Origin of the sequence: Clostridium estertheticum (assembly GCF_018861295.1) — a bacterium.
In the GTDB taxonomy this organism is placed as follows: domain Bacteria; phylum Bacillota; class Clostridia; order Clostridiales; family Clostridiaceae; genus Clostridium_AD; species Clostridium_AD estertheticum_D.
In genome coordinates this window covers 57,672-115,342 of the sequence record NZ_JAHLDM010000013.1, presented here as the reverse complement: position 1 = coordinate 115,342, position 57,671 = coordinate 57,672, and the positions used below count along the sequence as shown (strand labels likewise).

The following is a 57,671-nucleotide window of genomic DNA, read 5'->3' as shown; positions in this document are numbered from 1 at the left end:
TTAATATGCATTGAAATAGCTTCAATTAGTACTGTTCCAATGCCACAACAGGGATCTACAACACTACAGTTTAGATTATTACCTACGGCTATATTAATAATAGCTCTACAAACGTTAACCTTTAATGCATTAGAGTAAGAAAAAGGTTTTTTGTTCCGTTGTAACCATTCAGAAGTATTGCTTTCACATTTACCAAATATCCATGTGTTTGCTATTTTTGTTATGCCAAAAATAGTTTCTGGTTTTTTCATTTCACATTCTCCAAGTATACTAAAGCCTATTTCAAATTCAATTCTACGACTCTCATGAAAACCTACATTTTCATGAGGTGCATTAATATAAGCAACTTTATATTTTTTGCTAGTTAATTTGTCATTATTAATTTGCTCTATAATTCTCTCCATTGTTTCTCCCGTATACATTACTGAAATGCATTTTTTTATGAAAGGACTTCTAGAGGGGTCTATGTGTATATTAGAAAATAGATATTTATCATTAAGAGGTTTATTGAAAAGACATTTGATTTCCATTTTACATAAACTTTCCTCGTCACTGGAATAATTAGTGATGTATAAATATTTCTTTTCATTTTGTAATAGATGAAACATTAAAACACAACCTTTCTATATAGAACATTCTATTTTATATAAGTTACATGCATTTATTGTTTAAATTATATTAATATCCGTTAAAAATTTGTAAATTCGTTTTGTATATTCATCTTTGTTATTCCAGTATGATTGCGCATGACCAGCCTTTTGAGCAATATACATATCCTTGTAGCTATTCGTCGCCGAGTACATTTGTTTACACATATAGGTAGGTACATAATCGTCATCTTCTCCGTGAATAAACAAAATTGGAACTTTTACTTTTGGTAGAGTTGTTATAGGTGACACATCTTTAAAATTCCATCCTGTTCGAATTTTGCTGATTTTACTCGCTAATTTTATTAGAGCAAAATTGTTTATATTATAATCTTTCTTTAATCTACGACTAAATAAATCCTGCGCATCAGAGTAACCGCAGTCTTCTATGCAGAAATTAATTCTATCGTCGATTGCAATATTTTGAAGAGCTATGCCAGCACCCATGGATTCCCCATGTAGACCAATTATAATATTTTTTCCTAATTTATCAAATAACCAATCAGTGCATTTTTTTAAATCATACTTTTCGTAATAACCAAATGAAGTGTTACACCCCCCACTTAAACCATGATTTCTATGATCATAAATAAAAATAGCAAAGTCTTTTTTTAAAAACATATCCATGTATTTAACAGAAGAATATAAACTACAAGTTATTCCATGACACAATATAATAACTTTTTTTGAACCATTATTCGGGAAGAAAAATCCATGAACTTTATAAGTATACTCTGAATCTATATATACCTCTTGTTTTTCCAAATTATTAAATGTTTCTATTTCTATTTTCCCTTCTTTTACTTCAGTATCATATGTACAAGTATAGTTTCTAACCTCAGGGTAAATGACTATACTAGAAAAATGCCAACCTACAATTAAAATGATACTAGTAATAATTATTAATACTACTATAAAAGATATTATAAATAACATGCTAACACCTCTTTTGACTATATTTTAAATTACAAATCCGTATAAATTTATTGATTATGAAGCAAAAAAGGGCCCTTTTTTTTAATATAGGACCCCTAAAATACTCAAATCAGTGCATTTTTAGATTTTTTTTCTCTTTTTTAAAAAAAACATTATGCAAGCAACTACACCTAGCGCTAATATAATATAAGTTCTAAAAGTTAGTGATGTAAATATATTTTCTGATTCATAATAAACCACAATAGAGCTTAGTGCAGGAACAACTAAATATTCTCCGCTAAATTGTTTTATAGTTTTAACTCCTGCTTTATCGCCATCTACTACGATATTCCATGTGCCATTATTTGATAATTTTACAGTCTTCTCCTCCCTATTTGCATTATATGCAACTACAATGTGCGCCCAACTATCCATGTTTGCATTGTAGTTCATTTCATATGCTACCACATTTTCAGGGACTGCTAAAAATTTCAAGTTTTTCGTAATCATATCCGCAGAGGTCATTCTAAAGGCAGGATGTGCTTTTCTTAATTCAATTAAGCCTTTGAAATAATCAACAGTTTCAATGTTTTTAGATTTCCTTGTCCAATCAATCTTATTTACATTATCACTTGCCTTATAAGAATTTTTAACGCCCGCTTTAGTTCTTAAAAATTCTTGACCCGCTTGGAAGAATGGAATACCTTGTGAAGTAAGAATCATAGAATCTGCCATTTTGTGCATTTTTGTTCTTATTTCATCACTGTCCTTGGGATTTGTTAGAAGGAGCTTATCCCATAAGGTATTATTAGCGTGAGATTCAGTATAATTAGCAATTTGTACAGGTTCTATATTACCATAAGTCTCTATAATATTAGAGTAATCTATACCTCCAACTATTCCTTTTTTTATAGCTGTCTCTTTTTGAAGTGCACCATTAATGAAACCTTTTGCTTTTGGTAAAAACACACTTCCACTTAGGCCATCTCTTATTTCATCATTGAATTGTGTTATTTCAGTAAGTTTACTTGCATTTTGTTTATTTGCTTTTACATCTGGTGAAAGGGTAGTACCCTTATCTGATCCATCTCCTAAAACGAGAATAGAAGGATTTATACCGCTTAGTTTTTTTCTAACTTCATTCATCGTCTTTTGATCAATAAGACCCATCTGATCGAATTTGAATCCATCTAAATTATATTCTTTTGCCCAATAGATAACTGAATCAACAATGAATTTTCTTGCCATAACATTTTCAGAAGCTATTGTATTTCCATAACCACTTTCATTTGAATTAGTTCTAAAATAGTACCCAGGTACTATTTTATTGAAATTAGAATTAATACCGCTGTACATGTGGTCATAAGCTACATCCACATTTACTCTTAATCCATTATCGTGAAGGGCTTGTACTGCTTGTTTTAATTCTTTAACTCGAGTGGTAGGATTATATGGATTAGTTGAATAACTTCCTTCAGGAGCATTGTAATTTTTTGGATTGTAGCCCCAATTAAATTGCGATTTATTTGAAGTTTCATTTATAGTAGAATAATCGAATATTGGCATAAGCTCCACATGTGTTACTCCTAATGATTTTATGTAATCAATTCCTGTCGAGTTACCATCAATTCCGTTTGTGCCTGTTTCAGTAAATGCTAGGAATTTGCCTTTATTTTTTATACCACTATTGGGGTCTACGGAAAAGTCTCTAACATGCAGTTCGTATATAATTGCATCAGTTAAATTTGAAAAATCAGGTTTTTCATTTGGTTTCCAAATTTCTGGGTCCGTTTTCTTAAGATCTACTACAGCACCCTTATCACCATTTGCGGATACAGAACGCGCATAAGGATCCACAGCCTCATTCCAAACGCCTTTAATGTTAACTTTATAAGTATAAAATATACCACTTTGATTTCCATTTAGGTCAAAAGACCATGTTCCCTTTTCACTCTTCTTCATTTTGATTTCAGTGCCAGTTTTATCATTCCAATGTTCATAGGTTACTAACTTAACTTCAGTTGCAGTCGGTGCCCAGACTTTAAAGCTCGTTTTGCTAGTAGAATAAGTGTTACCCAAATCATTTCCTTCATAAGAAAACATTTTTTCAAAACTAGCACTTTGCATTACATCACCAAATGCTATTTCCTTTTCTGGAAAAGCTGTCTTCGAAATTGTAAGAGTTTGATTTAAATTTATATTTTCACTAAGTTCTATATTCGCAACTGTTGTAAAACCACCAATTACCTTTGAGCTTGTTATTTTATTTATTTTTAAAGCTTTTCCATTAGATTTAACTATAAAGCCTTGAGCATCAGCTGCGACAAATGGAAATGATACATTAGTTTCTATGTTTATGGTTTTCAAATCATCTAATTTTGCACTTACAAATTTATTGGGTTTGTTTATAGCCTTACCAGGTATAATGCTAACTTTTAATTTGGTTGCTTCAGCTAAAGAATAGTATATTTTAGGGTCTCCACCATTAATCCAAACTTCACCTACACCATTCTTAAATTTTTCAATAAATCTATCATCGTTTGTATCTTTTTTCCACTCATTTGTGTAAATTATAAAACCTACTTTATTAAGGTCTCCACCAAACTCAGTTTCACCAATCTGCCCAAATGAATCTTTACTAGTAAAATCGAACTTATTTCCATCTTTTTTGTCAGACCATAACCACATCTTCCATTTTGAATTATTGTCTGCATTTCTAGCATAATGAATAATTATCTTTGTTTTATCACTCTGTGCAAAGGTGTGGATATTTGGCAATATAAAAAGAAATCCTGTCATAACTAAAACAGTAGTAAGAAAAATAATTAAAGTATTTCTTTTGTTATTCCCGTTCCAAAAGTTCATAAATTTCTCCCCTAAAAATAAAATTATGGTCTATATTTTTTGATTCACTTATAGCTTTTGTAATAATTACGAATAAATTTAGTATATATTATATTGAAATATTTTACAACAACCAACTAAATTAAATCATTATTTTGTTAAGTTTTAGCAATATACTAATTAATGTTGTATTTATAGAATTAGTATATCGTATAAAATAAATAGGGCTAATGATTAAAATATTAAGGCACCGATAGCTGACTAAAAGCCTGCAATTTGATACCTTTTTAAAATCAAATAGCCCTCGACGAATTCCATAAATGATAATAATTTATTGTGTATTCTTATCATTTATTTTTAGTCATTATACCACTTCTTGCTATTTAAACATTTTCACCTTAATACATTATATAATTTACGTAAGATATATTCAAGTGGTTTGTTATTCTGTGATACATAACCTACTTTTTTGATGAAATTATAAAGATTAATTTTCTTTTTCAGATAATATTTTTTTAATGATAGCTACTCTAGAGTCACCTAGTATATTAGAAATTTTTATAGGAATAGAGCCTTCCTTAGGAAGTTTATCCTCGTTGGCATTGGCTAATATAATTATTTTTTCTTTTAGCTTATTATATTCTATAACATCATCTAAATAAAAATCTACTAAATCTTTTAAACATGTTCCTAATTCTTTTGGGTTCTTATAAATTTTTCTCATATTGTACTCCTCATTGATTTATAATTATTTTTTTTAGTTTTTATTGAAATAATACCTAAGTAAAATCCCAAACTCGACTAAAAGTATATCACAGATTTTTATTATAATCTTATATTTAGTAACAAAATATTTAGTTTAGATATAGATATGGTTACTTAATGTAGATAATATTTTTTAAGAAAGCTACCTTATTTTGATTAATATTGACATAATAGCAAAAAACTCAGAGTAAAATTTTACATTATAACACATATTATTACAGCCTACGTTAAGTTATGTTAAATATATTAATACAATATTGTACTTTGTTAAGTAATATCATATAATTAGGCTTGTACGGTTTAAAATATATCTTAATTTTAAATTCAGCAGTACATATTTTAATTTAAAACATGTTTTTTATTTATCGAAGGAGGAACAATATATGTTTAATTTTAAACCACAAGACAATTTGTTTTTTGAGCTTTTCTCGAAGGGAGCTGAAATATTTAATAGTTCCGCAAAAGAGCTAAAATTGTTAATGAATGAACTCGATAATCCTAATGAAAGATTAGAGAAACTAGTAAAGCTTGAGCATGAAGGCGACCTTGTAACCCATGAATTAATTGAATATACTAAGAAGATGTTTATAACTCCATTAGACAGAGAAGATATATTTAATATAACAAAAGGAATAGACAATATTACTGATAGTATTGAGTCTACAGCTCATTTGTTCTACATGTATAATGTGACCTCTGCTACTCCAGAAGCTATTGAACTTGTTGATAAACTTATGGTTGTTTCGTCAGACCTTGTTAAGGTGATTTTAGAATTAAAATCTCTTCGCAAAAGCACTATCTTAGTGGATAAAATCATCGATATAAACACTTTGGAAAACGAAGCTGATTTAATTTACAGAAAAGCGATGAGAAAACTATTCGAAAATCCCGAAGATATTTTGTTCGTAATGAAATGGAAAGATTTATACCATTATCTAGAAGATAGCATTGATGCTTGTGAAACACTTGCAAATGAAATCCGAGGAGTTGGTATGAAATATGCTTAGTTCATCAATTATAGTTGTTGTAATAATATTAGCTCTTATCTTTGATTTTATAAATGGATTTCACGATACAGCTAATTCTATTGCTACATCTATTGGTACTAAAGTACTTACACCTATGCAAGCATTAGGAATGGCTGCAGTACTGAATTTTGTTGGTGCTATGTTACATACAGAAGTTGCAAAAACTATAGGAACGGGAATAATAAATAATGGTATAGCTACTCCTCAAATTGTAGCTATAGCCTTAGTAGGTGCTATTATTTGGAACCTAATAACTTGGTATTATGCTATCCCTAGTTCTTCTTCTCATGCACTTGTTGGTGGACTTTTAGGTGCATCCATAACTACTCATAAACTTGATTTTTCTGTAGTTAATTGGCAAGGGTTTGTTGATAAAATAATAATTCCACTTATATCGTCACCAATAATAGGACTTGTATTTGGATTTTTATTTATGTTTTTGCTTACATGGTTATTCCATAAAGCAACTCATAAAAAAGTTAATGGTGTGTTTAAAAAATTACAAATTTGTTCTGCTGCTTTGATGGCATATAGCCATGGTTCAAATGATGCTCAAAAATCTATGGGTGTTATAACTATGGCACTAATTGCTGGTGGCTTTTTAAATGCTACTAACTTTGCTATACCATTGTGGGTAAAAATTTCTTGTGCGTTAGCAATGTCACTCGGTACAATGGTTGGTGGTTGGAAAATAATAAAAACCATGGGTGTTAATATGATAAAGCTAGAGCCAATTGATGGATTTGCAGCAGAAACTGCAGCTGCACTTACTATTCAAGCAGCTACTGCATTAGGTGCACCGGTGAGCACAACTCATGTAATAACTAGTGCAATAATGGGTGTAGGGTCTTGTAAAAGGCTTTCTGCCGTTAGATGGAGCCTTGCGAGGACTATACTCGTTGCATGGGTTTTAACTATTCCATGTAGTGCCCTTATATCGTCAGTAATTGCACTTGTATTTTATAGGTAATACAATACACTTAAAAAAAATCCCCAATAATTTTATATTGAGGATTTTTTTATTATATACTATTATTCTGCCATTTCTAAAGCTATTTCTATCATATTTGTGAATGATTGTTGTCTTTCTTTAGAAGTAGTTAACTCATGAGTTACCAAATTGTCTGATACTGTTAATAAACAAGCTGCTTTCTTGTTTAATACTTTTGCATTACTAAATAAAGCAAAAGATTCCATTTCTACGCAAGTACAACCGTGCTTTTCATAAATCTCCTTATAACTATCAAGATTTTTACTATAAAATACATCCGAAGAATGAATTTTTTCTTTGTGTACTATAATTCCTAAATCATCTGCAATTTTTTCTAACTTATTATTAAGTAAAGATGATGCATCAATAGTATCTTTATCATACCCGCTTTGAACTTTTGCATACGTAGATTCACTCCAAGCCTGCGTACATAATATTACATCATATAATTTCAAATCAGTAGTGTAAGCACCACAAGAACCAATACGTATAATATTTTCTACCCCATAAAAATCAAATAGCTCATATGAGTAGATACCGATACTTGGCATACCCATGCCACTAGCCATTACAGAAATTTTACGTCCCTTATATGTACCAGTGTATCCGAATATATTTCGCACAGTATTAAATTTAAAAACATTTTCCAAAAAAGTCTCTGCAATAAATTTTGCACGTAATGGATCCCCTGGCATTAATACTGTTTTTGCAATAATTCCTTTTTCCTTTACTTCAATATGTGGTGTAGGTATCATATTGAACCTCCTTATAATTGTTTTTCACTTTGTAAATAGTATTTTAGTATTATTTACATTATACCAAAATATTGAATGTTTTGATATTGTATATTTATTTTTTTATTTCGGTTTTTTATTAGTTAATATTTTTTTTATTTTGGTTTACATTTTTAGATTAGTTTACATAATTATATGTATGTAAACCAGTCTAATTATTATATTATTTTTGAATGGTTTTAAAATTAGACTTACTATTTAAATATGATATACTTTTAATTTTTATCAACTTTTTTACTATATTATTCCTTTTTTAAATATCAAAACATATATATATATGATATAATTACGTGATATTTATATGAATATTGAATAATATATCGTACTTATTAAATAGGTACGATATAGCTATAGATTGGAGATATGATATTAATGTGTAATAATGAAAATAACACAAATTATATACCTGGAGTAGTTGAAGTTTTACCTAAAACCAATATGGATTTATATTTTCTGTTTTGCAATGATGAATTACTAGTGAAATTAGAAAATAATATAGCAAGTATACCAACTATTAATGAATTAGAAAATTTAAAAATGAATAATATTCAATTTTTGGGTTCTGAAAACGGAAAAAATTGTTACTGCGGAGAAATAAGTGAAGACGTTGTTATTCCAAATTTTATGTTTTATATGAGTCTTAAATCTTTAACTCACAAGCTCCCAGAAGATATGTTTTGGATTGGTGGTAGAGCGATTCAAGTAGTAAATTGGAATAATGATCATGTATATTGTGGGAGATGCGGTACATTAACTCAAAATGTGAATGGAGAAAGGGCTAAAAAATGTCCAAAATGTGGACTCTCAAATTATCCCAGAATATCTCCAGCCATAATTGTAGCTGTTGTACGTGATGGAAAATTACTTCTTGCCCATAACCTTCAATTTCCTAAGGATTTATATAGTGTAGTTTCTGGATTTTTAGAGGTTGGAGAAACTTTTGAGGAATGCGTTGTCCGGGAGGTAGAAGAAGAAACAGGAATTACTGTAAAGAATATTAGCTATTTTGGAAATCAACCTTGGCCTTTCCCTAATTCTATAATGATTGGATTCACTGCCGAATATGCAAGCGGAGAAATACAAGTGGATGGAGAAGAAATAGGCGAGGCTCACTGGTATAGTCCAAGTGATATGCCTATAACACCAGACAGTATAAGTATAGCTAAAAAATTAATTGATTGGTTTGTGAAGAATTATTAATTAAGCAAGACGAGTGGTATAATTTTAATATAAAATAACAACGAAAAGAGGTTAATTATGAATAAAAAAGAATTGGCAGATATAAGAAAAGAATTTAAATTAGAAAATGGTATGATAAAAATTGAGGAGATTTATAGCGTTTATTTAAAAAAAGATAATGTACAAATTGATTATGAACCTATTATCCATTCAGAGTTTGATTACTTTGATAGAATGGATATGGATAAAAAGGAACTATTTCTAGGAAATTTTAAGAAAGTACTTACAGGCGCCCTTGATACTAAAATATTTGAATTAGATTTTCAAAATGTTGAAGATGAAGATAACTCTCAGAAATTTTTAACAAGCGCCTTAAAATCAAATACTAAAGATGAAATAGAAAGTAATATTAATATAATCATTAATAAAATTGCAGCTAACTATAAATACGAAACAGATGTTGTTGTCACATTTATAAAAGCTGAGTACTACATAGGATCAAGTCATAAAAATATGGATGCAGATGAAAGTATCCAAGATTCAATGAATGCTTTTAATTTTATTTTATCCAGTGTTAATAAAATAGACATTCCAAAAAGAACGCTAAAATTCGATTATACCGATAAAGAATTTAAAGCAAATTCAGTTCTTGATTCAGTTATTAATCTTAATGCTCCTTTAGAAGGGTTTATGTTCCCTAGTCTTAGCGGAGGTTATTCAGATTTTAATAAGTGTTTATATTATGATTCAAAGCCTAAGGAATTAAATTCAGCTTTTATAGAAAATGTTCTTAACTGTGGTTTCAAATTTACTGCTGAGGATGAAAAAAATTGCTTTGGTGATATTTTAAAATCTATAATTGGAGATAAAATAAAACCAGAACTTATGCAAGATATCTATGCTAATATACATGAATTAGCAGAGCAATCTGAAGATGGTGAAACTCCACTTCTTGGAGTTATAGATGTAAAAAATATTCTTAGTAATTGCGGAGCGGAGATCATATCTGATATAGAAACAGCATTTGACGAAACTTGCGGTAGTAAGTATGATTTTAAGATAAATAACATTGTGCCAGAATTCAATTCTAAATCAATTAAGATTACTAGTGAAATCGCAAATATCACTTTAACTCCAAAAGATCTTAACTCGATTAAACAGGTAAGAAACAAGGATGGCAGAAGATGTCTACTTATTGAGATCGAGGATGACATTGTTATAGAAGGATTTAAATTAGAAACTGAAGAATTTTAATGAATTTAACAAATAAAAAATAAGTCTTAGATTATAAGACTTATTTTTTATTTATATAAGTTATTTAAATTACATATCTCTAGGGTCTATATCATCAATCTTCTTTTTATTACCCCTAATGTACCATGTAGTTTCTTGTTTTTCTACACTATACACTTTTCCAATTATTTTTGCTTTAGACATAACTCCTGAAAGTGAACCTACAAATGAAGGTGTATTCAATTGAACTTTCTTAATCTTTTTCCCAGTATCTATGTCTTTTACAGTCGGCTCATCAGGAATACAATTGTGTATCTCCTTACTAGTTTTTGCTGTTTCTTTACTAACAGCTCCTAAGTCTTCTAGCGTTTTGTAAATTGTTTCCATCATCTTTTTTCTTTTTTCCATACTTATAATAGGGCTTTCAACCTGTATGTATTCTTCAGTTTTCTTCATAATAATCGTTCCTTCCTTTAACTAACAGTAATTTAGTAAATATACTCATGTCTATTATATCACGATTTAGGGCATTTTTTAAAGAATCAGTAAAATATAAGAAAAGCGTCATGATATTCCCAAAGTATTATTTCATCTCAATTAGATTATTCCAATATTTTTTAGGCATATTCTTCATTTGTAATCTTTCGTTATTTCTTTCTTTTATTGAAACACTTTTATGGAATACCTTCCATAAATTTTGATAAAATAATTCTTCCTCTTCATGACTTTCTAATTTCTCGAATTTAAGATCCCTAAGTATCCATTCGTTATTCTCATAAACTATACCAAATTTTCTTTTAACATCATGAATTATCCACTTTTCGTTTGCAAGTCTTTCCTTAAAATGATTTGCAATTAACTCTGAAATATTATAAGTTGGTTCTATCGCTGCATATAATATTCCATTAAATTCTTGAAATCTAACTAATCCCAAAAATCTGTGAGCTTCAGCCCCAACCTTTCTAGAGTATTTTTGTATCTCATTTACAAATTCATTTACCATATAATCATTAACAATACTTCCCATCTTGAATCCTAATTGTATATATTTAAGTAATTTTAATTCTATGCCCTCGGCCTCTGATAAAAAGGATTGATATACATGAATTAATGTATCTGTTGATATTTTTTGAGCTATAGCTTTTGATACTTTATTTGATTTAACTGGATCACTTATTATAATATTATCATCAAATAACAAATTAAATGTATACCTATCTTCCCTTTCTATGCAATCAGGCATTTTATTATAATAACAATTGTATATAACGGATAAGAATCCATCAAAGGTAGTATCATAAATGTATCTAAGCAAATAAATCACTCCTTAAATTAAATAAACTTATTTGTTGTGGCTTATCAAAACTTTCATGATCTAATAAATAATTTTTAAGAGTCAATCTTTCCCTATTCTTGTCACCATAAAATTTACCGCTACATGTCATAAAGAACCTAGCTCTTTTAAGTACTACTCCTAGTTTTTTTAAATTATCATAAGAAAGATTACAAAGCCTTCTTGCTCTTACAATTCTTAAGGCAGATGTTACTCCTATTCCAGGCACTCTAAGAAGAGTCTCATAAGCAGCGTTATTGACCTCTACCGGAAATTTATCTAAATTGTTTAATGCCCAAAATGCTTTAGGATCTAAATCTGTATCGAAGTTAGGGTTTACTTTATCTAATAATTCATTTGCTTTAAATCCATAGTGTCTTAAAAGCCAATCCGCCTGATACATTCTATGTTCTTTAAGCAGTGGAGGCGTTGTTTGAATCGCTGGTAGATTTGCATGCTGCATAACTGGCACATAAGCAGAATAATACACTCTCCTAAGCCCAAAAGTGTTATATAACCCTTCTGTAAGACTAATGACGCTCAAATCGCTTTCATTAGTTGCTCCAACCATTATCTGAGTACTCTGCCCACCTGGTGTAAATTTAGGTACGTTAAAACCTTTCTTCTTATATTCGGTTGACTCTATTATACTATGTTTAATAAGATTCATAGGTTTTAATATATCTGCTTTATTCTTTTGCGGTGCTAAAAGCTTTAAGCTTTTCTCGGAAGGAAGCTCAATATTTACACTCATCCTATCAGCATACAGTCCTGCCTCATAAATAAATTTTGGATCAGCTCCCGGAATAGCTTTTACATGAATATAACCATTAAATTTGTGGACCAATCGTAAGTCTTTTATTATTTTCACTAGGTTTTCCATAGTGTAATCTGGACTTCTTTCTACACCAGAACTAAGGAATAGTCCCTCAATATAATTTCTTCTATAAAAATTTATAGTTAGATCTACTATTTCTTTAGGAGTGAAGCTTGCCCGCTCTAATTCGTTACTAGAGCGATTAATACAATATTTACAATCATATATACATTTATTACTGTACAAAATTTTAAGTAATGAAATACATCTACCGTCTTGTGACCATGAATGACAAATTCCAGAGGTTGCTGCATTCCCTATTCCATCTTTTGTATTCTTTCTATTAGAACCACTTGAAGAACAAGAAGCGTCATACTTTGCTGAATTCGATAATATCTCAAGTTTTTTCATTACGTCCATTATATCACCCCACAAACATTTGTTCTCATTCTATCATGTTTTATTCTAAATTAAAAGAGTTATTTGTTGGAATTTTAACTTCCATATCTATTATAATATTTTTATTAAATACAATCCATCATCCAAAATACTTTGTTCACAACTAAACTTAACCCCAGCGTCAATTAATTCAAAGCAAACGTCTCTTGTACTGTTTATATCAAATAAACATTTTCCTTTTTCATCTAATGCTTTTATTGCATCACCATGTATCCCTTCTCTAATCAAGCTTTCTTTAACTTCTCCATTTAACATTTCCAAACCTCCGATTAACTTGTAATTCATATTTAAAAATAAATTAATATTGTCTTTACCTTATTGTACACTAAATTCATAGTAATTATATATATATAAGTTTTCTTACCTAAAGTATAATATTAAAAGTCTGCAACCATTATGGATACAGACTTTTAATATATTCTACATTAATTTATAAAATAATACATATTAAGCTACCATTACCTTCATTTATAATTCTTTGTAGCGTCTTTTGAATTTTCACTTGAACATCATCAGGCATTTTAAACAATTTATTTTGAAGGCCCTCTTTAACTAATACTTCTAAGGACTTGCCAAACATATTACTCTGCCAAATTTGTGATTTATCATTTTCAAATTGATCTAAAATGGATTTATAGAAATCTTCACTTTGCTTTTCAGTACCCATAATAGGAGATATTTCCGTTTGTATATCTGCCTTAATAAAGTGAAGTGATGGCGCTGATGCCTTTAATTTGACTCCGTATCTACCTCCATGTTGAACAATTTCAGGTTCTTCTAACGTCATTTCTGAAAGCTGTGGTGCTACTAATCCATAGCCTTTCTCACGAACATCTTTTAATGCATCTGCAATTTTATCATATTCAACTTTTGCTCTCGAGAATTCTCCCATTAATGTTAATAAATCATTTTCACCTTTAATTTCACAATCACAGGTTTCACCGAGTATTTTATAAAACAGTTCATGTTTAGGAATTATTTTAACTCTAGCAGTCCCTTCACCCATATTTACTTCATCAAGGTTTGCTGATTCTAAAAAATCAACTTCTTTAAAACTCAGTAAAGATTTAGTTATATCGCGAACCTTAAAAATATCCTTGCACATATCTTTCAAGACTTTCATAAAATTTACTTTAACCCAATGTTTAGAACTTAGGTTTTCAATCCATTCTGGCATATCTATGTTAATTTCTTTAACTGGGAATTCTTTAAGAACCCTTTGAAATATATTAGAAATATCCTCTTCATTCATATTTATAACATCCATAACCTGAACCGGAACATCATATTTTTCTTCTAATTCTCTTGCTAAAACCGATGTTTCAGGTGCAGCTGCGTTACTAGAATTTAATACCATTATAAAAGGTTTATTGATTGATTTAAGCTCATTAACTACCCTTCCTTCTGCTTCTAAGTATTCATTTCTTTCTATTCCAGTGATAGAACCATCCGTTGTAATTAAAAGTCCAATAGTTGAATGTTCATTTATTACTTTTTTTGTTCCAATCTCCGCTGCTTCCTCAAATGGAATTTCATGATCATACCAAGGAGTATTAACCATTTTAGGAACTTCCCCTTCAGCATATCCGAGCGCTCCCTTAACAATATAGCCAACACAATCAACCATTCTAACCTTAAATTTAGTACCACCCTCAAACTCAATTTCAACTGCTTCGTTTGGCACAAATTTAGGTTCCGTAGTATGAATTGATTTACCTGAACCACTTTGAGGAAGCTCATCTTTCGCTCTTTCTTTCTTATGCGGATTGTCTATGTTTGGAATTACCATAAGCTCCATAAACCTTTTTATAAATGTTGATTTGCCAGTTCTTACAGGACCTACAACACCTACATAAATATCTCCTTGTGTTCTTTCTGCTATATCTTTATATATATCAAAATTATCCAATATATACCTCCCACTACTTATTATTATCAATATAAATATACTTTAGATTTCATCAAATTATTACTATTGATTAAAAAAATATAAAAAAAATCCAATCTTTATTAATTTCTTAATAAAAATCGGATTTTTTATAATGGGTTTTAGGTTAATTATATTTAGTAACTTGATATAATTAAAACTCACTTTTTTTATTTCTTGACATTAATTCATATACTCCATATTTAGGGTCTTTACCTTCGAATAGTACTTTGTATAATACATCTGTTATAGGCATAGAAACTTTTTCTTTTTCTTTAAGTTCATAAAAAGCTCTTATAGCTTTTATACCCTCAACTACCATCCCTATATCATTGCACGCCTTCTCCACTAGAACACCTTTTCCAATTAGAATACCAGCTTTTCTATTTCGACTATGCATACTAGTACAAGTTACTATAAGATCACCCATACCTGTTAATCCATAAAATGTTTCAATTCTGCCGCCAAGCCTAGTTCCTATTTTTATAATTTCATTCATGCCCCTTGTCATAAGGGCGGCCTTAGCATTATCTCCATAACCTATACCATCTGATATACCAGCTGCTAATGCAATAATGTTTTTAACCGCTCCACCAATTTCTACTCCTATAATGTCTTCATTAGTATAAACTCTAAATTTATTAGTCATAAAAACATCTTGAACGATCATTGCATATTCCATTTGTTTAGATGTGACTACTACAGTTGTAGGTATATCTAAAGCAACTTCTTCTGCATGACTGGGACCTGAAAGTATTACAATTGGATTACTTGGAATTTCTTCTTCTATAACCTCTGAAATTCTTTTTAATGAACCCTCTTCTATTCCTTTTGCAATACTAACAATAATTTGGTTTTGTTTTAAATATGGTGTTATCATCTTACATATATTTCTTATAACATGTGATGGAACTGATAACACAATTATATCAGTATCATTTATAACCTCTTCTATATCAATAAATGCTGTTATTCCTGAGGGTACCGTAATATTGGGTAAGTATTTAATGTTTTCCTTTTTTATGTTAATATCATTAATAACACTTAGTTTTCTATCCCAGATGTTAACGCTAGTTCCTTTTTTCGCAAGCATTATTGATAATGCAGTACCAAAACTACCTCCACCTAAAAAAGCAACTTTTAACATTTTATTCTTTCCTTTCTCTGAATATAAGTTTTATACCCGTTCCACTAAACTCAAAACTATTTCTCAATTGATTTTCTAAATATCTTTGATAAGAAAAATGTAGTAAATTAGGATTATTTACAAAGAATACAAATGTTGGTGGTTTAGAGTCTACTTGAGTAACATAAAATATTTTCAATCTCTTGTTTGCTACTGTTGGAGGTTCGTTCATGAGTACAGCTTTATTTATAACCTCATTTAATATACCTGTAGCAATTCTTTTTGAATAATTATCATAACATTCTTTTATTGATGATAATACCTTATGTACTCTTTGACCTGTTTTTGCAGATATAAATAAATATGGTGCATAAGCCATAAAGTTTAAGCCTGCTTGAATTCTTTGTTTAAACTCAAGCATAGTTTTAGTATCCTTTTCTATTAAATCCCATTTATTCACTATAACTAAAATTGCTTTTTTCATTTCATGAGCATACCCTATAATTTTCTCATCTTGATCACTTAATTCTTCAGTAGCAGTTAGCATAAGTATAACAACATCAGCTCTCTCAACCGCAGCGAGTGACCTAATAACACTATACCTTTCAATACCCTCTTCTACTTTACTTTTTCTTCTTATTCCTGCTGTATCTATAAGAACAAACTTTCCTTCTTCAGTTTCTAATTTACTATCTATAGCATCTCTTGTAGTACCTGCTATATCAGTTACTATATTTCTTTCTTCTCCAAGCATTCTATTTATGAGGGATGATTTACCAACATTTGGCTTACCTACCACTGCAACTTGAATATATTCTGCATCTTCTGTATTTGAATAAACACTATCAAAATGTACTACTACTTCATCTAACATATCTCCAAGTCCAAGACCTTGAGTTGCTGAAATAGCTACTGGTGTACCTATTCCTAAATTATAGAATTCAAAAGCATTTGCTTCTAATTCTAGATGATCTATTTTGTTTACTACAAGTACTATTGGCTTTTTACTTTTTCTTAACATTTGTGCAACTTCATAATCTGAACCTGTAAGTCCTTGTTTACCATCTACTATAAAAATTATAACATCTGCTGTTTCTATAGCTATTTGTGCCTGTCTTCTCATTTGAGCTAAAATGATATCTTGACTTTCAACTTCTATACCACCTGTATCAATTATTGTAAAATTATGTCTTAACCAATCTGCATCCGCATACACTCTGTCTCTTGTTACCCCTGGTGTATCTTCAACTATTGATATTCTCTTACCTGCTAATTTATTAAATAATGTAGATTTACCTACATTGGGTCTTCCTACTATTGCTACTATTGGTTTTGCCATTACTTTGCCTCCCGACTATTTTGGTTTATTATACTTATTAAATCTTCTCCTGAATAATCACATATTAAAACTTTTGTATTTAAGCTTTTTTCTAGATCACTTACTGTAACATTATCCAAGAAAATTTGTTGCTCGTTACTTCCTAGTTCATATCCGCTTTTGAACATATTACTAGGAAGTATTAAATACTCACCGAGTTTTTCACCTGTCAGTTGCTTGATTATGTCATTTCCTGTTAAAAGACCTGCTACTGTAATAGTTTCGCCAAAAAAAACATTTGCTATCTCTTTTACGTCAATATTTATTTTGTTATTACATGCAGTTATTTTCCCAGCTACCTTTAATATTTCTGCGTAAGCTGAATGACCTGTTATAAATGTAAAACTTCCTTCATTATTAAGATTTAGTTTTACTATATCTTCGTCAATAACACTTCTAAATAGTCTTATCATACCAATGCCATCTTCGAGTTGAGAATAACCATCATAGAACTTCTCGCAAGGAACATCGATATTCGCTACAACATAGAATTCATCAGATAATCTAATAAACGGTGAATCTATTTCTCTAATGTATTTTTCTTGTAATTCTTTAACACTCTCTATTTCCTCTGCTGCAGTCTTTTTATCATACAATGTTAAATTAAACAGGCCTTCCCTAAACTTTGTTACCCCAACTGGTACAACCGCTAGATTTTCAATACTCGGATAAAGCTTATACAAATCTTCGATAGTTTTTATAAGTTCTACACCATTGTTCATGCCAGGGCATGCTACTACTTGACAATTAATTTTAATGCCAGCTTTTGCTAGCCTCTTCAACCTATCATACACATTTCCAGCAAATTTATTGTTTAGCATTATCTTTCTAAGCTCACCGTCCGTAGTATGAACTGACACATTAATAGGGCTTATCTTATATCTAATAATTCTATCAATGTCCTCTTCACTCATATTAGTTAATGTTACAAAATTACCTTGAAAAAACGATAATCTTGAATCATCATCTTTGAAATATAAGGTATCTCTCATTCCACCAGGTAATTGATCAATAAAACAGAATATACATTTATTATGACAGCTCTTAGGTTTATCCAAAATGGCATCAACAAATTGGATTCCCAAATCTTCATCATAGTCTTTTTCAAATTCGATTTCAATAATCTCACCATCTACCTTTTCAATTTCAATGATAAGAAGTTCATCTGTAATTAAAAATTTGTAATCTATAATATCTATTACCTTATTGCCATTTATACTAATTAATCTATCTCCTACTTCAAGCTCAATTTCTTCTGCAATACTCCCTGGAAGTATCTTCGCTATTTGGTTTTTCATTTTAACCTCCTGTTTTACAATGACCTTTTAAATAAAAGGTTTTATGAGGAATTAGAATTAATATATTAGTTATACAATAAATTATAGCATTCCATTAAGTTATATTACATGAATTATATCCCTAAGTCAACGGCATTTGTCTTTAAATGAGGATAAATAGCATATTTCGCTTATTTACAGATCTTTTCGACACTTCAAAGTAAATAATTCAAATTATAATATAATTTAATACAGAATAAAAATACCTCCTAAGAAGGAGGTATTAAAATGCTTCTATGCAATATTTTCTTATGATTTTCTTGCCGTCTTCACTTTTAAAATACTGAAAAAAATCCTTTAAACTCTCTTCTTTTTTCTCCGAATAATACATTTTTATTGGAAATCTTAAAAAATAAAGATTATTTTTTAAATTCGATATAGTAATTTCAACACCACTTAATTTTAAAAACTTACTTTCTTTATTATACCATTGTCCTGGTAGAAAACCTATAGAATTTTTGTTTTGAGCAATAAAAGTTTTCATTTCTTCCATACTTGATACGTACTGAGTACTTTTGCTCATTTCTTCTTTTATAGGAGTATCTTTTATTTTCAAATTAAATTCTTGCTGAATTGAATTGAATTTATCTTTAAATGCTACTGGTATTATTGGATTTGGTTCACCATTTAGTCCTTTCCAATTTGCTATTTTACCAATATAGATTTTTTTTAATTCCTGAATTGAAATACCATTTACATTATTACTAGGATTAACAATGATTCCTATACCATCATATGCTAACATTTCAACCTTAATTTTATCACTAATGGGCTGAACATATCCTATTAATACATCAACCTCAGAATTATATAATTTATTAAAAGCACTTTCCCTATCTTCAGATCTCACAGTAATTGTAGTCTCATTATTTGAATTATAATCATGTACTAAGTCACTTATCATTGGAAAAACTGTATCTTCACAAATTATATTAATATTCTTTGATCCATTTGCTTTGTTTCCAACATCTTTTTTACATCCTATACTTACCATAATCAAGCTAATACAACAAAACATAAAAAAAATTTTGAATTTTTTGTTCTTCATAATCACTACTCCACTATAATATTTTAAATATAAGTCTGTCTATTTATATTATAGTTTTTGTGATTTCTCTAAAATTTATTCATTTAAATTAACTTTTTCACCTGTAACTAAATAAATTGTCCATTCACATATGTTCGTTGTATGATCAGCAATTCTTTCTAACCATTTACAAATAAATAAAAATTGAGTAGCTTGATTTACAGTCTTTTGATTTTCAAACATTATTTTTAGAAGTTCGCCAAACACTTCTTTATATATATCATCTACTTCATCATCTCGTTTGCATACAGCATAAGCCTTTTCAATATCACCTGATACATATGCATCCAAAGAATCCTTTATCATACTTACTACAATTTCAGCCATTCTAGGTATGTCTACAAGTTGTTTTATATATTTTTCATCTTTTAATCTTACTGTAATTTTAGCAACATCAACTGCATAATCTGCCATTCTCTCAAGATCGGTTACTATTTTCGTTGTAGTAAATATATTTCTTAAATCTATTGCTAATGGCGCTTGCATAGCAATTAACCTTATTGCTTTATCTTCTATTTCTCTCTCCATAACATCAACGATATCATCATCTTCCATTATTTTTTGAGCTTTCTCAATGTTATGAGTAACTAATGCATCGATACAATCATGAATTTGTTTTTCTACAATGCTTCCCATTCTAATTAAATCATTATGGAGCTCTTGAAGATTTGCTTCGAATACTTTTCTTGCCATATTATCACCTTCCTCGCTTTATTTTAGCCGAATCTTCCTGTAATATAATCCTCTGTTCTTTTATCTTTAGGTTTATAAAATATTTCTTCCGTTTTTCCGCTTTCAACAATTTCTCCATTCAAGAAAAATGCTGTAAAGTCAGAAATTCTACCAGCTTGTTGCATATTATGCGTAACAATGATAACTGTATACTTTTTCTTAAGGACATCCATTAGCTCTTCAATTTTTAAAGTTGAAATAGGATCTAATGCAGAAGTTGGCTCATCCATAAGAAGAACCTCAGGTTCTACGGCCAAAGTTCTTGCAATACATAGACGCTGCTGTTGTCCACCCGATAATCCAAGTGCACTCTTTTTGAGTCTATCTTTTACTTCGTCCCAAAGCACAGCTCCCTTAAGACTTTTCTCTACAATTTCATCAAGTAATTTCTTATTCTTTATCCCATGAATTCTAGGACCATAAGCAATATTTTCATATATTGACATAGGAAATGGATTAGCCTTTTGAAATACCATTCCAACTTTTTTCCTTAAATCTATAACATCATAGTCTTGACCGTATACATTTTCATTTTCATATAATATTTCTCCATCTATTTTAACAGAATCTATTAAATCATTCATTCTATTAATAGTACGTAAAAATGTTGATTTACCACACCCTGATGGTCCTATAAGTGCAGTAACCGAATTTTTCTCTATATCGATATTTACATTCTTTAATGCTTGCGTATTTCCATAATATAGATTTAAATTCTTTGCTGTAATTATTCCCATATTTTTGCCTCCTTATTTACTACCTGCATGAGATTCATATAATTTTTTCCCGATTATTCTTGCAGATACATTGAATATTAGCACTGCTATTATTAAAACAGCAGAGGCTCCATTAGCTATCTTAGTAGCATCAGGTACCATTCCTTCAGAATTAAGTTTCCATATATAAACAGCCAAAGTTTCAGCAGGTCTAAATAAGCTATACGCTGAATCCTTATTGTTCACTGCAAAATTAGCAAAATCCACAGTTGGTGCACTCATACCTGCAGTATATAGTAAAGCTGCTGCTTCTCCAAATATTCTACCGGCTGCTAGTATAACACCCGTTAAAATTTGAGGCATTGCAGATGGTAATACGACGTTTTTAATAGTTTGCCATCTAGTAGCGCCTAATCCTAAACTAGCTTCTTTAACACCTTCTGACGCAGTTTTAACAGCATTCTCACAAACTCTAGTAAGTCCTGGTAAATTTATTATAGTTATGGCTAAAGCTCCAGCAAAAAGTGAGTACCCCCATCCCGTCATGTTAACAAAAACTAAAAGTCCAAATAAACCAACTACAATAGAGGGTAGAGATGCCATAGTTTCAATACACAATCTAATAATATTTAGTATTTTTCCTTTTTTTGCGTATTCAGCTAAATATATTCCAGCTCCTACTCCGAGTGGCACTGTAATTATAAGTGTTACTACAAGTAAACTTAATGAATTATATAATTGAGGCCCAATTCCTCCACCAGCTTCACCAATTTTTGGTTCACCAAATAAAAACTTTAAATTTAATGACTCTCTTCCATTATATACTATATATCCAATGAGACTTACAAGCAAAAGAATTACTAAAGCAGAAACTATATACAAAACTATTGTTGCAATTTTATCCTTAACTTTAGCACTCATTACTGCTCACCTCTTTTCCCTATTTTTCTAATAATAATTATAAATATAAATGATATTATTAGCAATAGCAATGCTATTGACCACAATGCATCATTCCAAGCTGTACCATTTATTGTATTTGCCATATCCATAGTAAGTATACTTGTTAATGTAGTTGTTGTTCCAAGTAACCCCTTAGGGAAAGTAACTGAGTTTCCTATAACCATTTGCACCGCAAGCGCCTCCCCAAATGCTCTTGAGACTCCAAGTACAATACTTGTAAGTATTCCACTTTTAGCTGCAGGTATAATTACTTTAATTATAGTTTGCCACCTTGTTGCGCCAAGCCCATAAGATGCCTCTATATAATCTTTTGGTATGGTTCTTATAGCATCAGATGAAATACTTGTTATTGTTGGTAAAATCATTACACTTATAACTAGTACTCCTGCAAGTAAACTAAATCCTATTCCTCCAAAGAAAATTTTAATAAAAGGAACTAATACACTTACACCTATCCAACCATAAACAACAGATGGGATTCCAACAAACAATTCTATGGCAGGTTGGAGAACTTTTTTCCCGAGTTTTGGTGAAATTAAATTCATAAATACAGCGAGTGCTACTCCTATTGGTGCACTTACTAATACCGCAAGAAAAGATACAATTGTAGAACCAAAAATAAATATTAAAGTTCCAAATTGAGGAATCGATGATTCCCCACTACCCTCAGGGTCCCAATTTCCTGAAAATATAAAATGAAATATTGAGTATCCATGTTTAATGAATGTATCTAAGCCTTTACTAGTTAGAAATATTATTATTGAAAAAGTAAGAATTACCATAACTGCGCCACAAAACGTTGCAAAACCACGTCCCAAGTATTCATTCTTAAGTTTTAAAAATATTGCTTTTTTATCATTTTTTTTCATAATATTTTACCTCAAAAATTATTTTAATGAAAATAAAGGTTGGTTTTATCCAACCCTAATCAGCATTAATCTCTTTTAGCTTTCATATCTGCCATTGGAATGTATCCTAATTTTGTTATTGATGCATGCATTTCAGAACTTACCATATAATCTAAATATGCTTTTGTTACTCCTGTAGGTTCACCCTTAGTATACATATGTTCGTATGACCAAATTTTATATTTATCTGTGCTTATATTTGCAGCAGTTGCTTCAACTCCATCAATTTTTAATATGTTTAAGCCTTCTTTGTTTGTTGCATCAGCAAAAGCTGATAATGCTAAGTAACTTATTGCGCCGTCTGTTTGCTTAACTGTTTTTAGAACAGCTCCACTTGAATCTGAAGTTAATCCAGTTGCTTCTTCTTTTTTATCTAATCCAAATTCTTTAAATGTTGCTCTAGTACCTGAAGATTTTGGTCTATTTATAATAGTAACTTTAATGTCAGCTCCGCCAACTTCTTTCCAATTTTTTATCTTTCCTGTAAATATATCTATTAATTGTTTTTTTGTTAATGATTCTACTTTAACTTTCGGATTTGTTACTGCAGCAAATCCTATAACGCATACCTTAGTATCTTTTAATGCAGCTGCATCAATTCCTGCTTTGTCTTTTGCATATATATCTGAATTTCCTATTTCTACACTACCTTCTCCTACTTGCTTAAGTCCAGTACCACTTCCGCCACCTTGTACATTTACTGTTGCATCTGGATTTTTAGCTTTAAAACTTTTAGCACCAAGTTCTGCTAAAGGTTGAAGAGCAGTTGACCCCGCTGCAGTTATTGAACCTGATATTGCAGCCGATTTTGTTGTAGTTTTAGGAGTCGTTTCAGTTTTACTACCACATCCAGTAAAAAATCCTGCTGTCATTACAACTGTTAGTGCAGCAACCATCATTTTCAAATATTTTTTTTTCATTAATATTTCCCCCATTCAATTTGTATCGTTTTATTAACTACTCATTACTCTTATAATAATATACCCATAAAGTTAACTTTATATTATGTTAAAGTTAACTTTAGTTTAGCTAATGTTAATTAAACTTTACATTCAATAAAAATAAAGCCACCGCATTATAATGTGGTAGCTTTATTTTTAATATTGATATGGAATTTCTATTATAAATTTACTTCCAACTTCTAATTGACTTTCCACATATATTTTTCCGTTAAATTCTAGCACTATATGCTTAACTATGGCAAGACCTAACCCTGTTCCACCTTTTGATCTAGAACGAGCCTTATCTACTCTGTAGAACCTCTCAAAAAGGCGTGGAATTTGATCTTTAGCTATTCCAACCCCAGTGTCTTGTACCCATAAAATAAATCCATCAGTTTTACCCTCAGTTCCTATACAAACACTATTACCTGATTCAGAATAGTTTATACCATTATCCACTAAATTAATTAACATTTGTTTAAATCTATCGGTATCACCTACCAATATTTTAACATTCTGCTGCTTCACTGATAACTGAATTCCTTTTAAATCTGCTGTGTTTTTCATTAAATTGTACACATCTTTTACAATTTTATTAACATTGATTTTTTCCGTTTTTACTTCCTCTTGTTGCTCTATATGTGAAAGTGTTAGAATATCTGTAATTAATCTAGTTAATCTATCGGCTTCCTCATTGATTATATTTAAAAACTTTTCTTTTGTTTCTACATCATCAACGTATTTTAAGGTTTCAGCAAATCCTTTAATAGATGTTAACGGTGTTTTAAGTTCATGAGAAACATTAGCAACAAATTGTGTTCTCATATTCTCTAGTTTTTTTACTTCAGTAATATCTTGAACAACAGCAACAGTACCAATATGATCATTTGCATTAATAATATCTGCAGTTTTTATCCTAAGTTCTCTTTCTTTTGGCCAAGATATTCTTATTTCTTTGTAATCATCATCACTTTGATGTAATATATTTTCTAATTCAAAATTTCTTATATTGTCTAAAAGATTTTGCCCTATAATATCTTTAGTTATACCGAATATTTTTTTAGCATATGGATTAATTATTATAACTTTATTTTTCCTATCAACAGCAATGACTCCACTATCCATGCTTTGTAGAATTGCTTCTAGCCTGTTTTGCTTATCAGTAACTTCATTTAATGTAGACTCTAGTTTATCCGCCATCTCATTAAAGTTTTTAGCTAATTGTCCTATTTCACCATTTGATAATATACTAACTCTCCTATGAAATTCACCCTTACTAATTCTCGAAGTAATAAAAATTAAATCTGTAATAGGCCTTACTATAATATATGATAATTTTAAAGAAACCCAAATTGACATTATAGCCGAAAAAATTATAGCTAAAATGTAAAGCTTGAAGTATTTACTACCTAGCCCACTTATAATTTTAAGTGGATTAGAACTTCTAATTATAAAACCATCACCAAATTCAGTTGCAAAATACATCATATGTTTCTTAGTCGAAGCACTATATCTAACTGAGGATCCACTTCCACTCCTTCTTGCTTTTATTACTTCTTGTCTAACATTGTGATTATCCATAGTGCTCGCATCTACAGTTGAATCATAAAGAACCTTGCCCTTTTTATCAATGTATGTAACTCTCAGCTCAGAACTCTTTAAGTTCTGCGTAAAAAACTTTTGATTATCTTTTAAATTATTGCTTTGCAATAAACTAATTATCATATTATTATTTATTTGAAGTTTATCTTTTAAATTTTCTTCATATTCATAATTAAAAATAGATACAATTAATAATGTCACTACTACAAATATAAAAATTACAGTACTTAATAAATATATTAATAATTTCTTTTTCATTATTATTCTCCAAAATTGAATCTATATCCTATACCGCGAATAGTCTGGATATACACTGGATTTTTATCATCCTCTTCAATCTTTTGCCTTAAATGCCTTATGTGGACGTCTACAGTTCTTGTTTCTCCTACATATTCATAACCCCATATTTTGTCGAGTAAAAAATCTCTGGTCATAACCCTACCTTTATTCTTTATTAAAATTTGTAATAATTCAAACTCCTTTAAAGTCAAATCAATTCTTATTTCACTTTTTAGAACCTCATGTTTACCAAAGTCAATGGCCAGATTACCAATTTTAAAAGTTTTTTCAACTATCTGCATAGTAGTTCTTCTAAGAATGGCTTTAACCCTCGCTACAAGTTCCCTTACTGAAAATGGTTTTGTAATATAATCATCTGCACCAAGCTCAAGTCCTATTATCTTATCTATTTCTTCCCCTTTTGCTGTTATCATAATTATCGGCATACCAGACATATTTGAATCTTTTCTGATTTCTTTACATACATCTAATCCGTCCATTCCAGGCAACATCAAATCTAATAACATCAATTGTGGTGCTTGTTCTTTAGCAAGCTTTACAGCGTCTATTCCATTGTCAGCACATATAACTTTATATCCATTTTTCTCTAAATTAAATTTAATTAATTCCCTTATATGCTCTTCATCATCCACCACTAATACTTTTTCTTCAGCCATGTTAATCCCTCCATATTTTCATGCGTTTATTACTTAATTTACCACATGTTGCTATTAAATGTCTTTTAAATAAACAAATGAAAACATTCTTCCTTGCTTATTTTCACTATTTCTATACGAATATAATTCATACTTCTTACTACAAGAAGTACATATATTAGTAATTTTAATATTATCTTTTTTTATACCCTTTGCATTAAGCTGCGCTATAATGCACTTTCCTAAATCTAATTTATTATTATTGCTTATTTTAATATTACTATAAATATCTTTACTAGTAAACTCCTCTATCAGTTCCTTGCTAACCTCATAACAACACCCTCCAATATGTGGGCCAATATATGCGCTAATATTTTTAGCTAATGAACCATAAGTTTCTTGCATTCTTTCAATAGTTTTGCTTACTATCAAAGCATTTGTACCTTTCCATCCACTATGTATTGCAGCTATAACCTTTCTACTAGTATCTACCAAAATTACAGGAACACAATCTGCAGTAAAAACACCTATAGCTCTATTTTTTTTATTTGTTATTAAAGCATCTCCATCTTTTATATTACCATCAAAATCAAAAACTAAGTCACTATGGATTTGATTTAAATATCCAATAGATTCTAGGTTATAAGCTGTTTTTATTTTTTCTAGGTTTACCAATCCTTCATCAGTATGGCAGTTAAAGTTAAGTCCACCACTTGCTGTTGAAAACAAAATAACGACATTATCAATTTTAAATTTTATAAATTTAAAGTTATTAAAAGTTTCTATTTCCATTAGTTCACCACCTATATATGTTGCATAATTTTTAGAAACGAAAAAAAATGCCTATGGGCATTTTTTCTCATTAGACATCAATTTTCTTATCTCTTCCATAAATGTATTAATATCTTTAAATTGTCTGTAAACTGAAGCAAATCTCACATAAGAAACCTCATCTACATTTTTTAATATGCTCATGATAAGTTCTCCTATATAATCAGATTTTACTTCTGTAAGCATTTCATTATTTAACTGTTTTTCTACTTCATCACAAATGGCTTCAATTTGTTTTCTTGAAACTGGTCTTTTTTGACACGCCTTCATAAGTCCATTTAATATCTTTGTTCTATCAAAATATTCTCTATTAAAATCTTTTTTTATTACTAAAATAGGCACATCTTCCACTTTTTCATAAGTAGTATATCGTTTAAAGCACCTTAGGCACTCACGTCGACGTCTAGTTGCAATATTGTCATCTGTTGATCTAGAGTCTACCACTTTACTTTCTTCACAGCTACAATATGGACACTTCAATGGTCTTCACGCCCTTTTACTAGTATAGTTAACAAATATACTAACATTATACACTTATCTTATAAATTAAAATAGTCTATTATTCGTTTTCCATAATTAGATCACTACCATCTACAAGAATTACATCAACACCAACTTTCTTAACTTTTTCCCATGGTATCTCAATACTATTGTTTTTATTAAACCAAGATGATTTCTGAGTTGGCATTAAAATTGAAACAATTTTATAGTCATCACAATCCACTTTTAAGTCTTTAATATATCCCATTTTCGACCCTGAATTTATATCTATAATTTCCATCTGTCTTAAATTGTTAATCGCAAACATCAAGCTTTCCATCTTATTCCCCCCTATAGTGTTTTAAAACTTCTTATTCAAGTAGCTAGTATATTCTTAACCTACGTCTTTTGGATGCCTACTACTTTATATTATCTATATTCATTAGGCACTAAGAATATATTTATAATTAGAATTTTATTTGATCTTTTTAAATAAGGCACATGAAAATAAATAATAAGTCAAAAATAATACTGACTTGTTATTTATTTTCATATGCCTTATAGCAATCTAGAATTACCCTACACCATTTTATTAATTTCCTTTTGCAATCTTTTTATTATTCTTTTTTCAAGCCTTGATATATAAGATTGTGATATTCCAAGTATATCAGCAACTTCCTTTTGTGTTTTTTCTGTTGTTCCATTTAATCCAAATCTTAGTTGTACAATTTCTTTTTCTCGTGAATTTAACCGTTGCATAGCAAGCAAAAGTAATTGCTTGTCTACATCTTCTTCAATAATATTATAAACTACATCATTGTCGGTTCCAATTATATCAGAAAGCAATAATTCATTACCATCCCAATCAACATTTAGCGGTTCATAAAGAGAAATTTCAGTTTTTATTTTACTATTTCTCCTAAGATACATTAGAATTTCATTTTCAATACATCGTGATCCATATGTAGCAAGCTTAATTTTTTTTTCAGGATCAAAGGTATTAACCGCTTTAATAAGCCCTATAGTTCCTACTGAAATCAAATCTTCAATATTCACTCCTGTATTTTCAAACTTCCTTGCTATATAAACTACGAGCCTTAAATTCCTCTCAATTAAGGTGGCTCTCACGCTTTTATCCCCGGCATCAAGTCTAACTACCAATTCATCTTCTTCATCCTTAGTCAAAGGAGGTGGTAACGCATCATTGCCTCCTATATAAAACAAATTGTTTGAAAATATTTTAAATTTAGCAAATAACTTGTTTAACATTAATTTAAAATTAAACATAATTTCCTCCTTATCCATATTATTATACAAAACAATTATTAATTTAAGCTCATTAACTGAGTATTCCTCTAGACATAAGCCCATTATAATCATTATCTTTGCTTAATTTATACTCACAAAATGCTACAATTACATCTTTTGTTTCTATATTTTTCTTATTAATATGAATATTAATATACTCTGGTTTAAATCCAATAAATCTACCACTAGTTCCATTTACTACAGTATAAGGAATGAAGTATGTATTGTTTTTTTCTAGGGAAATTTCACTTAAAATATTCCGTTCAACAATCAATACTGGTAGATTGGAAGCAGGCTCGCGAAGCTCATTTCCAGTATCTAAAAATGCTTTAATAGTTTTTATATAATTCTTATTTACTATATCTACTGTGTATATAAGTGTAGAGATTTTTTTCCTATCTTCTACAAAAATTACGACCCTATATATCACCATATAAATGATCATTACTGAAAGTAGCAACTTTTCATAAGGAAAATTTATTATAACTACATCAAATGACATATCCTTTTTACTATTCATTTGAATAAAAAAACACATCCCAGCTAAAAGAATTGAGTATAATAAAAAGATTAATGAAGCTTTAATATTAAATAAAAGTCTTTTTTCATGAAATACAATAACTATCATAACAATTACTATTAATATCTTAAAAGGTAAAAATGTCAGCCACTTAAGACTAGGGTACAATACTGTTATAACATATAAGCTACCTACTAGACTTGAAATGAATAGCCACTTAAGCTTGACTCTTTTTCTTAACGTTTGAACAGTAACGTGTAATATGAATAGATTAACTATAAAATTTACTAATATAAGAACATCTACATATACTACCATCCTCTCTTCCTCCTTTAAGATTATTATATAACTATTAGCTTTAGAATTTTGTCATTTTTTACCACATATAATTATTTTTATTCTTTCATAAAACGTCACTTATTTCCATATTATTGTAAATACATTTATAATTGCCCTAAACGCAAATAAAGTGCCCAAAGGGCACTTTATAATTTAATTTATATTATTATTTTGTATTATTATTTATTTTGTCTTCTTAAAAAAGCTGGAATTTCTAAATCAGAATCTTCATAATCTTTAGTATACGCAACTTCTTCGTTAGGAACAACCGTCTCTTTTACTTTAGGTTTTTGCACAGTTTTATTATGTTTTACAACATTATCACTTTCAAAACCAGTTGCAATAACCGTTATTCTTATTTCATCTTTTAGCTCTTCATCTATAACTGCTCCAAAAATAATGTTAGCATCTGGGTCAGCCGCCCCTTGTACAATCTCTGCAGCTTCATTAATTTCAAGTAATCCAAGGTCCATTCCACCAGTAATATTTAAAAGCACACCTGTAGCACCAACTATAGATGTTTCAAGTAACGGGCTTGAGATAGCTTGTTTTGCTGCCTCTTGGGCTCTATTATCGCCAGAAGCTCTACCAACTCCCATATGTGCAAGACCTTTTGCAAGCATAATTGTCCTTACATCTGCAAAATCCAGATTTACAAGTCCTGGTATTGTAATCAAATCAGATATACCTTGTATACCTTGTCTTAAAACATCATCTGCCATTTTGAAAGAATCCATCAATGTAGTTTTCTTATCAACCATAGTCAATAATCTTTCATTTGGTATTGTTACTAAAGTATCCACTGTTTCCTTAAGAGTTTTTATTCCTACTTCAGCATTAATCATTCTTTTCCTGCCTTCAAATGGAAATGGTTTTGTAACAACTCCTACAGTAAGTATTCCCATAGATTTAGCAATTTCTGCCACCACAGGTGCAGCCCCAGTACCAGTACCACCACCCATACCTGCAGTAATAAACACCATATCTGCACCCTTTATTGCTTGAGATATTTCTTCTTTACTTTCTTCTGCTGCTTTCATACCAATTTCTGGATTAGCACCTGCTCCAAGTCCCTTAGTAAGTTTATCACCAATCTGAATTTTTTGAACAGCATGAGAAAGAATTAAAGCTTGCTTATCTGTGTTAATAGCTATGAATTCTACATTTTTAAGACCTTCCATAATCATCCTGTTTATAGCATTGTTTCCTCCGCCTCCACACCCAATTACTTTAATTTGAGCAAATTCTTGAACATCAACATCAAAATCTAACACAACAATACCTCCTTTTTAGAAAAAATCCGCAAAAAAGCCTTTAACTTTTGCCGCTAATTTATTCTTCCCTTTTGTATTTTGTTTTTTTGACCATTTGTTATCGTACAATTGTTCATCTGACTCTTCAAATGAACTAGTATTAGTTTTAAGATTATTAACAGCCTGAAGCACTATTCCTACTGCTGTAACATATATTGGGCTAGCTGCACCTACATATTCAGGAGATCCTACTCTCACTGATTTTCCAAGTATATCTTTACTTAAATCATTCATGCCTCTAAACAAAGATATACCTCCACCAACTATTACTACTCCTGAAATTTCCTTATAAAACCCACTATTTAATAAATTTCTTTTAATTAAATGTAATAATTCTTCTACCCTAGCACAAATTATATCAATTAATAAATTATTATCAATCTCCATTAAATTGTTATAAGAATCTTTAACTCTAATCTTCTCATCATCAACTTCTGCACCCTTGATAAGGCTTCCATATTTAAGTTTTAATCTTTCACCTTCGCTAAAAGGAACTTTAAGACAAACTGATATATCATTAGTTATGTTGTCTCCACCCAATTGAACAATAGATGTATATTTTAATTTTCCACTCTTATAAATTGATATATCAATAGTCTGAGCTCCAACATCAACAAGTGCTATTCCCATATCTTTCTCTTCTTTTCTAAGTACAGCCTCAGATATTGCTGATGGTTGAAGCACTATACCATTTACTTTAATTCCAGCTTTTTTAACACTTTTCAATAAATTACTAACTGCTGTAGATTGTGCCATGACAACTTGTCCCTCAACTTCGAGCCTTATTCCACTCATCCCTCTAGGATCTTTAATATTGTCATATCCATCAACAATATATTGTTCAGGCTCAACACCCACTATTTCTTTATCGGCTGGAACTGAAATAAGTTTAGCTGCTTCAATTACTCTATCTACATCACTTTGTTTGATTTCCCTGTCTTCAGAAGATATTGCAATCATGCCAGTATTCCTCACTAATTCGCAAATCCCTCCAGGTAGTGATATATATCCTTCACTAATTTGCGTATCTGTCATACGTTCTAATTGAGTAACACATTGCTTAATAGCTTCAGCTGTACTATCTATGTCTATTACAACTGATTTATTTAAACCACTACATACAACTGATGTAATGCCTATAATCTGAAGTTTTCCATTACTGTTAATTCTACCAACTGCTCCACATATTTTTGATGACCCTAAATCAATTCCTACAATCTGATCTTTCATCTGTTCATTCATTAAGTTTATCCCCCCTCATAAGAGAAACCTCAAGTGTATATATTCAACAAGAAAATAAAATTTCCTCCTATTTTTATCTTTTTTAATAAAAAATTTATTTTAAATTTAAATACGGTTAAAATTTTTTACATTTTATTGTATAACTGAATATTTATAACTTTAATTTCAATTTAGTAACCTATATTAAACTAATAATACCTAAAAGATAATTTGTTTTCATATACACTAAGTATAATATCAATATATAGAAAATGCAATGTTATATTATATGGGAATATTCCCAAGTTAATATTTTCTTATAATTTTAAATTGAAATAGAATAAGCTAAAAGCCATAATTTATCTTTGCTTTTAGCTTATTTAAAATTATTAATTAAAGTGCTAACATTCTTACCATCATTTCATTGTCAACAGAGTAAGTTATTGCATCATCTTTAGATATAACCGATCTTTTATATAAATCTGAAATTGACATATCCATAGTTTTCATACCATATTTCCCGCCAGTTTGAACACAAGACTGTAATTGATGTGTTTTACCCTCACGAATAAGATTTTGAATTGCTGGGGTTGATATCATTACCTCAAGAGCAGCAACCCTTCCTTTTTCAGTTATCTTAGGTATTAATTGCTGTGAAATTATTCCCTGCATCACTGCAGCCAATTGGACCTTAATTTGTTGTTGTTGATATGGAGGAAATACATCCACTATTCTATCTACTGTTTTTGCTGCACCTATAGTGTGTAGTGTAGAGAAAACCAAATGTCCAGTTTCAGCTGCAGTAATAGCTATAGAAATCGTTTCAAGATCTCTCATTTCACCTACCAATATAACATCAGGATCTTCTCTAAGGATTGCTCTTAATGCATTTTGATAATTCTTACTGTCTTTTCCAATTTCTCTTTGATTGATAATTGATTTATTGTGTTTGTGCAGATACTCAATAGGATCCTCAAGTGTAATAATATTACATGCTCTAGTTGAATTAATTTCGTTAACCATAGCCGCGAGCGTTGTACTTTTACCACTTCCTGTAGGTCCAGTCACTAAGACTAAGCCCCTTTGTTTTGTGGTAAGTGCGCGAACAACCTCTGGAAGTTCAAGTTGTTTAAGTGTAGGTATCTTTAATGCAACTACTCTAACAGCAATAGTATCGCTTCCTCTTTGCTTATAAACATTAACTCTAAATCTTCCAAGTCCTCCAATAGAGTAAGAAGTATCAATCTCACCATTATTATAATATTCTTCATATGAATCATCTAATATTTCTCTTGCGTATTTTTCAGTATCTGCTGGAGTTAATTTATCTTCACCAACTTGAATTAGATGGCCATTAACTCTAATAACTGGTACTGAGCCAACTGTTAGATGTAAATCTGATGCATTTTGTTCTATTGTCCATTTTAATAACTCGCTAAGAGATTTCATCTTTTGTCCTCCTGTTTTTTTTAGTGAAGTTCATAATATTAATCTTGCATAGTTAATTTTCAACTTAGCTTATTCAAGATTTTCATTTTACTTACAATTGTACATTCTATAATTATACCATAGTTGTTCTAGTTCTCTAGAACTATTTACCAATTTTTTTTGTACTATTTAATTCTTTATTAAGTTTCTTCAATGCTCTTTTCTCAATTCTTGATACATATGATCTGGAAATTCCGAGTATCAATGCAATTTCTCTTTGAGTTCTAGGGTTACCATCAAGCAATCCATAACGCATTTGAATTATTGTCTTCTCTCTATCCATTAAAGCTACGTTTATCTTATTATACAATTTTTTAATTTGTATCTTACTTTCTACTATATCAATTATAGAATCTTCATCACTACTAAGTACATCCATAAGTGATATCTCATTTCCCTCTTTATCTGTGCCAATAGGGTCTTGAAGATACACCTCACCCTTTGTTTTCTTATTATTTCGAATAAGCATAAGTATTTCGTTTTCTATGCACCTTGCAGCATAGGTAGCAAGCCTTGTTCCCTTATTTATATCAAAAGAATCAATGGCTTTAATAAGTCCTACAGTTCCAATAGATATGAGGTCATCTACATCTTTTCCAGGATATGAATATTTTTTTACTATGTGTGCAACTAGTCTTAAATTTCGTTCAACAAGTATTCCTTTAGCTAGTAAATCGCCTTCCCCAAGCTTTATTAAATAAAATTTCTCTTCTTCTTCACTTAATGGTTGAGGGAATGAACTACTACCAGTTATATAAGCTGTCAAAAATGTAACATTTCCAATCATATCTAATAAACAATTCATGAAAAACACAGCTGTTCCTCCTAATAGAGCTTATTAATATAATATGAATTGTTTTATTAAAAGTGCCTGTACTTAGAAATTTATTTAATCTTTATATAAATTTATTTCTGCATATTTTTAAGCGCATAAACTACTTTTTTAAATATTGGAGCAGCTGTACCTCCACCCTCTTCATCTGCAATACCTAGTCTATTCATCTTAATATCATTCACATAAACAACCATAGAATAATTTTTTTCGTTTAATGTGAAAAAGCCTACAAACCAGCCATCAGATTTATTTCCTTTCTCATATGTAGTAGTGCCTGTTTTCCCACCTATATCCATGCCTTTAATGTAAGCCGCATCACCAGTTCCTTTATTCACAACATCAATCATATGAAGTTTAACCGTTTCTGCCGTTTCTTTTTTTAATACGGTAGTGGTTTTAGGTTTAATTTTCTCTAAAACCTCTTTCTTGTCATTTACATATGCATCTATTATACTTGGCTTAACATATACTCCATTATTTATAATAGTATTTGGAATGCTAAGTGCTTCTAATGGGGTTATTGTAACGTTTTGGCCAATTGCTGTCTGGCTCGTTTGGGCATATGTAGGATTTGATATATCCTCTTGGAAGTTACCAATATCCTCTTGCTGAAAATCTAATACTTTACTTAACATGCCTTGTTTCCGGGCATAATTATATATATTTTGAACGCCAACCTTCCAACCTATCTGAGCGAATATGTTATTTGAAGATTTGACTAAAGCCTCTGCTACAGTAAATGTATTTCCTTTAAAGTTCTCCTGGGTGAATAATTTAGGATTTATTGTAAATTGTTGATTATTATCTATTTTATTCATATCTATACCAGCTTCATCAACAATAACCTTAAAAATTGATCCCGGTAAAGCACCATCAGTACTTGGATATCCTAGATTTACATTATATGCATTATCATCTTTTTGTGCCATAGCCCTTATCTTTCCACTACTACTCTCCATTAGTACAACACCGATTTTATTATATTTTTCATTGTGAAGAATCTCCTCAACTTTATCTTGAATTTGTTTATCTATTGTAAGTCTTACATTTATGTTGTTTTTAGGTGTAACGGTTGTAGCTGCCCCCATTTCACCATTAATTCCTTTAGCAAATCTAGTTTTTGTGTATTCATTTCTTTTAGTTTTATTATATATTTGCATTTCCAGGGAATCAGAGCTCTTAGATACAGTATTACTAACTTCCTTTTTAGATATTGGGTTAACACTTACTTTATTGTAAGTTGTACTTGTCAATATATTTTCTGTTTTCCAATACCCATCCTTTACAACATCAGTAGAACAATAAGTATAAAACCCCTTTACCTTTTTAATATCTTTGAGCTTTTCATATGTAATTTTATCAATTTCATATCTTAACTTTTCTCCATTACCAGTTCCTTTAATTTTTTCTAAATCATATGTTTTATTGTAATTTCTAAGTGTAATTGTTAATGTTTCTAAGTCATATTTACTGGTGTATTCATTAAATCTAGTATAATCCACCGGATCTATAATCGCATAATACTTTTCTTTATAATTTAAAAGGTCCACTCCATTACAATCAAATACCTTATATAAAGCACCGTATTTTTCATCAATAGTATACTGTGCATCAGCCATTGTTTTTAATGGCTTTGAGTTAAAATACATGTAGCTTGAAACTCGATAAATTAAAAAACAAAATAATAGCATAAATAAAACCATCACTAGCCAAGTTCTTTTTCTAATTTCATTATTTTGATTCGAGTAACCAAAAATGTTGTTTCTACTAGACATAAAAACACCTCCCCTAGACTAATTCTAGCCTAGAATGAGATGTTTTATACTGCTCATGCATTATTTTTATCGACTTTGTAGTATCTGACTTATATTTGCAGTAATTATATCAATAGCTACCTTATTATGTCCACCTTCTGGTATTATAATATCTGCGTATCTTTTAGTAGGTTCTATAAATTGCTCATGCATCGGTTTAACTACGTTTAGATATTGCTTTATAACAGACTCCATTGTTCTTCCTCTTTCTTTAATATCCCTTGTAAGTCTTCTTATAAACCTTACATCTGCATCAGTATCTACATATATTTTAATATCTAACATATCACGAAGAATTTTATTATCCAGTATAAGTATTCCTTCAAATATAATTATATCCCTAGGTTTTACACAAATTGTTTCTTTTGTTCGGTTAAATATTTTAAAATCATATATTGGTTTTTCAATAACTTTACCTTTTAAAAGAAGATTAAAATGTTCCACTAAAAGCTTCGAATCAAATGCATCAGGATGATCATAGTTTGTTTTAATTCTATCTTCAAGAGAGAATTCACTTTGATCTTTATAATAAGAATCTTGTTCAATCATAGCAATACATGACTCATCAAAATGTTTATATATTTCTCTAGCAATAGTGCTCTTTCCAGAACCAGTCCCGCCAGTTATCCCGATTAGTATAGGATGATTCATCACTTTTTCTCCTTAGCCTTAATAAGGATATCATTCGCGCGTAGTTTTTCTTTAACACTTACAGTAAATATCATTTGAGCACTTGGGGCAGATGGTATACTTTCTCCCTTAGAATTTCTCATATCATCTAATGTAATTAAAATGTTGTCGCCTATAGGTCTTAGCACTTCAACAGTATCGCAAAGATACGTTTTGTTTTTTTGCTCAATTGTTGCAATATTGCTTTTTTCATCATATTTTCTTACTACTCCAACTATATCATAATTTCTAATATATGACGAAGATTCATATATCTGATTGTTAGGATCCCCAAAATAAAATCCAGTATAGAATTGTCTGTGACTAGGTTTTAATAGATTATCCAACCATTTTTGTTGAAATTTATAATTTGCTCCATCTGCTACATACGCATCCAAAGCCTCTCTATAGGATTTACAAACAGAAGCGACGTAATATGAACTTTTCATTCTTCCTTCTATTTTAAAGGACATTACGCCTGATTCCATAAGTTCCGGTATGTGTTCTATCATGCATAAGTCTTTTGAATTCATTATATAAGAACCTTTATCATCTTCAATTACAGGGAAATATTCTCCATCCCTTTTTTCTTCCATTAGGAAATATTTATATCTGCATGGCTGAGCACATTGTCCACGATTTGCATCCCTACCCGTCATATAATTTGACATAAGACATCTTCCTGAATAGGACATACACATAGATCCATGGACAAATGCTTCAAGTTCACAAGTATCAGGTAATTTTGCTCTAATTTCTTTAATTTCTTTTAACGACAATTCTCTTGCAAGAACAATTCTTTTAACCCCTTGTTTATGCCAAAAAATAGCAGACTTATAATTTACATTATTAGCTTGAGTGCTTAAATGTATTTCTAAATTTGGTACTACTTCCCTCGCTGTCATAATAATTCCTGGGTCAGATACAATGATAGCATCCGCGCCTATCTCATATACTTCTTTTAAATAATCTTCTAGGCCATCTAAATCATCATTATGAGGAAAAACATTTAAAGTAACATAGACCTTTTTATCCCTTACGTGTGCAAATTCTATTCCTTCTTTTAAATCTTCATTACTAAAATTATCTGCAAAAGCCCTTAAATTCAATTTACTTCCGCCTAAATAAACCGCGTCTGCGCCAAAATTTATAGCCGCTTTCAATTTTTCTAAATTACCTGCTGGTGCAAGTATTTCTGGTTTCATAAGTTTTATTCCCCCCTATCTGCTACCTATATTCTTTCTTACAGTAACTGATATGCCATCTCCCATTGGTATTACAGAAGTTATAAGGTCATCATTACTAGATACTAGTTCTAAGTAGCTTTTCATACGTTTTATTATAGTGATTTTTCTATGTGTTGCAAGTTCTTTTGATGCAACCATCCCTCTAAATAGTACATTATCTGCAATAAGAACTCCATCTTTTTTTAAAAGCCTTAAGCAATTAGGAAGAAAATGATTATAGTGTCCTTTGCCTGCATCCATAAAAATCATATCATATTCATCCTGGAGACTTTCTAAAAGCTCTAAACAATCTCCTTTTATAATAGTGATTTTATTTTGCAGTCCACATTTAGCTATATTAGCAGTTGCAATTTCTATCATTCTTTGATCTCTTTCAATAGTTGTAATTTCACTTAAACCAGATGATGCGATATTCATTAAAATAGCAGAATATCCTATAGCAGTTCCAAGTTCTAAGATCTTTTTAGGTCTATTCATTTTTACCATTAACTCTAAAAATTTTGCAGTTTCCTTTTGAACTATAGGAACTCTGTTTTTAATAGAAAACTTTTCTAGATCATCTAAAATACCACTATTACTTGGTATAAGTTCTCTTAAATATTGCTCCATATAATCATATGTTACCCCACTCATTTACTTTCCTCCAAAATTAATAACACAAGTTAACTAAATTCCTTGCGCTTCATCTTTATATTAATATGTATAAACAGCTTTTATATTAAAAAAGAAAACCATATAAATTAATTATGCGGTTTTCTTTTTTATTAATAAAATTATTTACTTTTTGTTTTATTTATTTCTTTTTGCCACCGGCTCTTTTTCTTTCACCTGAATCTAATATTCTTTTTCTCATCCTAATATTTAGAGGAGTAATTTCAACTAGCTCATCTATTGCTATAAATTCTAAGCACTGCTCTAGCGTCATAGGTTTTACTGGAACAAGTTTTGGTGATTCATCTGCTCCTGAAGATCTAGTGTTTGTTAATTGTTTCTTTCTACAAACATTTATTTCCATGTCTCCACTTCTTGCACATTCTCCAGCAATCATTCCAGCATATACAGGTACTCCTGGTTCTAAGAAAAGAGTACCACGATCCTGAGCATTAAATAATCCGTAAGTTATAGTTTCTCCACCTTCAAATACAATTAGTGAACCTCTACTTCTATCTGGAATCTCGCCCTTAAATCTATCGTAACCATCTAGAACGTGATTCATTATACCATTACCTTTAGTATCAGTCATAAGTTCACTTCTAAATCCAATCAATCCTCTTGATGGTACTTTAAATTCTAATCTAGTGTATCCATTTATGGCAGAAGTCATATTAACCATTTCTGCTTTTCTAGGTCCCATTTTCTCCATAACAACGCCCATAAATTCTTCTGGAACGTCAATTGTAAGGAATTCAATTGGCTCTGTTTTATGCCCATCTTCCTCTTTATATATAACATTAGCTTTTGACACTTGGAATTCATATCCTTCACGTCTCATAGTTTCAATTAGAACTGAAAGATGAAGTTCTCCTCTTCCGCTTACTTCGAAACCATCTGCTTCTTCAGCTTCTACTACTCTTAAACTAACATTTGTTTCAAGTTCTTTCATAAGTCTATCTCTTATGTGCCTTGATGTTACAAAAGTTCCTTCTTGACCTGCAAAAGGAGAATTATTAACCATGAAATTCATAGTTAAAGTAGGCTCATCAATTTCAACGAATGGAAGTGCCTCTGGCTCAAGCACATTAGCTATTGTTTCACCAATGTTAATGTTTGGAATACCAGAAACTGCTACGATATCACCAAGAATTGCTTCTTCAGTTTCTACTCTCTTAAGTCCATCATAAACGAAAAGAGCTGAAACTTTAACGTTGCTTATTGTTCCATCTTTAGCTATAAGTGCAACTTGTTCATTTCTTTTAATTGATCCTCTTTGGATTTTTCCTATTCCAATTTTTCCAACATACTCATTATAATCAATAGTAGAAATAAGCATTTGAAGTGGCATATCTAAATATCCTTCTGGTGCCTTTACATTCTTTACTATAGAATCAAATAATGGTTCCATGTTATCACTTACATCATCAACTTCAAGTTTTGCAAACCCTTCTCTAGCAGAAGCATATACAACTGCAAAATCTAATTGTTCATCATCTGCTCCAAGTTCAACAAATAGGTCAAACACTTCATCAAGAACTTCAGTTGGACGAGCATCTTTTCTATCAATTTTGTTTATAACAACGATAGGTCTAAGGTCTAATTCTAATGCTTTCTTTAAAACAAATTTGGTTTGTGGCATTGGACCTTCATATGCATCAACTACAAGAAGTACACTATCAACCATCTTAAGCACACGTTCAACTTCTCCACCAAAATCAGCATGTCCTGGAGTATCAACTATATTTATTTTAATTCCATTATGCATTACTGCAGTATTTTTAGAAAGAATTGTTATTCCTCTTTCTTTTTCTAAATCATTTGAATCCATTACTCTCTCTTGTACTTTTTCATTTTCTCTAAAAATATTACTTTGTTTAAGTAAACAATCCACTAGTGTTGTCTTGCCGTGATCTACGTGGGCAATAATTGCTATATTTCTAACGTCATTTCTTGTAAATAAATTCATATTAATCCTCCAATTTTTTTCATGTGTTTACACATTTTACACAAACGAAAATTGGATACGCCTTGAAGTATCCAATTTTCGCATTTACTATACTTATTCTAATATTATCTTGCAAAAAAGTCAACTATGTCTGTTACTCAATATTAAAAAATGATAAATTCACTTAAATTATATCATATAATTAGTTTTTTTATTATATAATCCTACATAAATCCAAACATTTACTTTATAATCTATCAATTCAAAAGTTATTTGCCTGCACATTTTTCACAAACACCATAAAATTTCAAACTATGGTCTTCAATCTTGAAATTATATTCTTTTTCAACAATTGATTCTAATTCTTCAAGTAAATCCCCTTGTACTTCTAACACTTTACCACACCGGTTACATATAAGGTGATGATGCTGATGGCGCTCATCTTGATGGTTAAGTTCATATCGACTACATCCATCATCTAAATCAAATTTTCTAATTACGCCCATCTCTTCTAAAAGTTGAACGGTTCTATAAATTGTAGCAAGACCTATTTCCGGGCAGTCAATTTTAACCAAGTCATATAGTTCTTCCGCAGTAAGATGGCTACCTTCACTTTTAATTATTCCATTTAAAATAGCTCTTCTCTGTGGAGTTAGTTTATATCCCTCTTGTTTTAAGGTTTCTTTTAAACTCTCAACGCTCTCTGGAGATACCTTTGACATATATATACCCCTTTTCTTATAACCATCATTTGACCTATAAGTATAAATTTCTTTACTATAGGTTCATTTTAATACTTTTTTTAAGTAATGTCAATTGATAATCATTTAGTATTAAGAAACCAGGATAATTTGTTTAAAATTTTTTCAATTTAATTGAGGTTTTCTTCTATAATAAGATTAAATCTCATCAGAAGAAATCGCATCATATGCTTCTGAAATCATTTCAAACTCTTCATCGTCTTCTATTGTTACTAAAATATCATTGCCATCTTCATCCTTTTCAATTCTTAGTGCAATTGCATCAATGTCTTCCTCTCCAGTTGGTGCAACTATAACATATTCCTTATCTTTAATGTCCAATTTTGTCAGCACATCAAATTCTATTTCCTTACCTTCTTCATCATATAATAGTACAGTCTCTACATTGTTATCCATTTTTTTATCTCCTTTTTCATTATGTAATAAATAATATTGCAGCTCCGCAGGAGATGATTTAATCTCCTGTTTTGTGATAGTTCGTTTTATAAACGTGTACCTAAACTGTCTAAATATCCTTGCAAAATGAATGTAGCTGCAATTTTATCAACAATTTTTTTTCGTTTTGACCTTGATAAATCCCCCTCAAGCATTACTCTATTAGCAGCGACTGTAGTTAATCTTTCATCCCACATTTTCACTTCTAAGTTCAATGTCTCTCGAAGCTTTTCACAGAACCGTTGAACCTTTTCTCCTTGAGGTCCAATAGTACCATTCATGTTTTTAGGAAGTCCTGATACAAAACTTTCTACATTGTACTTTTTACATATTTTATCAATTTCTTCTATGTCTGTTACTATGCTTTTTCTTTTAATTGTTGTAATTCCTTGTGCAGTTAAGCCAAGTGGATCACACACAGCTATCCCTATTGTTCTATCTCCAATATCTAATCCTAGTATTCTCATGTAAACCTCCTTTACCATTAGCCTTATTATATTACAGTATTATCTTAAAAAATAAAATGCCCATATGGGCATTTTATTTTTTTATGTCTAGATAAGATTTTAAAACTTCTTCTAATATTTCATCTCTTTCTAGCTTTCTTACTAACGCCCTTGCTCCATTATAGTTCGTTATATATGTAGGATCTCCAGAAATTAAATATCCTACCATTTGATTTACTGGGTTATATCCCTTTTTTATAAGCGAATTATATACGTCAGTTAAAATAGTTTTCGTTAAATCCTTTTTATCTTTTACAAAATCAAATTGGACTGTATTTTGATTACTATCCATTCTATACACCCCTTCCTTATAATACACTAAACACTGTAATTTACCATATTTTAGTACACTCAGAAATCACTTCGTAATATTTTATAATTTTTTTATAAAAAGTTGTACAATTATATACTAACGATAATTAAATTATTTCTAATTAATTATATTATAAAACAACTATTACAAAAAGTATACTATTTTACTAATCTTTCAATAATAGAGCATACATTCTCTATTGCCTCATCTAATTTATCTGGAAGTTTTCCGCCAGCCTCTGCCATATTCGGCCTACCTCCACCGCCGCCACCAGCAATTTTAGCTACTTCTTTAATTATTTTTCCACAATGGATTCCTTTATCTATTGCGGACTTAGATGCCATTGCAATAAACTGTACTTTGTCACCTACACTACTTCCAAGTACTACTACACCATCACCGAGTTTATCGCGAAGTTTATCAGCTAAATCCCTTAATGCCTCTGAGTCCATATTGCGTACAGTACCACAGATTACCTTAACACCTTTAACTTCTTTAACATTGTTTAACATTTCATCGACTGAAGAACTAGCTAGTTTTCCTTTTAATAATATTATTTCCTTCTCTTTATCTTTTAATTCAACTAATTGAAGTTGTAATTTATTAATTATGTCCTTTTCGGAGCATTTTAATGTACTCGCAATATCTTTTAATTGACTATTTTTATCCTCTAGAAATTCAATAGAATTAATACCTGTTATAGCTTCAATTCTTCTAACTCCTGCAGCTACCCCTGATTCAGATAAAATTTTAAAGAGACCTATTTCTCCTGTGTTTTTAACATGAGTACCTCCACATAATTCCTTACTGAATTCACCTATAGATACAACTCTAACATCATTTTTGTACTTTTCATCAAACAAAGCTATAGCTCCGCTTTCCTTAGCCTTTTCTATAGTCATGACACTCGTATTAACTGTATACGCCTTTAAAATATTGTCATTTACTATCTTTTGGACTTTAATAACTTCCATCTCCGTTAATGCTGAAAAATGGGTAAAATCGAACCTTAATCTATCTTCATTTACATATGATCCTGATTGATGAACATGATCGCCTAATACCTTTTTCAAAGCTTCTTGCAGCATATGTGTTGCTGAATGATTTCTACAAATTTCATTTCTTCTATCCTCGTTAACCTTAAGAGTTACTAATTCTCCTGTTAGCAATGTTCCATCAATCATTTTGACAAGATGTACAATTTTTCCAGAAATACTCTTTTTACAATCATAAACCTCTGCCTTAAAATTATCATTAAAGATTATTCCCTTGTCTCCGATCTGACCCCCCATTTCAGCGTAAAAAGGTGTAACTTCTGTTACAATTATTCCCTTTGAACCTTTTGAAAGTTCTTTAACAATCTCGCCTTCACTAATTAAAACTTTTACTTTAGAAAACAATTCAGTTTTATCATACCCTTCAAATTTGATTTCTATATCTTTAGGAATTAAATTCAAAACATTGTCTGCGTTACCCATGTAATCTGACTGTCCCCTGGCATCTCTTGCCATCTGTCTCTGATTTTGCATTTCAGTATTAAATTCTTTCAAATCAATCTTTATGCCTACATCTTCGAGTATTTCTTCTGTAAGTTCATATGGAAATCCATAAGTATCATATAATTTAAAAGCCTTATCTCCACCTAATATTTTATCATTATTGACTCCAAGTTCCTGTATATATCCTTTTAATATATCCATGCCTGAATCTATAGTTTCAAGAAATCTTTCCTCTTCAATTTTTACAACTTTCTTAATATAAGATGCTTTCTCCTTAAGTTCCGGATATGCTACGCAGGAATTTTTTATAACCATATCACAGAGTTCATATAAAAAAGTATTTTTAATTCCAAGTAGTCTGCCATGCCTTGCAGCACGCCTTATTAGACGTCTTAAAACATAACCTCTCCCCTCATTAGAAGGAAGTATTCCATCACTTATCATGAAGGTTGTACTCCTAACATGGTCAGTTATAATTTTTAACGATACGTCGATTCCAGGGTTTTCTCCGCATTTAGCACCCGTAACCCTTGATACTTCATTTAAAATATTTTTTATAGTATCCACTTCAAATATACTATCTGTGCCTTGCATTATAGCAGATATTCTCTCAAGTCCCATACCTGTGTCTATATTAGGATTCTTTAATTTATTATAACTACCTTTTTCGTCCTTATCAAATTGAGTAAATACTAAATTCCAAAATTCTATTATTCTATCTTCATTTCCTGCTTCTATAAACTCTTCGCTAGTCTTTATTCTACCTAATTTTACATTTCTATCAAAATGTATTTCTGAACTTGGACCACAAGGTCCCTGACCTATTTCCCAAAAGTTCTCTTCTTTTCCTAATTTAAAAATATGTAGCGGATCAATATTTGTATTTTTATTCCATATATTAAAAGCCTCATCATCCTCTAAATATACAGTAACATACAACATTTCTTTTGGTATATTTAAAACCTCAGTCACATATTCCCAAGCCCATGGAATAATCTCCTGCTTAAAATAATCACCAAAAGAAAAATTCCCTAGCATTTCAAAGAAAGTACCATGCCTTGATGTCTTACCCACATTCTCGATATCTCCTGTTCTAATACACTTTTGACAGTCAGTTATTCTAACACTAGGTGGTGTTTGAATTCCTGTGAAATATGATTTAAGTGGTTGCATACCTGCATTTACAAGTAATAAACTATTATCATTCTTAGGTACTAGAGGGAAACTCTCCAGTCTAAGATGTTTTTTACCTTCAAAAAATGTTAGAAATGATTCTCTAATTTCATTCAAGCCTAAATTCTCCATAATATCTCCTCCGTTTATTTAAAATTCATGAATTTTTATAATACAAAAAAACCTTCACTTCCCTAAAACAAGGGACGAAAGTTTTCCGCGTTACCACCCTAATTATATTGCTATATAATTAATAAAATTAACTATATAGCGATATCTCTCAATAAAAACAGGTTCAAAGATAGCTTCAATATACCTATCAAGAAGTTTTCACCACCCACTTCCTCTCTAAATGACTCCATATATTTACTAACTCTCATCATTACCTAATATTAACTTTATTTATTCATTAAAACATATTTTAACTAAATACCTTATTATATATAAATTATAAGTAATAATCTATTTCTTGTCAATATTTAAGATTTAATTGCAACATCTAAAATAAATAATAATTTAAGTCCTCATATATAACTTTAATTACTACTCCTAGTGGTACTGCAAGTATCATACCTAATATTCCTCCAACTGCTCCACCTATCATTAATAATAATATTACCGTTAATGGATGCATACTTATGCTTTCTCCAATTATTTTTGGCGATAATAAACTTCCTTCAATTTGTTGAAGTGCAAATATCCATATAGTTGTGTATAACGCTATTTTTGGGGATTCTAGTAGTGAGATCAAAATTATAGGTATTAGTCCAAATATAGGACCAAAATAAGGGATTATATTAAAAATACCATTTATTAAAGCTAATATTAATGGAAAATCAACTTTCATAAACATTAAGATTAAAAAGGTAGCAATAGTTATAATTCCACATAAAATAAGCTGACTCATAATATATCTACCTAGTACCTTATCAATATCATCTATAATCTTTTTTATTATATTTCTGCTCTCAGGAGGGAAAATTATAAGTGTCTTGTTTATCATGTTTTCACTATCACATAAAAAATAATATATTATTAAAGGTGAAACCATATAAGTTAATATATTCTCCCCAAGTCCCATGATAAAATCAAGTAGCTTATTGAATATTAAAATAATTTGTGCATTAGATTTATAATATATAGTATTTATAATACTATCCATTATTTTATTAGTACTTAATACCTTTATTTTTGTTTTCGCATTAATTAAATAACTCCCTAAATCGTTTATTACTTTGTTTATAGATAAGCTCTCTCTAAATATTGATGGTATCACCACTATAAATATTAGTAATATTAAAACTAATAGCCCAACTACTATTAAAGCAGATGCTGCCTTTTTATTTACCCCTCTTCTAATTAAAAGTATATATAATGGTTTTAGACCATACGCTATAATAAACGATATAAATATTAAATTTAGTAATTGTTTAATAATTGGTATTCTTATAGCTATAGCGATTATTACTATTAATATAACAATGCTTAAAGCGCATACAATTAGCCTCTTTTTATTGATTTTTTTCATTTAATTTCCCCTGTACAAAAAAGTTATGAGGCATACTTTTAAAACAATATTGATCGTGATTTGGAATATAAAGAATATTTTCTTCACCAAGTATTAATTCATTTATTAATATTATTCTTTTTCCACGAAGCAAATTCGTAATAAATCCCGAAGATACTATAACCCCTTTTATTATAAAATTATTGCCTGTAAAGGTAATATCCTCAACCATGCCCAATACATTTCTGCATATATCTATTACATCCATACTAATAAAACTATGTAAGCATAAATGTGTACTTTTTCCAACTTTTTTAACCACCATATCTTTATTAAAGTATATTATGTCTTCTTTTAGTACACTCAGATTTTTTTGAAAAAAATTGTATGGAGATATTAGAAATCCAATTACTTTGCCTTTATCAAAATCTATTAATAAGTCTTTAATAAATCCAATTTTTTTACCATCCACACTCACAACATTCATAAACATAAAATCTTTACTTTTAAACATATTATCTCCTATATCAAAATAATTTAATTATTTTTGTTATACTTATCTTTTCCACTTAGTATAAAAAATATTACATAAAATAAAGATAAATGATTAAAGTGGTATTTCTACTTATAAAATTAAATTTCACATATAACTTTTCCTATAAATTGCCATTAATATTGTTGCTTATATATCTTTTAAACAGTATAATTACTTAGTAATTTTAAATAATTTGTTTATTTTTTAGAAAAGAGGTTTAATTTAATAATGAAAAAATCCATTATAAGCATCTTATTAATTAGTAGTTTATTACTATCTGGCTGTAATAATTATAATCATAGCTCTTTATCTAATGTTAAAACTAAAGATGAGGTTACTACTCTGAAGGCAAAACATATTGACTTAGTCCAAAAAAAGGTTGATTCTATGAATTTAGATGAAAAAATTGGTCAGTTGGTAATCGTTGGGCTAGATGGTTATACAACAAATAATAATATAACTAATTTAATAAAAAATCATAAAGTTTCTGGAGTTATTTTATTTAGTAAAAATGTAGAGAATTCTAATCAGCTAGTTAGCTTAATTAATTCAATTAAAACCACTAATTCTTTAAATAAAGCGCCTCTATTTGTCTCTGTTGATGAAGAAGGTGGAAGGGTATCAAGAATGCCCTATGAATTAAAAAAACTTCCATCAAATAAAATAATCGGCAATCTTAATGATTCTGGCTTAAGCTACAGCATTGGAAAAATAATTGGGGATGAACTTAAAATTTATGGATTTAATATGGATTTTGCTCCAGTACTAGATATAAATAGCAACCCAAATAATCCTATAATAGGAGATAGATCATTTGGTAATAATTCAAATATTGTGAGCAAACTAGGAATTAAAACCATGAAAGGCATGACTAATAACAATATAATTCCTGTTATAAAACACTTTCCTGGACATGGTGACACCTCAGTTGATTCCCATGTAGGTCTACCAGTAGTAAATAAAGATATAAAGGCACTTAACAATTTTGAACTATTACCTTTTAAAAACGCTATAAAAAACAACGCTGATGCTATTATGGTGGCTCATATCTTGCTAAGTAAAATAGATAATGAAAATCCTGCTAGCATGTCAAAAGTTGTTATAACGGATATACTAAGAAAAAAGCTTGAATTTAACGGAGTGGTTATTACTGATGATATGACCATGGCGGCCATAATGAAATATAATGACATTGGAGATGCTGCCATTAAGTCTTTTAATGCTGGTAGTGATATTATTTTAGTATGCCATGAATATAATAATGAGCTAAAAGTAATTAATTCACTAAAAGCTGCAGTCCAGAGTAAAACAATATCAGAAAAAAGACTTAACGAGAGTGTGTACCGTATACTGAAACTAAAAGAAAAGTATAAACTCAATAATGATACGTTAAATACCATAAATACCAATAAAATTAACGAAATTAATGATAAAATAAAATCCATCTCAAATAATTAAACAAAAATAGAACTACATTGATTAATCCTCAATGTAGTTCTATTTTTACTTATACTACCAAAGCTTAAGATTTTGTGACTCTCTATAATTATTTATTGCATTATGTATAGTTTGCTCTGCGAGTACAGAGCAATGCTCTTTCACAACTGGTAAACCCTCTAAAGCCTCAATAACTGACTTATTGGTTAATTTCCAAGCCTCTTCTAAAGTTTTGCCTTTTATAAGTTCTGTAGCAATGCTCGACGATGCTATAGCTGAACCGCAACCAAACGCCTTGAATTTAACGTTGTTTATTATATTATCCTTTACCTTAATATAGATTTTCATTATGTCTCCGCAATTAGGGTCTCCTGCTTCTCCAATACCATTAGCATCACCTAATACACCCATATTTCTTGGACTATAAAAATGCTCCATAACCTTATCACTATATTCCATAGTATTACTCCTTTCCTATCAATAAAATTGTTGATAACAGCATCCTAATCATTACTTTATAATATTAACTATTGTTTCTTATAATCACAGAGGGATATCTAGTTTTTTAACTAGATATCCCTCTGCTATAATCATTCACTAAAGTAGCAAGATTTATATTGAATTTATAAAATTTTCTCTATTATTCCTCCGCCAACTACTAAGTTTTCTAAATAGAAAACTACCGATTGACCTTTGGTTATAGCTCTTTGTTTCTCATCAAAAACAACCTTTACTCTATTATTTTCCATAGGAATTAAAGTAGCCGATTGTGGAATTGCCGAGTATCTAATTTTAGCTGTAACTTTTAAATTTGAGGTTAATTTATCAAAAAGAATAAAATTCAAATCTTTAGCTATGAGCCCAGTTTTAAAGATATCTTCTTCATCACCTACTATTACTTGATTAGTAATAGGATTAATATCATTAACAAATACAGGTTTTCCTAGAGCAATGCCCAGTCCTTTTCTTTGTCCTATAGTATAATACACTATTCCCTTGTGTTTTCCTATAACTACTCCTTGCTTATCAACAAAGTCTCCTGGTTTTATAACTCTGCCACTATATTTTTTAATATAATTTCCATGGTCATTATCAGGTATAAAACAGATTTCTTGGCTATCCCTTTTTTTAAAAACTTCAAGACCAATTTTCTCTGCAATCTTTCGTATTTCTGGTTTAGTGTATTCTCCACAAGGCATTAGAGTACGGCTTAATTGATCTTGCGTTAAACCATATAAAGCATATGTTTGATCTTTCTTATTATCTTCTGCATTTTTAAGCACGTACCTATCATCTTGTTTTTCGATTTTAGCATAATGCCCTGTAGCTATATAATCAGCACCAAGTGCTCTCGCTTTTCTTAAAAATTCATCAAATTTAATAGTCCTATTGCATACAATACAAGGGTTTGGAGTTCTACCTTCCATATATTCATCAATAAAATTATCAATAACATTTTTTTTAAAAATATCTTTAAAATTCATAACATAAAATGGTATATCTAACACATCAGCAACACGTCTTGCATCATTTGCCGCTGATATAGAACAACATCCGCCTTCATTTTCCTCATAATCAGGATTATCTGTTGAGAGCTTCATCATAATTCCTATAACCTCATAACCTTGCTCTTGCAAAAGATACGCCGCTACAGAGCTATCTACTCCACCACTCATTCCAATAACTACTTTTTTCTTCATTTAAAATCACCTATTCTTCTGGTATTTCACCATGTATGTCATCGTGTTCTTCATAATCAAATTCCTCTAGACCAGCTTTTTTTCTATAATCATTTATTGCCATATGAATTGCTTCTTCAGCTAGTACTGAGCAATGCATTTTTATTGCAGGAAGTCCATCTAGAGCTTCAGCTACAGCTTTATTTGTTAATGTCCATGCATCATCTATAGATTTACCTTTAATAAGTTCTGTTGCCATACTTGAAGAAGCTATAGCTGATCCACAACCAAAAGTTTTAAATTTTGCATCTACTACTATATTATCTTCAACTTTTAAATAAACCTTCATAATATCTCCACATTTAGCATTACCAACTTCACCTATACCACTAGCATTTTCAATTTCTCCTACATTTCTTGGATTAGTAAAATGGTCCATAACTTTTGCACTGTAATCCATATTATTTTTCCCCCTTCTTTAAGTAGTCATCATATAATGGTGACATATCTCTTAATCTTTGTATAACTTTTGGAACTGTTTCTAATACATAATCTACTTCTTCTTCAGTTGTAGCATCACCTATTGTTAATCTAAGTGATCCATGAGCTATCTCATGAATAAGGCCAATTGCAAGAAGCACGTGAGATGGATCTAAAGACCCAGATGTACATGCACTTCCACTTGACGCTGCGATACCCTTTGCATCGAGCATTAACAATATGGATTCACCTTCAACAAATCTAAAACTAATATTAGAGTTTCCTGGAAGTCTTTTTTCTCCTATTGGTCCATTAAGTCTTGTGTAAGGTACTTTTAATAATCCATTCATAAGTTTATCTCTTAAAATAACTAGTTTTTTATTATTCTCTTCCATGTTCTCAACTGCTAGTTCTAGCGCTTTACCAATTCCAACTACACTAGCTACATTTTCAGTACCAGCTCTTTTATTTCTTTCTTGCCCACCACCATGTATTAAATTTTCTATTTTAATACCTTTTCTTATATATAAAGCTCCTATGCCTTTTGGTCCATAAAATTTATGACCAGCAAGTGATAATAAATCTATATTCATATCTTTTACATCAACTGGTATATGCCCTACAGCTTGAACTGCATCAGTATGAAAAAGTATTTTTTTGCTTCTACATAATGCTCCTATTTCTTTTATAGGTTCTATTGTTCCAATCTCATTATTAGCAAACATTACTGATACTAAGATGGTTTTATCTGTAATTGCATTTTCTAAATCTTTAATATTAATAAATCCATATTCATCTACCGGTAAATATGTAATATCAAATCCATTTTTCGCTAAATATTCACAGGTATGAAGTACTGCATGATGTTCTATAGCTGTTGTTATTATATGATTTCCTTTTTTCTTGTAAGAAGATGCGATGCCCTTTATAGCCCAATTATCTGCTTCTGAACCTCCACTTGTAAAAAATATTTCACTTGAATCAGCATTTATTGCCTTCGCTACCTTGTCACGTCCAATATCAATAGCCTTTTTAGTTTCCCTTGCTAAGGTATAAATAGAAGATGGATTACCAAAATATTTTGTAAAATACGGAAGCATTTCTTCCATAACTTCTGGTTTAACATATGTTGTTGCAGCATGATCCATGTAAATTGATTTATTCATTGTCCTTCACTCCTTTAATTAATGTCATTTCATTATAATCTGATACAATATCTTTTAAATTTATAGAAGTAGTTACACTATCTATACTATTTTTAATTTTTTTCCATAATGGGCGAGTGGCACAACAATCAATATTAGTGCATTCTTCATCATGAAGACAAGTTGAAATTTCTATTGGTCCCTCAAGTACATTAATAATATCATAAACGGTTATTTCCACAGGTGGTCTATTGAGTAAATATCCACCCTGTGATCCCCTTACACTTTTAATAAGCTTGGCTTTTCGAAGTGATGAAAATAATTGTTCTAAATAATATTCAGATATACCTTGTCTTTCAGATATACATTTTATAGATACAGGTTGTTCTCCATAATTTATCGCTAAATCTACCATGGCTTTAACTCCATATCTTCCCTTTGTAGATAATTTCATTTAATCACTCCTTTTTGTCATCATCTGCGCAGCTATTCATTAACACCTTAGGTGTCATTCATCATCACCTAAGGTGTTATTTATCATCGCAGGTGGTGAAGCATTAACAAATCCATAAGGAAATTTACACTTCTAAAGTTTTCACTCTGTTTAAGTATGTAATAACTGCTTACAATAGCGAATCTTTCCTTATGAGTTATTATTAAAGTAGAGTGTTTTACTACACTTTCTAAATTCATAATATCAAACCCTAGTATTCTTGTCAACTATAAATTTAAGGATTTTCTTTTATTATATCTATCCCTAACCCATATTATCTGATTATCCACTAATAATCAGATAATATATCCATAATACTTGATATTACATAATCATTAAATCATCTCCTGGGTCGCTGCCGATTAACGACTTCAGAAGGAGATTTATACACCCACTGAAGTTTTGTTTTTAATAGGGTAATTAACTCTCATTTATTGAAGTGGGAGACTCTCCTTCTGAAATGTCGTTAAAGTCTTAAAATAACATTAAAACTAAATTTATATTCATCCTTGAAGTATTCAATTATATATAGTATAATTTAGCAAGCACTTTAGAGGATGATCACCCATGTAAGTACAACACTTATGTCGGGTTTTTTATATTTTTATAGGAGGTACTAATAATGAAAAATGAAATTGTAAAACCATCAATTTTACCTGGATTTATGGAGTTATTACCAGCAGATCAAATTCAGTTCAACAAATTAGCAGATACAATAAGAAAAACTTATGAAAGTTTTGGATTTATGCCAATAGATACTCCAGTAATCGAAAAATCAGAGATTTTACTCGCAAAAGGTGGTGGAGAAACTGAAAAACAAATCTATAGATTCTCAAAGGGTAGTAATGATTTATCTCTTAGATTTGATTTAACCGTTCCCCTCGCAAGGTATGTGGCTCAAAATTCTAATTCCTTAACTTTTCCTTTTAGAAGATATCAAATTGGAAAGGTATATAGAGGAGAGAGAAATCAAAAAGGGCGCTTTCGCGAATTTTATCAATGCGATATTGATATTGTTGGAAGCAACAATTTAAGCATTTTAAATGATGCTGAAATTCCTAGTATCATTTACTCGATATTTAACAATCTCGGTTTCGAGGATTTCACCATAAAAATAAATAACAGAAAAATTCTAAATGGTTTTTTTGAATCTTTAGGTATTGAAGATAAATCTGACGTCTTAAGGATTATTGATAAGATAGATAAAATCGGAGTCGCTGTAGCGGTTGAAGAACTATTAACTAGTGGATTAAGTAAGGGAGTTATAGATAAAATTCTTGAGTTTATTAATGCTCGTGGAAGCAACGAAGATATCCTACTATTTTTAAAGAATTTAGATATTTCTAATTCAACATTCAAAGATGGTGTATGTGAACTTTCAACCGTTTCAAAATATGTGAAATTGTTTGGAGTTCCGGATAATAATTTTAAAATCGATTTAAAAATATCAAGAGGTCTTGATTATTATACAGGCACGGTTTATGAAACATTTTTAAATGAATACCCATCTATTGGTTCTGTGTGTTCCGGTGGACGTTATGATAATTTAGCAGAATATTATACAAAACAAAAATTACCAGGAGTAGGAATTTCAATTGGCTTAACTCGCTTATTTTATCAATTAAATGAAGTTGGATTCTTTAAAAATGACGCAAACAGCTGTATAACAAAAGTACTCGTCATACCACTTGATAATAATGTTATTGATTATGCAATTTCTTTTGCAAAATCCTTAAGAGACAAGGGTATTGTTACAGAAATTTACCTTGAGGACACTAAAATAGTAAAGAAACTTGGTTATGCAAATAAATTAAGAATACCATATACAATTTTAATAGGCGATGAAGAAACACAAAATAAAACTGTTACAGTAAAAAATATGGTCACCGGCATGCAAAAAACTACTAGTTTAGATGAAGCTTATAAAATGGTTAATATTTAAGTCTTATTTCTCAAAATCATAATTTTGTATCACCTTTTCCTCGTAATTCTAATATTATATACTGTAAATAAGTATGCGAGGAGGAGTATCATGTCATTTAAAGATAATAGTCCAAGCTACAGAGATTTGATACTTGGCATAAATAAAAAGGTCCCTCTTATATCCGGGAAAATGGTTACTGCAATTAATTTTGATAATGCAGCAACTACACCACCATTTAAATCTGTTATGGAAGATATTATTGATTTTGCACCATGGTATTCCTCCATTCATCGTGGTGAAGGATATAAGTCCCAATTAACTACCAAAGTATATGATGATTCTAGAAACATTGTAAGTAACTTTGTTAATTCTAATTCTAATAATACAGTTATCTATGTTAAAAACTGCACAGAAGCCCTTAATAAACTATCCAATTTATTGTACAATCCTTATAAAAAAAATGTTATATTAACTACGGATATGGAACATCACTCAAATGACCTACCTTGGAGAGATAAGTTTATTGTAGAATATATATCTGTAGATGAAGATGGGAAGTTGTCCTTAGATGATTTAGAGTTTAAATTGAATAAGTACAATAATTATGTAAGATTAGTTACAATTACAGGTGCTTCAAATGTAACTGGCTACAAAAACCCTATATATGATATAGCTAAACTAGTTCATAAATTTAATTCTAAATTATTAGTTGATGGAGCACAATTAGTTCCTCATGCTCCTTTTATAATGAATAGTAAAAATTCAGAATATAATATAGATTTTCTGGTTTTCTCTGCTCATAAAATGTATGCACCTTTTGGGACTGGAGTATTAATAGGGCCTAAAAGTATTTTAGATAATTGTGAACCTGATTTAGTAGGTGGCGGAACAGTCGATATTGTCACTCATGATTTTATAAAATGGAATGACTCTCCACAGAGACATGAAGCTGGCTCACCAAATGTTATAGGATCTATAGCCCTGGCCTCAGCTATTAGGACATTAAGTAAAATTGGTATGGATAACGTGGAGCGTGTTGAAAAGAAGTTGACGACCTATGCCCTCAATAAAATAAAAGATATACCAAATGTTAAAATATATTGCGACACTTCTAGATGTGTTGACAGAGTTAGCATAATCCCATTTAATATATGCGGAATGCATCACGCACTGGTTGCAAAAATACTCTCCTATGAATGCGGTATCTCGGTAAGAAGTGGTTGTTTTTGTGCCCAACCATACCTAGTTAAACTACTAGGTATTTCTAATGAGTTTCTAATTAAACGCATAGAAAATCCTGATTTATATCACCCAGGAATGGTTAGAATTAGTTTTGGACTTTATAACACATACGAGGAAATCGATATATTGGCTTACGCTCTAGAACAGATTTCTTTAAGGAGAAAATATTACATTACTAAATATGAAAATATGAAAAAGACACTTTTTGACTTTTAATATGTATTTTTTCTGGGCAAAAAAATAGTACACTTACCTCTGTGTACTATTTTAATAATCTAAAACTTTTCTATTTTATATAAGTTTCTACAATTTCTCCATAATACAATGTATGATAATCTCCATTTTCATAAAAGTTTTTTACGATATCTTCTGAAAGTAACTTAGGATCCATTTTTTGTTTATACACTATTTTGCATTCATAAAAAAGATCACACTCAGCAATTATTGGAGTGTCTACTTTTTTACTCTTCTCAAGTGTTAAATTACACTCCTTAAATTTATTGATATCTCTCCCCGATTTACTTCCACACACCATTAATTCATTCTTTAATTTTTTACTTAAGGGTATGCTAACTGTAAAATTATCAGAACCTTCTAGGAAATCAATTGTATACCTTGATTCCCTTACCATTACAGTAAATACAGGTCTATTCCAAACATATCCTACATTTCCCCACCCTATAGTCATTGTATTGATTTTTTCACCAGATTTTACAGTTAAGAATGCACCTTGTGTTTGCAAATATTTCAAACCTCTTTCTAAATTATCCGTAAAGTTAATTTTCATTTGTAAAACCTCCTTGTAAAATCTTGTTTAAAACGAATCACTTAAATAAACTTATAAAAATAATATTATAATAGGTATAGTAATACTAGAAACTATTGAAGTTATAAAAGCGCATTGAGATGGAGCCATTACAGCTGCAGTCATTGCCTGCAGTATAACACATATGGTAAGTAACCCATAGTTTATTATATAGACATATACTCCATTTTTCTTTCTTTAAAATAAACAGGTTTCAAGTTGCATATTTCACAGAGACTAATAGCCTGAGTAAAATAAGCACCAATATTTTCTGCATTATGAGCATCTGAACCTATGGTTACATATTTTCCACCTACTTGCCTATATGCTTTATAAATATTAATTAAATTATTATATGCTTCCCTGTTTCCAAGACGCCTAGTATTAATTTCAATAACTTTTTCATTTTTTACTAT

56 protein-coding genes and 1 other annotated feature (2 of these 57 cut by a window edge) are annotated in these 57,671 nt (G+C 30.1%); of the genes, 7 read left to right on the top strand and 49 right to left on the bottom strand.

All coding sequences use genetic code 11. The features are described 5' to 3' along the window. From KPL54_RS14055 to KPL54_RS14040, 4 genes are all read right to left on the bottom strand, one after another. Positions 1–404: the 5' portion of a TRM11 family SAM-dependent methyltransferase gene (locus KPL54_RS14055; protein ID WP_253203469.1), read on the bottom strand. The gene continues 337 nt to the left of window position 1, outside the view; the window shows 404 of its 741 coding nt (coding positions 1–404); its start codon is at positions 402–404; its stop codon lies beyond the left edge, outside the window. Positions 405–668: 264 nt separating this feature from the next. Further along, positions 669–1,583: an alpha/beta hydrolase gene (locus KPL54_RS14050; protein WP_216107158.1), complete on the bottom strand. Its 915-nt coding sequence runs from the start codon at positions 1,581–1,583 to the stop codon at positions 669–671. Positions 1,584–1,703: 120 nt separating this feature from the next. Further along, positions 1,704–4,427, bottom strand: coding sequence for a type I pullulanase (gene pulA, locus KPL54_RS14045; protein ID WP_216107157.1), 2,724 nt, complete (start codon positions 4,425–4,427; stop codon positions 1,704–1,706). Between the two features lie 466 nt (positions 4,428–4,893). Next, on the bottom strand, positions 4,894–5,130 hold the full coding sequence (locus KPL54_RS14040; RefSeq protein ID WP_216107156.1) for a TIGR04540 family protein: 237 nt from the start codon (positions 5,128–5,130) through the stop codon (positions 4,894–4,896). Between the two features lie 424 nt (positions 5,131–5,554). Here KPL54_RS14040 and KPL54_RS14035 point away from each other — a divergent pair, with 424 nt between their 5' ends. Continuing rightward, entirely contained in the window at positions 5,555–6,178 is a 624-nt protein-coding gene (locus KPL54_RS14035; protein WP_216107155.1) for a DUF47 domain-containing protein, read from the top strand. Further along, positions 6,171–7,169, top strand: coding sequence for an inorganic phosphate transporter (locus tag KPL54_RS14030; RefSeq protein WP_216107154.1), 999 nt, complete (start codon positions 6,171–6,173; stop codon positions 7,167–7,169). Before KPL54_RS14035 ends, KPL54_RS14030 begins: the two co-directional genes overlap by 8 nt. A 62-nt stretch (positions 7,170–7,231) precedes the next feature. Here KPL54_RS14030 and deoD read toward each other — a convergent pair whose 3' ends face one another. Further along, positions 7,232–7,945 carry a purine-nucleoside phosphorylase gene (gene deoD / locus KPL54_RS14025; protein ID WP_216107153.1) on the bottom strand — a complete coding sequence of 238 codons (714 nt, stop codon included), beginning with the start codon at positions 7,943–7,945 and terminating at the stop codon, positions 7,232–7,234. 411 nt (positions 7,946–8,356) lie between these two features. Here deoD and nudC point away from each other — a divergent pair, with 411 nt between their 5' ends. Both nudC and KPL54_RS14015 read left to right on the top strand, forming a co-directional pair. Next, complete coding sequence (nudC, locus tag KPL54_RS14020) at positions 8,357–9,184, top strand: NAD(+) diphosphatase (RefSeq protein WP_253203468.1); 828 nt, start codon at positions 8,357–8,359, stop codon at positions 9,182–9,184. 57 nt (positions 9,185–9,241) lie between these two features. Continuing rightward, positions 9,242–10,417: a DUF4317 family protein gene (locus KPL54_RS14015; protein ID WP_216107152.1), complete on the top strand. Its 1,176-nt coding sequence runs from the start codon at positions 9,242–9,244 to the stop codon at positions 10,415–10,417. Positions 10,418–10,486: 69 nt separating this feature from the next. Here the strand turns inward: KPL54_RS14015 and KPL54_RS14010 are convergent, their stop codons facing one another. The 37 genes from KPL54_RS14010 to KPL54_RS13830 form a co-directional block, all read right to left on the bottom strand. Continuing rightward, positions 10,487–10,852, bottom strand: a complete 366-nt coding sequence (locus tag KPL54_RS14010; protein ID WP_152752359.1) for a hypothetical protein — start codon at positions 10,850–10,852, stop codon at positions 10,487–10,489. A gap of 127 nt (positions 10,853–10,979) precedes the next feature. Next, positions 10,980–11,711, bottom strand: a complete 732-nt coding sequence (locus tag KPL54_RS14005; protein ID WP_216107151.1) for a TIGR03915 family putative DNA repair protein — start codon at positions 11,709–11,711, stop codon at positions 10,980–10,982. Next, positions 11,704–12,966 carry a putative DNA modification/repair radical SAM protein gene (locus tag KPL54_RS14000; RefSeq protein ID WP_216107150.1) on the bottom strand — a complete coding sequence of 421 codons (1,263 nt, stop codon included), beginning with the start codon at positions 12,964–12,966 and terminating at the stop codon, positions 11,704–11,706. Before KPL54_RS14000 ends, KPL54_RS14005 begins: the two co-directional genes overlap by 8 nt. A gap of 90 nt (positions 12,967–13,056) precedes the next feature. After that, on the bottom strand, positions 13,057–13,260 hold the full coding sequence (locus KPL54_RS13995; RefSeq protein ID WP_216107149.1) for a hypothetical protein: 204 nt from the start codon (positions 13,258–13,260) through the stop codon (positions 13,057–13,059). Between the two features lie 175 nt (positions 13,261–13,435). Further along, positions 13,436–14,914: a stage IV sporulation protein A gene (spoIVA, locus tag KPL54_RS13990; protein WP_216107148.1), complete on the bottom strand. Its 1,479-nt coding sequence runs from the start codon at positions 14,912–14,914 to the stop codon at positions 13,436–13,438. A 172-nt stretch (positions 14,915–15,086) separates the two neighbouring features. Further along, on the bottom strand, positions 15,087–16,079 hold the full coding sequence (locus KPL54_RS13985; RefSeq protein WP_216107147.1) for an NAD(P)H-dependent glycerol-3-phosphate dehydrogenase: 993 nt from the start codon (positions 16,077–16,079) through the stop codon (positions 15,087–15,089). A gap of 1 nt (position 16,080) precedes the next feature. Further along, positions 16,081–17,397 (bottom strand): ribosome biogenesis GTPase Der, encoded by a 1,317-nt coding sequence (gene der, locus KPL54_RS13980; protein WP_216107146.1) that lies wholly within the window; start codon positions 17,395–17,397, stop codon positions 16,081–16,083. After that, a complete protein-coding gene (locus KPL54_RS13975; RefSeq protein WP_216107145.1) occupies positions 17,397–18,734 on the bottom strand; it encodes a DUF512 domain-containing protein in 1,338 nt (445 codons plus the stop codon). The genes der and KPL54_RS13975 overlap by 1 nt, the downstream gene beginning before the upstream one ends. Positions 18,735–18,996: 262 nt before the next feature. Then, the gene (locus tag KPL54_RS13970; protein WP_216107144.1) at positions 18,997–19,821 is read right to left on the bottom strand and encodes a substrate-binding domain-containing protein; all 825 of its coding nucleotides are present in this window, start codon (positions 19,819–19,821) and stop codon (positions 18,997–18,999) included. 75 nt (positions 19,822–19,896) lie between these two features. Further along, positions 19,897–20,553: a phosphate signaling complex protein PhoU gene (gene phoU, locus KPL54_RS13965; protein ID WP_216107143.1), complete on the bottom strand. Its 657-nt coding sequence runs from the start codon at positions 20,551–20,553 to the stop codon at positions 19,897–19,899. Positions 20,554–20,576: 23 nt separating this feature from the next. Continuing rightward, positions 20,577–21,329, bottom strand: coding sequence for a phosphate ABC transporter ATP-binding protein PstB (pstB, locus tag KPL54_RS13960; protein ID WP_071612935.1), 753 nt, complete (start codon positions 21,327–21,329; stop codon positions 20,577–20,579). A gap of 12 nt (positions 21,330–21,341) precedes the next feature. Then, the gene (gene pstA / locus KPL54_RS13955) at positions 21,342–22,229 is read right to left on the bottom strand and encodes a phosphate ABC transporter permease PstA (RefSeq protein WP_171297094.1); all 888 of its coding nucleotides are present in this window, start codon (positions 22,227–22,229) and stop codon (positions 21,342–21,344) included. Next, positions 22,229–23,140 (bottom strand): phosphate ABC transporter permease subunit PstC, encoded by a 912-nt coding sequence (pstC, locus tag KPL54_RS13950; protein WP_216107142.1) that lies wholly within the window; start codon positions 23,138–23,140, stop codon positions 22,229–22,231. The genes pstA and pstC overlap by 1 nt, the downstream gene beginning before the upstream one ends. Before the next feature lie 65 nt (positions 23,141–23,205). Next, on the bottom strand, positions 23,206–24,099 hold the full coding sequence (locus KPL54_RS13945; protein ID WP_216107141.1) for a phosphate ABC transporter substrate-binding protein: 894 nt from the start codon (positions 24,097–24,099) through the stop codon (positions 23,206–23,208). 177 nt (positions 24,100–24,276) lie between these two features. Then, positions 24,277–25,980: a two-component system histidine kinase PnpS gene (gene pnpS, locus KPL54_RS13940; protein ID WP_216107140.1), complete on the bottom strand. Its 1,704-nt coding sequence runs from the start codon at positions 25,978–25,980 to the stop codon at positions 24,277–24,279. Positions 25,981–25,982: 2 nt separating this feature from the next. After that, positions 25,983–26,678 carry a response regulator transcription factor gene (locus KPL54_RS13935; RefSeq protein WP_152752367.1) on the bottom strand — a complete coding sequence of 232 codons (696 nt, stop codon included), beginning with the start codon at positions 26,676–26,678 and terminating at the stop codon, positions 25,983–25,985. Between the two features lie 54 nt (positions 26,679–26,732). Then, positions 26,733–27,449: a peptidoglycan editing factor PgeF gene (gene pgeF, locus KPL54_RS13930; RefSeq protein ID WP_216107139.1), complete on the bottom strand. Its 717-nt coding sequence runs from the start codon at positions 27,447–27,449 to the stop codon at positions 26,733–26,735. Between the two features lie 51 nt (positions 27,450–27,500). Beyond that, positions 27,501–27,968: a transcriptional regulator NrdR gene (gene nrdR, locus KPL54_RS13925; RefSeq protein WP_216107138.1), complete on the bottom strand. Its 468-nt coding sequence runs from the start codon at positions 27,966–27,968 to the stop codon at positions 27,501–27,503. Between the two features lie 79 nt (positions 27,969–28,047). Beyond that, positions 28,048–28,308: a YlmC/YmxH family sporulation protein gene (locus tag KPL54_RS13920; RefSeq protein ID WP_216107137.1), complete on the bottom strand. Its 261-nt coding sequence runs from the start codon at positions 28,306–28,308 to the stop codon at positions 28,048–28,050. A gap of 239 nt (positions 28,309–28,547) precedes the next feature. Continuing rightward, positions 28,548–29,255, bottom strand: coding sequence for an RNA polymerase sporulation sigma factor SigE (gene sigE, locus KPL54_RS13915; protein ID WP_216107136.1), 708 nt, complete (start codon positions 29,253–29,255; stop codon positions 28,548–28,550). 52 nt (positions 29,256–29,307) lie between these two features. Further along, positions 29,308–30,114, bottom strand: a complete 807-nt coding sequence (spoIIGA, locus tag KPL54_RS13910; protein ID WP_216107135.1) for a sigma-E processing peptidase SpoIIGA — start codon at positions 30,112–30,114, stop codon at positions 29,308–29,310. Between the two features lie 200 nt (positions 30,115–30,314). Beyond that, the gene (ftsZ, locus tag KPL54_RS13905) at positions 30,315–31,409 is read right to left on the bottom strand and encodes a cell division protein FtsZ (RefSeq protein WP_071612946.1); all 1,095 of its coding nucleotides are present in this window, start codon (positions 31,407–31,409) and stop codon (positions 30,315–30,317) included. Positions 31,410–31,424: 15 nt separating this feature from the next. After that, on the bottom strand, positions 31,425–32,678 hold the full coding sequence (ftsA, locus tag KPL54_RS13900) for a cell division protein FtsA (protein WP_216107169.1): 1,254 nt from the start codon (positions 32,676–32,678) through the stop codon (positions 31,425–31,427). A gap of 384 nt (positions 32,679–33,062) precedes the next feature. Further along, positions 33,063–34,118, bottom strand: a complete 1,056-nt coding sequence (locus KPL54_RS13895; protein WP_216107134.1) for a type IV pilus twitching motility protein PilT — start codon at positions 34,116–34,118, stop codon at positions 33,063–33,065. Between the two features lie 142 nt (positions 34,119–34,260). Continuing rightward, complete coding sequence (sigK, locus tag KPL54_RS13890; RefSeq protein WP_253203473.1) at positions 34,261–34,962, bottom strand: RNA polymerase sporulation sigma factor SigK; 702 nt, start codon at positions 34,960–34,962, stop codon at positions 34,261–34,263. A gap of 101 nt (positions 34,963–35,063) precedes the next feature. Continuing rightward, positions 35,064–36,767, bottom strand: coding sequence for a penicillin-binding transpeptidase domain-containing protein (locus KPL54_RS13885; RefSeq protein ID WP_216107132.1), 1,704 nt, complete (start codon positions 36,765–36,767; stop codon positions 35,064–35,066). Between the two features lie 66 nt (positions 36,768–36,833). After that, positions 36,834–37,457 carry a uridine kinase gene (gene udk / locus KPL54_RS13880; protein ID WP_216107131.1) on the bottom strand — a complete coding sequence of 208 codons (624 nt, stop codon included), beginning with the start codon at positions 37,455–37,457 and terminating at the stop codon, positions 36,834–36,836. Further along, on the bottom strand, positions 37,457–38,680 hold the full coding sequence (locus KPL54_RS13875) for a peptidase U32 family protein (protein ID WP_216107130.1): 1,224 nt from the start codon (positions 38,678–38,680) through the stop codon (positions 37,457–37,459). The genes udk and KPL54_RS13875 overlap by 1 nt, the downstream gene beginning before the upstream one ends. Before the next feature lie 15 nt (positions 38,681–38,695). Next, on the bottom strand, positions 38,696–39,355 hold the full coding sequence (locus KPL54_RS13870) for an O-methyltransferase (RefSeq protein WP_216107129.1): 660 nt from the start codon (positions 39,353–39,355) through the stop codon (positions 38,696–38,698). 160 nt (positions 39,356–39,515) lie between these two features. Then, positions 39,516–41,342 carry a translational GTPase TypA gene (typA, locus tag KPL54_RS13865; RefSeq protein ID WP_216107128.1) on the bottom strand — a complete coding sequence of 609 codons (1,827 nt, stop codon included), beginning with the start codon at positions 41,340–41,342 and terminating at the stop codon, positions 39,516–39,518. A 248-nt stretch (positions 41,343–41,590) separates the two neighbouring features. Beyond that, positions 41,591–42,043 carry a Fur family transcriptional regulator gene (locus tag KPL54_RS13860; protein ID WP_216107127.1) on the bottom strand — a complete coding sequence of 151 codons (453 nt, stop codon included), beginning with the start codon at positions 42,041–42,043 and terminating at the stop codon, positions 41,591–41,593. Between the two features lie 177 nt (positions 42,044–42,220). Next, positions 42,221–42,478: a DUF1292 domain-containing protein gene (locus tag KPL54_RS13855; protein ID WP_071612956.1), complete on the bottom strand. Its 258-nt coding sequence runs from the start codon at positions 42,476–42,478 to the stop codon at positions 42,221–42,223. 86 nt (positions 42,479–42,564) lie between these two features. Beyond that, positions 42,565–42,984 carry a Holliday junction resolvase RuvX gene (ruvX, locus tag KPL54_RS13850; RefSeq protein WP_216107126.1) on the bottom strand — a complete coding sequence of 140 codons (420 nt, stop codon included), beginning with the start codon at positions 42,982–42,984 and terminating at the stop codon, positions 42,565–42,567. A 73-nt stretch (positions 42,985–43,057) separates the two neighbouring features. Next, positions 43,058–43,315, bottom strand: coding sequence for an IreB family regulatory phosphoprotein (locus KPL54_RS13845; RefSeq protein WP_071612958.1), 258 nt, complete (start codon positions 43,313–43,315; stop codon positions 43,058–43,060). A 179-nt stretch (positions 43,316–43,494) separates the two neighbouring features. Then, entirely contained in the window at positions 43,495–46,140 is a 2,646-nt protein-coding gene (gene alaS / locus KPL54_RS13840; RefSeq protein ID WP_216107125.1) for an alanine--tRNA ligase, read from the bottom strand. Positions 46,141–46,207: 67 nt separating this feature from the next. Then, positions 46,208–46,400 (bottom strand) — a binding site (T-box leader). A gap of 107 nt (positions 46,401–46,507) precedes the next feature. After that, positions 46,508–47,536, bottom strand: a complete 1,029-nt coding sequence (locus tag KPL54_RS13835) for an AI-2E family transporter (RefSeq protein WP_216107124.1) — start codon at positions 47,534–47,536, stop codon at positions 46,508–46,510. Then, positions 47,520–48,029, bottom strand: coding sequence for a PRC-barrel domain-containing protein (locus KPL54_RS13830; protein ID WP_216107123.1), 510 nt, complete (start codon positions 48,027–48,029; stop codon positions 47,520–47,522). The genes KPL54_RS13835 and KPL54_RS13830 overlap by 17 nt, the downstream gene beginning before the upstream one ends. A 249-nt stretch (positions 48,030–48,278) precedes the next feature. Here KPL54_RS13830 and nagZ point away from each other — a divergent pair, with 249 nt between their 5' ends. Further along, a complete protein-coding gene (gene nagZ / locus KPL54_RS13825; protein ID WP_216107122.1) occupies positions 48,279–49,508 on the top strand; it encodes a beta-N-acetylhexosaminidase in 1,230 nt (409 codons plus the stop codon). Positions 49,509–49,562: 54 nt separating this feature from the next. Here nagZ and nifU (KPL54_RS13820) read toward each other — a convergent pair whose 3' ends face one another. The 5 genes from nifU (KPL54_RS13820) to KPL54_RS13800 form a co-directional block, all read right to left on the bottom strand. Then, on the bottom strand, positions 49,563–49,946 hold the full coding sequence (gene nifU / locus KPL54_RS13820) for a Fe-S cluster assembly scaffold protein NifU (RefSeq protein WP_216107121.1): 384 nt from the start codon (positions 49,944–49,946) through the stop codon (positions 49,563–49,565). Between the two features lie 164 nt (positions 49,947–50,110). After that, positions 50,111–51,187 carry a tRNA 2-thiouridine(34) synthase MnmA gene (gene mnmA, locus KPL54_RS13815; protein ID WP_216107120.1) on the bottom strand — a complete coding sequence of 359 codons (1,077 nt, stop codon included), beginning with the start codon at positions 51,185–51,187 and terminating at the stop codon, positions 50,111–50,113. 10 nt (positions 51,188–51,197) lie between these two features. Further along, positions 51,198–51,626: a Fe-S cluster assembly scaffold protein NifU gene (nifU, locus tag KPL54_RS13810; RefSeq protein ID WP_071612965.1), complete on the bottom strand. Its 429-nt coding sequence runs from the start codon at positions 51,624–51,626 to the stop codon at positions 51,198–51,200. Between the two features lies 1 nt (position 51,627). Then, complete coding sequence (gene nifS / locus KPL54_RS13805; protein ID WP_216107119.1) at positions 51,628–52,812, bottom strand: cysteine desulfurase NifS; 1,185 nt, start codon at positions 52,810–52,812, stop codon at positions 51,628–51,630. Continuing rightward, entirely contained in the window at positions 52,805–53,245 is a 441-nt protein-coding gene (locus KPL54_RS13800; protein ID WP_216107118.1) for an RrF2 family transcriptional regulator, read from the bottom strand. The genes nifS and KPL54_RS13800 overlap by 8 nt, the downstream gene beginning before the upstream one ends. A 661-nt stretch (positions 53,246–53,906) precedes the next feature. On the opposite strand from KPL54_RS13800, the gene hisS reads away from it, so the two are divergent. Then, a complete protein-coding gene (gene hisS, locus KPL54_RS13795; RefSeq protein ID WP_216107117.1) occupies positions 53,907–55,226 on the top strand; it encodes a histidine--tRNA ligase in 1,320 nt (439 codons plus the stop codon). A gap of 90 nt (positions 55,227–55,316) precedes the next feature. Continuing rightward, positions 55,317–56,666 (top strand): aminotransferase class V-fold PLP-dependent enzyme, encoded by a 1,350-nt coding sequence (locus tag KPL54_RS13790; protein WP_216107116.1) that lies wholly within the window; start codon positions 55,317–55,319, stop codon positions 56,664–56,666. A 70-nt stretch (positions 56,667–56,736) separates the two neighbouring features. Here KPL54_RS13790 and KPL54_RS13785 read toward each other — a convergent pair whose 3' ends face one another. Both KPL54_RS13785 and KPL54_RS13780 read right to left on the bottom strand, forming a co-directional pair. Beyond that, the gene (locus KPL54_RS13785) at positions 56,737–57,237 is read right to left on the bottom strand and encodes a flavin reductase family protein (protein WP_216107115.1); all 501 of its coding nucleotides are present in this window, start codon (positions 57,235–57,237) and stop codon (positions 56,737–56,739) included. Between the two features lie 185 nt (positions 57,238–57,422). Beyond that, positions 57,423–57,671, bottom strand: partial view of a histidinol phosphate phosphatase gene (locus KPL54_RS13780; RefSeq protein WP_216107114.1) — the 3' portion only. The gene runs 522 nt beyond the window's last position; the window shows 249 of its 771 coding nt (coding positions 523–771); its start codon lies beyond the right edge, outside the window; the stop codon is at positions 57,423–57,425.

What these genes read in the sequence shown, in the direction of transcription:
- KPL54_RS14050 (WP_216107158.1), bottom strand. Translation starts at nt 1,583, where the DNA reads ATGTTATTTATAATATCTTTTATAGTAGTATTAATAATTATTACTAGT.
- pulA (WP_216107157.1), bottom strand. Translation starts at nt 4,427, where the DNA reads ATGAACTTTTGGAACGGGAATAACAAAAGAAATACTTTAATTATTTTT.
- KPL54_RS14040 (WP_216107156.1), bottom strand. Translation starts at nt 5,130, where the DNA reads ATGAGAAAAATTTATAAGAACCCAAAAGAATTAGGAACATGTTTAAAA.
- KPL54_RS14035 (WP_216107155.1), top strand. Translation starts at nt 5,555, where the DNA reads ATGTTTAATTTTAAACCACAAGACAATTTGTTTTTTGAGCTTTTCTCG.
- KPL54_RS14030 (WP_216107154.1), top strand. Translation starts at nt 6,171, where the DNA reads ATGCTTAGTTCATCAATTATAGTTGTTGTAATAATATTAGCTCTTATC.
- deoD (WP_216107153.1), bottom strand. Translation starts at nt 7,945, where the DNA reads ATGATACCTACACCACATATTGAAGTAAAGGAAAAAGGAATTATTGCA.
- nudC (WP_253203468.1), top strand. Translation starts at nt 8,357, where the DNA reads ATGTGTAATAATGAAAATAACACAAATTATATACCTGGAGTAGTTGAA.
- KPL54_RS14015 (WP_216107152.1), top strand. Translation starts at nt 9,242, where the DNA reads ATGAATAAAAAAGAATTGGCAGATATAAGAAAAGAATTTAAATTAGAA.
- KPL54_RS14010 (WP_152752359.1), bottom strand. Translation starts at nt 10,852, where the DNA reads ATGAAGAAAACTGAAGAATACATACAGGTTGAAAGCCCTATTATAAGT.
- KPL54_RS14000 (WP_216107150.1), bottom strand. Translation starts at nt 12,966, where the DNA reads ATGGACGTAATGAAAAAACTTGAGATATTATCGAATTCAGCAAAGTAT.
- KPL54_RS13995 (WP_216107149.1), bottom strand. Translation starts at nt 13,260, where the DNA reads ATGTTAAATGGAGAAGTTAAAGAAAGCTTGATTAGAGAAGGGATACAT.
- KPL54_RS13985 (WP_216107147.1), bottom strand. Translation starts at nt 16,079, where the DNA reads ATGTTAAAAGTTGCTTTTTTAGGTGGAGGTAGTTTTGGTACTGCATTA.
- der (WP_216107146.1), bottom strand. Translation starts at nt 17,397, where the DNA reads ATGGCAAAACCAATAGTAGCAATAGTAGGAAGACCCAATGTAGGTAAA.
- KPL54_RS13975 (WP_216107145.1), bottom strand. Translation starts at nt 18,734, where the DNA reads ATGAAAAACCAAATAGCGAAGATACTTCCAGGGAGTATTGCAGAAGAA.
- KPL54_RS13970 (WP_216107144.1), bottom strand. Translation starts at nt 19,821, where the DNA reads ATGAAGAACAAAAAATTCAAAATTTTTTTTATGTTTTGTTGTATTAGC.
- phoU (WP_216107143.1), bottom strand. Translation starts at nt 20,553, where the DNA reads ATGGCAAGAAAAGTATTCGAAGCAAATCTTCAAGAGCTCCATAATGAT.
- pstB (WP_071612935.1), bottom strand. Translation starts at nt 21,329, where the DNA reads ATGGGAATAATTACAGCAAAGAATTTAAATCTATATTATGGAAATACG.
- pstA (WP_171297094.1), bottom strand. Translation starts at nt 22,229, where the DNA reads ATGAGTGCTAAAGTTAAGGATAAAATTGCAACAATAGTTTTGTATATA.
- pstC (WP_216107142.1), bottom strand. Translation starts at nt 23,140, where the DNA reads ATGAAAAAAAATGATAAAAAAGCAATATTTTTAAAACTTAAGAATGAA.
- KPL54_RS13945 (WP_216107141.1), bottom strand. Translation starts at nt 24,099, where the DNA reads ATGAAAAAAAAATATTTGAAAATGATGGTTGCTGCACTAACAGTTGTA.
- pnpS (WP_216107140.1), bottom strand. Translation starts at nt 25,980, where the DNA reads ATGAAAAAGAAATTATTAATATATTTATTAAGTACTGTAATTTTTATA.
- KPL54_RS13935 (WP_152752367.1), bottom strand. Translation starts at nt 26,678, where the DNA reads ATGGCTGAAGAAAAAGTATTAGTGGTGGATGATGAAGAGCATATAAGG.
- pgeF (WP_216107139.1), bottom strand. Translation starts at nt 27,449, where the DNA reads ATGGAAATAGAAACTTTTAATAACTTTAAATTTATAAAATTTAAAATT.
- KPL54_RS13920 (WP_216107137.1), bottom strand. Translation starts at nt 28,308, where the DNA reads ATGGAAAGCTTGATGTTTGCGATTAACAATTTAAGACAGATGGAAATT.
- sigE (WP_216107136.1), bottom strand. Translation starts at nt 29,255, where the DNA reads ATGTTTAATTTTAAATTAATGTTAAACAAGTTATTTGCTAAATTTAAA.
- spoIIGA (WP_216107135.1), bottom strand. Translation starts at nt 30,114, where the DNA reads ATGGTAGTATATGTAGATGTTCTTATATTAGTAAATTTTATAGTTAAT.
- ftsA (WP_216107169.1), bottom strand. Translation starts at nt 32,678, where the DNA reads ATGAAAGATCAGATTGTAGGAATTGATTTAGGGTCATCAAAAATATGT.
- KPL54_RS13895 (WP_216107134.1), bottom strand. Translation starts at nt 34,118, where the DNA reads ATGAAATCTCTTAGCGAGTTATTAAAATGGACAATAGAACAAAATGCA.
- sigK (WP_253203473.1), bottom strand. Translation starts at nt 34,962, where the DNA reads ATGAATTGTTTATTAGATATGATTGGAAATGTTACATTTTTGACAGCT.
- KPL54_RS13885 (WP_216107132.1), bottom strand. Translation starts at nt 36,767, where the DNA reads ATGTCTAGTAGAAACAACATTTTTGGTTACTCGAATCAAAATAATGAA.
- udk (WP_216107131.1), bottom strand. Translation starts at nt 37,457, where the DNA reads ATGAATCATCCTATACTAATCGGGATAACTGGCGGGACTGGTTCTGGA.
- KPL54_RS13875 (WP_216107130.1), bottom strand. Translation starts at nt 38,680, where the DNA reads ATGAAACCAGAAATACTTGCACCAGCAGGTAATTTAGAAAAATTGAAA.
- KPL54_RS13870 (WP_216107129.1), bottom strand. Translation starts at nt 39,355, where the DNA reads ATGAGTGGGGTAACATATGATTATATGGAGCAATATTTAAGAGAACTT.
- typA (WP_216107128.1), bottom strand. Translation starts at nt 41,342, where the DNA reads ATGAATTTATTTACAAGAAATGACGTTAGAAATATAGCAATTATTGCC.
- KPL54_RS13860 (WP_216107127.1), bottom strand. Translation starts at nt 42,043, where the DNA reads ATGTCAAAGGTATCTCCAGAGAGCGTTGAGAGTTTAAAAGAAACCTTA.
- KPL54_RS13855 (WP_071612956.1), bottom strand. Translation starts at nt 42,478, where the DNA reads ATGGATAACAATGTAGAGACTGTACTATTATATGATGAAGAAGGTAAG.
- ruvX (WP_216107126.1), bottom strand. Translation starts at nt 42,984, where the DNA reads ATGAGAATACTAGGATTAGATATTGGAGATAGAACAATAGGGATAGCT.
- KPL54_RS13845 (WP_071612958.1), bottom strand. Translation starts at nt 43,315, where the DNA reads ATGGATAGTAATCAAAATACAGTCCAATTTGATTTTGTAAAAGATAAA.
- alaS (WP_216107125.1), bottom strand. Translation starts at nt 46,140, where the DNA reads ATGGAGAATTTAGGCTTGAATGAAATTAGAGAATCATTTCTAACATTT.
- KPL54_RS13835 (WP_216107124.1), bottom strand. Translation starts at nt 47,536, where the DNA reads ATGAAAAAAATCAATAAAAAGAGGCTAATTGTATGCGCTTTAAGCATT.
- KPL54_RS13830 (WP_216107123.1), bottom strand. Translation starts at nt 48,029, where the DNA reads ATGTTTAAAAGTAAAGATTTTATGTTTATGAATGTTGTGAGTGTGGAT.
- nagZ (WP_216107122.1), top strand. Translation starts at nt 48,279, where the DNA reads ATGAAAAAATCCATTATAAGCATCTTATTAATTAGTAGTTTATTACTA.
- nifU (WP_216107121.1), bottom strand. Translation starts at nt 49,946, where the DNA reads ATGGAATATAGTGATAAGGTTATGGAGCATTTTTATAGTCCAAGAAAT.
- mnmA (WP_216107120.1), bottom strand. Translation starts at nt 51,187, where the DNA reads ATGAAGAAAAAAGTAGTTATTGGAATGAGTGGTGGAGTAGATAGCTCT.
- nifU (WP_071612965.1), bottom strand. Translation starts at nt 51,626, where the DNA reads ATGGATTACAGTGCAAAAGTTATGGACCATTTTACTAATCCAAGAAAT.
- nifS (WP_216107119.1), bottom strand. Translation starts at nt 52,812, where the DNA reads ATGAATAAATCAATTTACATGGATCATGCTGCAACAACATATGTTAAA.
- KPL54_RS13800 (WP_216107118.1), bottom strand. Translation starts at nt 53,245, where the DNA reads ATGAAATTATCTACAAAGGGAAGATATGGAGTTAAAGCCATGGTAGAT.
- hisS (WP_216107117.1), top strand. Translation starts at nt 53,907, where the DNA reads ATGAAAAATGAAATTGTAAAACCATCAATTTTACCTGGATTTATGGAG.
- KPL54_RS13790 (WP_216107116.1), top strand. Translation starts at nt 55,317, where the DNA reads ATGTCATTTAAAGATAATAGTCCAAGCTACAGAGATTTGATACTTGGC.
- KPL54_RS13785 (WP_216107115.1), bottom strand. Translation starts at nt 57,237, where the DNA reads ATGAAAATTAACTTTACGGATAATTTAGAAAGAGGTTTGAAATATTTG.